Origin of the sequence: Thalassotalea marina (assembly GCF_014656435.1) — a bacterium.
GTDB classification, from domain to species: domain Bacteria; phylum Pseudomonadota; class Gammaproteobacteria; order Enterobacterales; family Alteromonadaceae; genus Thalassotalea_C; species Thalassotalea_C marina.
In genome coordinates, this window is record NZ_BNCK01000014.1 from 1 (window position 1) to 57,671 (window position 57,671).

57 protein-coding genes and 2 pseudogenes are annotated in these 57,671 nt (G+C 38.8%); 28 read left to right on the forward strand and 31 right to left on the reverse strand.

Features of this window, described 5'->3' with window-relative positions; genetic code table 11:
• Positions 1–127: 127 nt before the first annotated feature.
• A pseudogene (gene glmM / locus IE199_RS20615) lies at positions 128–370 on the reverse strand (phosphoglucosamine mutase); the annotation flags it as partial.
• A gap of 88 nt (positions 371–458) precedes the next feature.
• On the opposite strand from glmM, the pseudogene IE199_RS20620 reads away from it, so the two are divergent.
• Positions 459–683: pseudogene (locus tag IE199_RS20620) on the forward strand (Tn3 family transposase); the annotation flags it as partial.
• Between the two features lie 205 nt (positions 684–888).
• Complete coding sequence (locus tag IE199_RS20625) at positions 889–1,191, forward strand: hypothetical protein (RefSeq protein ID WP_189774569.1); 303 nt, start codon at positions 889–891, stop codon at positions 1,189–1,191.
• A 320-nt stretch (positions 1,192–1,511) separates the two neighbouring features.
• On the opposite strand, the gene IE199_RS20630 is transcribed toward IE199_RS20625, so the two are convergent.
• The 6 genes from IE199_RS20630 to IE199_RS20655 form a co-directional block, all read right to left on the reverse strand.
• A complete protein-coding gene (locus IE199_RS20630; RefSeq protein WP_189774571.1) occupies positions 1,512–1,850 on the reverse strand; it encodes a hypothetical protein in 339 nt (112 codons plus the stop codon).
• Positions 1,843–2,238, reverse strand: a complete 396-nt coding sequence (locus IE199_RS20635; RefSeq protein ID WP_189774573.1) for a hypothetical protein — start codon at positions 2,236–2,238, stop codon at positions 1,843–1,845. Before IE199_RS20635 ends, IE199_RS20630 begins: the two co-directional genes overlap by 8 nt.
• A gap of 3 nt (positions 2,239–2,241) precedes the next feature.
• Positions 2,242–3,219: a ParB N-terminal domain-containing protein gene (locus tag IE199_RS20640; protein ID WP_189774576.1), complete on the reverse strand. Its 978-nt coding sequence runs from the start codon at positions 3,217–3,219 to the stop codon at positions 2,242–2,244.
• A 3-nt stretch (positions 3,220–3,222) separates the two neighbouring features.
• Positions 3,223–4,089, reverse strand: a complete 867-nt coding sequence (locus IE199_RS20645) for a ParA family protein (RefSeq protein ID WP_189774578.1) — start codon at positions 4,087–4,089, stop codon at positions 3,223–3,225.
• A gap of 284 nt (positions 4,090–4,373) precedes the next feature.
• Positions 4,374–5,684, reverse strand: coding sequence for a hypothetical protein (locus tag IE199_RS20650; RefSeq protein ID WP_189774579.1), 1,311 nt, complete (start codon positions 5,682–5,684; stop codon positions 4,374–4,376).
• Between the two features lie 927 nt (positions 5,685–6,611).
• Entirely contained in the window at positions 6,612–7,010 is a 399-nt protein-coding gene (locus tag IE199_RS20655; RefSeq protein ID WP_189774581.1) for a hypothetical protein, read from the reverse strand.
• 124 nt (positions 7,011–7,134) lie between these two features.
• On the opposite strand from IE199_RS20655, the gene IE199_RS20660 reads away from it, so the two are divergent.
• Positions 7,135–7,770, forward strand: a complete 636-nt coding sequence (locus IE199_RS20660; protein WP_189774583.1) for a hypothetical protein — start codon at positions 7,135–7,137, stop codon at positions 7,768–7,770.
• A 30-nt stretch (positions 7,771–7,800) separates the two neighbouring features.
• Here IE199_RS20660 and IE199_RS20665 read toward each other — a convergent pair whose 3' ends face one another.
• Genes IE199_RS20665 through IE199_RS20680 form a run of 4 tightly spaced genes read right to left on the reverse strand, consistent with a single transcriptional unit; the run spans position 7,801 to position 12,780 of the window.
• Positions 7,801–8,193, reverse strand: a complete 393-nt coding sequence (locus IE199_RS20665) for a TetR family transcriptional regulator (protein ID WP_189774585.1) — start codon at positions 8,191–8,193, stop codon at positions 7,801–7,803.
• Positions 8,183–10,039, reverse strand: a complete 1,857-nt coding sequence (locus IE199_RS20670; protein WP_189774594.1) for a site-specific integrase — start codon at positions 10,037–10,039, stop codon at positions 8,183–8,185. The genes IE199_RS20665 and IE199_RS20670 overlap by 11 nt, the downstream gene beginning before the upstream one ends.
• Positions 10,036–11,637, reverse strand: a complete 1,602-nt coding sequence (locus IE199_RS20675) for a site-specific integrase (RefSeq protein WP_189774597.1) — start codon at positions 11,635–11,637, stop codon at positions 10,036–10,038. The genes IE199_RS20670 and IE199_RS20675 overlap by 4 nt, the downstream gene beginning before the upstream one ends.
• Positions 11,638–11,640: 3 nt before the next feature.
• Entirely contained in the window at positions 11,641–12,780 is a 1,140-nt protein-coding gene (locus tag IE199_RS20680; RefSeq protein ID WP_189774599.1) for a tyrosine-type recombinase/integrase, read from the reverse strand.
• 735 nt (positions 12,781–13,515) lie between these two features.
• Between IE199_RS20680 and IE199_RS20685 the strand changes: the two genes are divergently transcribed.
• The 24 genes from IE199_RS20685 (at position 13,516) to IE199_RS20800 (ending at position 38,400) form a co-directional block, all read left to right on the forward strand.
• Positions 13,516–13,938, forward strand: coding sequence for a hypothetical protein (locus IE199_RS20685; RefSeq protein ID WP_189774601.1), 423 nt, complete (start codon positions 13,516–13,518; stop codon positions 13,936–13,938).
• A gap of 139 nt (positions 13,939–14,077) precedes the next feature.
• Entirely contained in the window at positions 14,078–14,635 is a 558-nt protein-coding gene (locus IE199_RS20690) for a hypothetical protein (protein ID WP_189774603.1), read from the forward strand.
• Between the two features lie 8 nt (positions 14,636–14,643).
• Complete coding sequence (locus tag IE199_RS20695; RefSeq protein ID WP_189774605.1) at positions 14,644–15,447, forward strand: Dam family site-specific DNA-(adenine-N6)-methyltransferase; 804 nt, start codon at positions 14,644–14,646, stop codon at positions 15,445–15,447.
• A 203-nt stretch (positions 15,448–15,650) separates the two neighbouring features.
• Positions 15,651–15,977, forward strand: a complete 327-nt coding sequence (locus IE199_RS20700; RefSeq protein WP_189774607.1) for a hypothetical protein — start codon at positions 15,651–15,653, stop codon at positions 15,975–15,977.
• Positions 15,970–16,548 carry a LysM peptidoglycan-binding domain-containing protein gene (locus IE199_RS20705; protein ID WP_189774614.1) on the forward strand — a complete coding sequence of 193 codons (579 nt, stop codon included), beginning with the start codon at positions 15,970–15,972 and terminating at the stop codon, positions 16,546–16,548. The genes IE199_RS20700 and IE199_RS20705 overlap by 8 nt, the downstream gene beginning before the upstream one ends.
• Positions 16,545–17,279: a disulfide isomerase DsbC N-terminal domain-containing protein gene (locus IE199_RS20710; protein WP_189774616.1), complete on the forward strand. Its 735-nt coding sequence runs from the start codon at positions 16,545–16,547 to the stop codon at positions 17,277–17,279. Before IE199_RS20705 ends, IE199_RS20710 begins: the two co-directional genes overlap by 4 nt.
• Before the next feature lie 16 nt (positions 17,280–17,295).
• Positions 17,296–17,568, forward strand: coding sequence for a hypothetical protein (locus IE199_RS20715; RefSeq protein ID WP_189774619.1), 273 nt, complete (start codon positions 17,296–17,298; stop codon positions 17,566–17,568).
• Positions 17,569–17,577: 9 nt separating this feature from the next.
• Positions 17,578–17,844, forward strand: coding sequence for a hypothetical protein (locus IE199_RS20720; protein WP_189774621.1), 267 nt, complete (start codon positions 17,578–17,580; stop codon positions 17,842–17,844).
• Positions 17,845–17,846: 2 nt separating this feature from the next.
• Positions 17,847–18,455, forward strand: coding sequence for a TraE/TraK family type IV conjugative transfer system protein (locus tag IE199_RS20725; protein WP_189774623.1), 609 nt, complete (start codon positions 17,847–17,849; stop codon positions 18,453–18,455).
• Positions 18,445–19,182, forward strand: a complete 738-nt coding sequence (locus tag IE199_RS20730; RefSeq protein WP_189774625.1) for a TraK domain-containing protein — start codon at positions 18,445–18,447, stop codon at positions 19,180–19,182. Before IE199_RS20725 ends, IE199_RS20730 begins: the two co-directional genes overlap by 11 nt.
• A complete protein-coding gene (locus tag IE199_RS20735; protein WP_189774627.1) occupies positions 19,179–20,411 on the forward strand; it encodes a TrbI/VirB10 family protein in 1,233 nt (410 codons plus the stop codon). Before IE199_RS20730 ends, IE199_RS20735 begins: the two co-directional genes overlap by 4 nt.
• On the forward strand, positions 20,408–20,923 hold the full coding sequence (locus IE199_RS20740) for a TraV family lipoprotein (RefSeq protein ID WP_189774629.1): 516 nt from the start codon (positions 20,408–20,410) through the stop codon (positions 20,921–20,923). Before IE199_RS20735 ends, IE199_RS20740 begins: the two co-directional genes overlap by 4 nt.
• A gap of 2 nt (positions 20,924–20,925) precedes the next feature.
• Entirely contained in the window at positions 20,926–23,445 is a 2,520-nt protein-coding gene (locus IE199_RS20745; RefSeq protein ID WP_189774631.1) for a TraC family protein, read from the forward strand.
• The gene (locus IE199_RS20750; protein ID WP_189774633.1) at positions 23,442–25,745 is read left to right on the forward strand and encodes a hypothetical protein; all 2,304 of its coding nucleotides are present in this window, start codon (positions 23,442–23,444) and stop codon (positions 25,743–25,745) included. The genes IE199_RS20745 and IE199_RS20750 overlap by 4 nt, the downstream gene beginning before the upstream one ends.
• A 787-nt stretch (positions 25,746–26,532) precedes the next feature.
• Positions 26,533–27,453 carry a conjugal transfer protein TraN gene (gene traN / locus IE199_RS20755; RefSeq protein WP_189774635.1) on the forward strand — a complete coding sequence of 307 codons (921 nt, stop codon included), beginning with the start codon at positions 26,533–26,535 and terminating at the stop codon, positions 27,451–27,453.
• A 1-nt stretch (position 27,454) separates the two neighbouring features.
• Positions 27,455–28,045, forward strand: coding sequence for a hypothetical protein (locus IE199_RS20760; RefSeq protein ID WP_189774637.1), 591 nt, complete (start codon positions 27,455–27,457; stop codon positions 28,043–28,045).
• 104 nt (positions 28,046–28,149) lie between these two features.
• Entirely contained in the window at positions 28,150–28,992 is an 843-nt protein-coding gene (locus IE199_RS20765) for a TraU family protein (protein ID WP_189774639.1), read from the forward strand.
• On the forward strand, positions 28,982–29,743 hold the full coding sequence (locus IE199_RS20770; protein WP_189774640.1) for a type-F conjugative transfer system pilin assembly protein TrbC: 762 nt from the start codon (positions 28,982–28,984) through the stop codon (positions 29,741–29,743). The genes IE199_RS20765 and IE199_RS20770 overlap by 11 nt, the downstream gene beginning before the upstream one ends.
• Positions 29,743–30,243 (forward strand): S26 family signal peptidase, encoded by a 501-nt coding sequence (locus IE199_RS20775; protein WP_189774643.1) that lies wholly within the window; start codon positions 29,743–29,745, stop codon positions 30,241–30,243. Before IE199_RS20770 ends, IE199_RS20775 begins: the two co-directional genes overlap by 1 nt.
• Position 30,244: 1 nt before the next feature.
• The gene (traF, locus tag IE199_RS20780; protein WP_189774645.1) at positions 30,245–31,060 is read left to right on the forward strand and encodes a conjugal transfer protein TraF; all 816 of its coding nucleotides are present in this window, start codon (positions 30,245–30,247) and stop codon (positions 31,058–31,060) included.
• Entirely contained in the window at positions 31,057–32,550 is a 1,494-nt protein-coding gene (locus IE199_RS20785; RefSeq protein WP_189774647.1) for a conjugal transfer protein TraH, read from the forward strand. The genes traF and IE199_RS20785 overlap by 4 nt, the downstream gene beginning before the upstream one ends.
• On the forward strand, positions 32,550–36,251 hold the full coding sequence (locus IE199_RS20790; protein ID WP_189774649.1) for a conjugal transfer protein TraG N-terminal domain-containing protein: 3,702 nt from the start codon (positions 32,550–32,552) through the stop codon (positions 36,249–36,251). Before IE199_RS20785 ends, IE199_RS20790 begins: the two co-directional genes overlap by 1 nt.
• 7 nt (positions 36,252–36,258) lie before the next feature.
• Positions 36,259–36,513: a hypothetical protein gene (locus tag IE199_RS20795; protein ID WP_189774651.1), complete on the forward strand. Its 255-nt coding sequence runs from the start codon at positions 36,259–36,261 to the stop codon at positions 36,511–36,513.
• 546 nt (positions 36,514–37,059) lie between these two features.
• The gene (locus tag IE199_RS20800) at positions 37,060–38,400 is read left to right on the forward strand and encodes a pentapeptide repeat-containing protein (RefSeq protein WP_189774652.1); all 1,341 of its coding nucleotides are present in this window, start codon (positions 37,060–37,062) and stop codon (positions 38,398–38,400) included.
• Positions 38,401–38,599: 199 nt separating this feature from the next.
• Here the strand turns inward: IE199_RS20800 and IE199_RS20805 are convergent, their stop codons facing one another.
• From IE199_RS20805 to IE199_RS20820, 4 genes are all read right to left on the reverse strand, one after another.
• Positions 38,600–39,100, reverse strand: coding sequence for a hypothetical protein (locus IE199_RS20805; protein ID WP_189774654.1), 501 nt, complete (start codon positions 39,098–39,100; stop codon positions 38,600–38,602).
• 65 nt (positions 39,101–39,165) lie between these two features.
• On the reverse strand, positions 39,166–42,090 hold the full coding sequence (gene mobF, locus IE199_RS20810; protein WP_189774662.1) for a MobF family relaxase: 2,925 nt from the start codon (positions 42,088–42,090) through the stop codon (positions 39,166–39,168).
• A gap of 11 nt (positions 42,091–42,101) precedes the next feature.
• Positions 42,102–44,102, reverse strand: coding sequence for a type IV secretion system DNA-binding domain-containing protein (locus IE199_RS20815; protein WP_189774671.1), 2,001 nt, complete (start codon positions 44,100–44,102; stop codon positions 42,102–42,104).
• Complete coding sequence (locus IE199_RS20820; RefSeq protein ID WP_189774673.1) at positions 44,095–44,568, reverse strand: DUF2683 family protein; 474 nt, start codon at positions 44,566–44,568, stop codon at positions 44,095–44,097. The genes IE199_RS20815 and IE199_RS20820 overlap by 8 nt, the downstream gene beginning before the upstream one ends.
• A gap of 373 nt (positions 44,569–44,941) precedes the next feature.
• On the opposite strand from IE199_RS20820, the gene IE199_RS20825 reads away from it, so the two are divergent.
• On the forward strand, positions 44,942–45,187 hold the full coding sequence (locus tag IE199_RS20825; RefSeq protein ID WP_189774675.1) for a hypothetical protein: 246 nt from the start codon (positions 44,942–44,944) through the stop codon (positions 45,185–45,187).
• 89 nt (positions 45,188–45,276) lie between these two features.
• On the opposite strand, the gene IE199_RS20830 is transcribed toward IE199_RS20825, so the two are convergent.
• The 16 genes from IE199_RS20830 to IE199_RS20905 all read right to left on the reverse strand — a co-directional run bounded on the left by IE199_RS20830 (position 45,277) and on the right by IE199_RS20905 (position 57,368).
• Positions 45,277–46,464 (reverse strand): toprim domain-containing protein, encoded by a 1,188-nt coding sequence (locus IE199_RS20830; RefSeq protein WP_189774677.1) that lies wholly within the window; start codon positions 46,462–46,464, stop codon positions 45,277–45,279.
• A gap of 200 nt (positions 46,465–46,664) precedes the next feature.
• The gene (locus tag IE199_RS20835; protein WP_189774679.1) at positions 46,665–47,405 is read right to left on the reverse strand and encodes an excalibur calcium-binding domain-containing protein; all 741 of its coding nucleotides are present in this window, start codon (positions 47,403–47,405) and stop codon (positions 46,665–46,667) included.
• Between the two features lie 483 nt (positions 47,406–47,888).
• On the reverse strand, positions 47,889–48,713 hold the full coding sequence (locus IE199_RS20840; protein ID WP_189774681.1) for a CsgG/HfaB family protein: 825 nt from the start codon (positions 48,711–48,713) through the stop codon (positions 47,889–47,891).
• Positions 48,714–49,041: 328 nt separating this feature from the next.
• On the reverse strand, positions 49,042–49,863 hold the full coding sequence (locus tag IE199_RS20845; protein WP_189774683.1) for a methyltransferase: 822 nt from the start codon (positions 49,861–49,863) through the stop codon (positions 49,042–49,044).
• Between the two features lie 705 nt (positions 49,864–50,568).
• Positions 50,569–50,892, reverse strand: coding sequence for a hypothetical protein (locus tag IE199_RS20850; RefSeq protein ID WP_189774685.1), 324 nt, complete (start codon positions 50,890–50,892; stop codon positions 50,569–50,571).
• 38 nt (positions 50,893–50,930) lie between these two features.
• On the reverse strand, positions 50,931–51,257 hold the full coding sequence (locus IE199_RS20855; protein ID WP_189774687.1) for a helix-turn-helix domain-containing protein: 327 nt from the start codon (positions 51,255–51,257) through the stop codon (positions 50,931–50,933).
• A 38-nt stretch (positions 51,258–51,295) separates the two neighbouring features.
• Entirely contained in the window at positions 51,296–51,751 is a 456-nt protein-coding gene (locus tag IE199_RS20860) for a JAB domain-containing protein (protein ID WP_189774689.1), read from the reverse strand.
• 779 nt (positions 51,752–52,530) lie between these two features.
• A complete protein-coding gene (locus IE199_RS20865) occupies positions 52,531–52,857 on the reverse strand; it encodes a hypothetical protein (RefSeq protein ID WP_189774691.1) in 327 nt (108 codons plus the stop codon).
• A 1-nt stretch (position 52,858) separates the two neighbouring features.
• Positions 52,859–53,050 (reverse strand): hypothetical protein, encoded by a 192-nt coding sequence (locus IE199_RS20870; protein WP_189774693.1) that lies wholly within the window; start codon positions 53,048–53,050, stop codon positions 52,859–52,861.
• 70 nt (positions 53,051–53,120) lie between these two features.
• Positions 53,121–53,408 (reverse strand): hypothetical protein, encoded by a 288-nt coding sequence (locus tag IE199_RS20875; protein ID WP_189774695.1) that lies wholly within the window; start codon positions 53,406–53,408, stop codon positions 53,121–53,123.
• A 52-nt stretch (positions 53,409–53,460) separates the two neighbouring features.
• Complete coding sequence (locus IE199_RS20880; RefSeq protein WP_189774697.1) at positions 53,461–53,598, reverse strand: hypothetical protein; 138 nt, start codon at positions 53,596–53,598, stop codon at positions 53,461–53,463.
• A gap of 75 nt (positions 53,599–53,673) precedes the next feature.
• Positions 53,674–53,910, reverse strand: a complete 237-nt coding sequence (locus IE199_RS20885; protein ID WP_189774699.1) for a hypothetical protein — start codon at positions 53,908–53,910, stop codon at positions 53,674–53,676.
• A 710-nt stretch (positions 53,911–54,620) separates the two neighbouring features.
• Positions 54,621–54,860, reverse strand: coding sequence for a hypothetical protein (locus tag IE199_RS20890; RefSeq protein ID WP_189774701.1), 240 nt, complete (start codon positions 54,858–54,860; stop codon positions 54,621–54,623).
• A gap of 48 nt (positions 54,861–54,908) precedes the next feature.
• Positions 54,909–56,546, reverse strand: a complete 1,638-nt coding sequence (locus IE199_RS20895) for a DNA sulfur modification protein DndB (RefSeq protein ID WP_189774704.1) — start codon at positions 56,544–56,546, stop codon at positions 54,909–54,911.
• A 61-nt stretch (positions 56,547–56,607) separates the two neighbouring features.
• Entirely contained in the window at positions 56,608–56,976 is a 369-nt protein-coding gene (locus IE199_RS20900) for an ArdC-like ssDNA-binding domain-containing protein (RefSeq protein WP_189774706.1), read from the reverse strand.
• A gap of 77 nt (positions 56,977–57,053) precedes the next feature.
• Positions 57,054–57,368 carry a hypothetical protein gene (locus IE199_RS20905; RefSeq protein ID WP_189774708.1) on the reverse strand — a complete coding sequence of 105 codons (315 nt, stop codon included), beginning with the start codon at positions 57,366–57,368 and terminating at the stop codon, positions 57,054–57,056.
• Positions 57,369–57,671 lie beyond the last annotated feature (303 nt).

A 57,671-nucleotide genomic window follows, 5' to 3' on the forward strand; every position in this document is an offset into this window, starting at 1 on the left:
GTAAATTTTCAGCGTTGCTGGCTCCCCGTCAGCCGGATTGGGTTGCATCGCAGGGGTGTCGAAAGAGTCAACTGCGGTCCAAAGCTGTTGGACTTGGGTGAAAAGGGCGTTTATTCTTCCTATACGTTGTCGGCAGCGGGCCAAAAAGGAATACGTCCATGCCCATCGAGGTGAAACCGGCTGTGAGCGCGGGTTCAAGCATATAGCCCGACAGGCGCGTATCCTTGCCGATCACGACACGATGGCGGTGGTCACCGCGACGAAAGACACGGCCAGCCGCCATGCCGACGCGCAAGGCGGTTTCCGCCGTCATCGCGCCTTCGTTGGCTTTGCCACGAATACCGTCTGTGCCGAAATATTTGCGCACCATAAGGTCGATTATCCTGTCGTCGGGTCGCCCTCAAAGGGGACATGCCTGCTGAACATACAGACACGCTTGATATGTTTGGAACGATTGTGCTCGACTCATTTCAAATTGCATTATTTATTATAATTCCGCGTTACTATCGGCATTTTTACAAATCCAAGAGAGGAACGGTAGGCAAGATGTGGTTGATGTTATTTCTCGGCTTTCACCTGTTGCTTGGCAACACATTAATCTAAATGGGGAATATGCCTTTAATAAAGACCGCAAAGAAATCGACTTAGCTGGTTTACTTAGTGATGTAGAATCAATAAGTTAAAGAATGCCATCTGTTTGTATTTCTAATTCAAAAGGGGTCCTGTGGAAGAACCGACAAATTTGTCAAATTTGTCGGTTCTTCCACAGGACCCCCTATAGATTCAGAAATTCCACGACTGGAAAAAATAATAGAAAATCTACTCAGCTCAAAAGAGATTGTTGAGGAAATAGATATTTTACCCAAACATGATGATGTTGCAGTGGAGATGTTTAAAATCCGTTTAGCTTTTGAACGATTAATTTTGGAATTCACAGAAGCAAAAGTTGCCCCTTTTGATGTGCCGTTTCGCCCTAATGTACCGAAGCCTTTAGGAGCTATGTTAAGTTATTTGAAAGGTACGTCATCAATTCCATCAAACATTTTGAATAGTGTAAGTGAAATAATATCTATCTGTAATTACGCTATTCATGAGCATGAAGTTTCAAACAAGCAACTTAATTTTGTCAGAAAATCTTATCCATACTTATATAAAGCTTTAGAAAATGAGTTCAGAGAAGAATATTTATAACAAGCTGTTTAATCGGGACTTTTTGTAGAATTACTCAATATTGAAAAGTGGCATTGAAATTTTAAAGTCAGTGCGTGAAAAACTTTCTGTATTAGATCCAAACTTCCTTAAATTTGACGTAGAAATGCGATTTGAGGTGTAATTTATATAAATTTTTATAACTGTTTATTCAAAAATAGAAATTCTACAGTCTCGTTAACAACGCACGCTTATAGCACATTTGAGACTGTCAGATTTGATTGGGTTCTGTTAATCGAGTCTAACAGATTGAGTTAAGACTTATCCACTTAACGTATGACATTTAAATCCAATATCAATTATTAGCCTTCTTCTAACAGTAGTTGATAACTCTTTTTTTGAAGTGAAAGCAATTCGCTTTCTAGCTCTGGATGCACGGCAACAGTTCTAATCAAAAATGAATCAGGCACATCTTCTAGCTGCAATGAAAGTTTTCTATAAAGTCTACTTGCCGCTTTTTGAATAAAAGCTCGACTAACATTTCTATCTTTCGCAATAGACTGAGCACTTTCTCCATTGACCAATAAACGCTCCAGAACTTCAATTGTTTTTGGTTCAAATTTGTGCGAACCAGAGGTAGCCAAAAAGCATAACCTCTCTTTAGTGAGTCTAAAATTGTGAACAGGACTGACTTTAGGCATACAAATCTCCTTCAACAATAACTTTAAAGTTGTTTTGGAAAACTACTTCTGGTTTATCTGCAATATCAGCTAACATTCTGAATATTTGCGAATTATCACCGCCTCTAACAGACTGTTTTTTTCCAGTGAGTGTATGAATGATATGTTCCCAATCTTTAACTGAATTAGGTAACCAACCAGCCCTAAGCGACGTCTCCATTAAAATAGTAAGTAACCACTTCTTTGCATAGAGTTGCCCTGTAGATATATAAAAAACTTTTTTAGGTATAAAATCTCTACCAGATTGGTTTGAAATAAACGCAGCTAATTCGTCAAAACTCGCATTAAACAAATCAGTTTCCAATAAAAAAGTTACCAATTTTTGTTCGAATAATTTGCTATCTTCCATGAGTTACTCCTTAATAATTTTTACTTTTAACTTTTTAGGTAAACTAATAGTTATAAGTTGATTATCGGGAGTATTGATCACCAACGCATTCCCTCTTGCTAAAATTGTACTAGCTTGGATTTTCATTTCAAAACCATCATCTAGATTCGATTTTACTGAGCTTTGTGCTGTTTTACTCGCTTTATTTAAAGATCCCTCATTAAGATCTTTAGGATCACTAACGTTGGGGGTTACTTTTTGCTTTCCAGACAGCTCTTGCCACTTCAACTTCGTTGCTTTTGCGATCGATACTGGCAATTCATCATTTTTGTACTGAGCGATAAGTTTAGAATAATCCTCTGGGGATTTCTCATAGATCCGGTTCAGTGTAAGAAGTGTATCTTTATCTTTGATATCATTGTTCTTTAAATCTGATTTTAACTGCTCCGAAACTCGAGCTAAAGCACGCCACCTTGATAGGTTAACTCTTGAATTAGGTTGATTATGGTCAGCTAGAAATTTTTTCAGTTCATCAGAACCCAGTGACTTTTCCAGAGATACTAACTTGTTAGCAACATCGAACACAGAGCCTGGGTCATGAAAATGATTAGCAGAGATCTGAATAATGTCTCGAGACGTTCTTTTATCTAATCCTTCAATCGAAACATCAGCATGAACAAGACATTGAATAGTACGATGTTTTTTTCCTTCATACTGTTTGAAAAGTAGATCTTTTGCGCGCTTACGCATTTCTCCATCAACAATCAAGAAACGGCCATCTGGTTGAGCCTCTACCTTTATTGGTTTTATAAGACCTACGTTATCAATACTTGCAGCTAACCCTTCTAAATCATAATCTGAAATATCGTTCCGATATTGGTCTTTATCAAAATCAATAATTGAGAGCTCAATATCATCAAGGTAATCCTTATCTTTCATTGATTTTATTTTTTTTGATGCATTTCCAAAACCTGCAATACCAAGTGTGCTTTTAGTTGACATCTCTTACTCCTTAAGTTCAGGGAAAACAATGAAGAAATTAGATAAGAGTGAATAAGCACCTGCCTTTCGATTAGCATTATTAGCGTTCACCCAGACAGGTTCACCGTCCTCAGTTGAATCTTCAAGCCATGAATTGATTTTTATTGGCTCACCGATAAAGTGTTCCCCGTATTCTTTCATCCATAATTGAACACGCTCTTTTTGGCGATTGCTGTTCCCTCGAAATCGGTTAATCATAAAACCATGGAATTTCAACTCATCATTGTATTTTTCATGTATTTCATTAACCTTACTAATAAAATTTTCAATTACATCACCCGAATATTTATTTGGCTCTACTAAACAAACAACATCGGTTGCGGCACACAAACCTGATATTAAAGGTAGACCTAAAAATGATGGTGGAGTATCGATAAAAATATAATCATATTGTTTCTTTAGTTGTTTTATATTCTTAGCAAAAGAAACTAACTGCCTGTCAACAACATCAGCAATGATATCATTTGCGTTAATGTCACCGATTTTTGATCCAGCTACACGCTCAATTAATTCAGCAAAAGCATCGTTTGTAAGGTCTTGTGGAAAACTATTGATACCATCATCACCGGGTATAACATCAATACCGTGCATACCTTTTAAAGGAGTCAGTTCAGGTTCTTCTGTAAAAAGTAGAGAAGAGTAACAATCAGTATTCACAGCTAACATTTCAGGATCACAAAATGTACTAGAACTGTTTTTCTGAGGGTCGACATCAATTAAGAGCACTTTAGCTCTTTTATGAACAGCAGCAATTAAACAACCTTGCACACTAAATAAAGTTTTACCGACACCACCTTTTTGGGCAGCATATAAAATCACTCTGGCACTCATAAGATATTCCATTTTTAAAGAATTATTGCCAGTGAGATGTGCACGCTAAACCATCTCACCACGTTTAGATTGAGCCGGTGAATGCTCAAGCCTTACATTAACAAAGCTAAACCCTTATGTAAACATCCATGAGAAATAAAAATGATCAAGGCTTAGAGAAGCAGGTAGAATCATAGAATGATGAAGAATCAAAAAAAGCCACTTGAAACCAGCACGCGATACGTTAACCAACCACAAGCCCAATAACCCATAAAGAACTAAACAACAACAGCCCCAAGGGCGGACTATATAGAAGCGAGCCTAATGTCCCTTACAAATTCGAGTTTTTCCCAGTAACGTTTAACTGTTTTAACGGATACCTTTGCAAACAACGCTAACTCGCTTTGAGTGACACTTGTTTTATTTTCATTTAACACACTCTGTAATTTAGTTAGAGTGCTATCCCTCTTCTTTTTAGCCGCGTTTAAAGCCCCCACGCGTAACTTCTCTTTTCGTTGCTCCGGTGTTAAGCGCACCTTTTGTTGCGTTTGATAGAGAAAGTCTGCGTTCATGCCTAGATTAGACTCTAAAAATAGGTGTAGAGTGGATTTCTTATAGTTGTATTTTGTTGTTTTAGCCGTTTCCAAATATTGGTGTAATTCTTCATGCGGTAAATGAATGAATTCATCGTTTAATTGTTCGATTTCAGAGTTGCATCGTTTTATATCTTTATGCATCTGAGTAAGAGCCACAAACAAAATAAAAGCTGTATTATCACGCTGGCCAACCGTAACACCTCTAGATCTGCAGTGATGAACAATATTCAGATAGTTTTTTAACCACCAGTGTTTAATGTTATGCTTTCCATTATTAACTTGAGACTTGCTTTTGGATTTAGTACTCGATCTTTTAAAAGTAACCACATTATCCTGCTCTATATAAACACCAAAAGACTTACACAAAGATTCATAGGTATATGGTTCATCAATGATGACGTGTTCGGTAACAACTCTCCCCGAACGAGTGTGAACCGACCCTGGTAACCTAAGCATTCTTGACGGATCTAGGCTAGCAGATGAGTCTATCCACCAATTTTGACCTTTGCCAAGTCTATGGATAATGTTTTTTGTCAACTCTTTCCAACGTAATACTTGCTGTTTATATGCAGGAATCGAGTCATAGATCCAATAGAGATGTAGACCTCCACTACCGCTACGTACATACCCTGAAGGATAAGGGATATCCTGTTCAACGATGACTCTAAATACATCATTGATAAGTGATTCTTCTTCCTCTTCAGTTAACGTTTTATGAGAGACAGTATCTATATCAATATAAGTTGCTCTTAAGGATGATAATTGTTTGGAATTTCTCCAGTTGAAGAATTCGTTTGGAGAAAAGAAGTAGTCAGACTGTTTATCAATCTGTGATTTAGAAAGGATATCACGTGCAGATTCACAACGTTTGTTGGCATGTTCACCAATAGGGGTCCATTTATTTGCATAGCCACCTTCATTTATAGATCTACGCCAAACAAATCTTAGATTGGACTCCTCCCCAAACCCTAGTTGTTCTAGCAGAGAGCTTGAATTTATGTTGTAGCTATATTTCTGCACTGTCTACCTGCTTGTCAATAAAAACTTGATATAATTTTCAGACACAGCTAGACTATTAACCGTTACAGATTCTGTAACGGAAATACCTGATGCTAACTGTCTGCTGTTAGTGTATTAAGAGCTATAAGTCATTAGCTTGGCGGTTAAATGACTTTTAGCTTCAATCCTATTATTTAAATATATTCATTCTTTTCATCTCACACTTTTGTATAAAAACTCTTTGGAAAGTACCCTGTTTAGAAATTTACTTCGTCAAAAAGCAATAATTTCCTGATGTAGATATATTTATATTCTGTATATAATTTTAATTATTTGTGCCTAGCCCTGTAAATATTGCAATTAGATCCTATTCATGATCTTATTAGTACCCAATTTTGTATTTTTAATGGTTTTATTAAATTAATCTATTCTCTAAACATTTGCGTTGGTTACCCCTTAAAGGTAAATATCAAAGGGGTAATTGAACAACTCACTAAGAACAAGAGAGTAATAATACAAGTTGAGAGCAAACAAAAGATCATGGTATTCGCTTTATAATCCCTTAAAGTAAACAATACCTACCAAAACGGAGGGTGTATGAAAATATACACAGCCATTTGTAAAAGATCAACTAATGTGTAATTGATCAAATATCCTAAATTGTCAATTTCAACATTATTTTGGGAACTCATCTCATAATTCTTTTGATTGTCTTTGACACACCCCAAAAGTATGTGTATTTTTTTATACACAACCAGTGAATTTGTTCTGTGTTTAAATTAAAGGAATAAAGATGAGGCTTTTTACTATTGTTCTAGCGACGACATTTATGGCAACTGCAAGTGCGAAGGAAACTGAAACTAACCCCGTAGTTGACATATCCACAATATCTAACCGCCTGGGTCACGTTCCCTGCAACAAATTTAAGGGAGATCATAAGCTGCATTGTCAATTGACATCCAAAATTCTTGAACTCTCTTTTACTGAGTATTGCCTAACCACTGATTGTTCACGTGCTACAACCACAGATATGCTGGCCTGGATTGAGAAAAAAAAATCTATACTTGACAAAATGGATAAACGAAACTGATTTCTGGGTAAGTGTACATAATTAAAATAGTCGACAGTTTTAAGCTCCATTTGACTCTCCCATTCAACAGGTTCTTTGGATTTTAACGAGGGGTGACAACCTACCACTCGTCCTCTAGTTGGCTTTACTGGCTTTCTTACTCGGTTATTTTTTGTAAACTCCAAAAAGTTTTTTGATAAAAATTTTTTATTTGTATGTTTACTGTAATCGCCTGTTTTTAAAGACATAACATTTATGTACTTTGTTGCATGTAACATTGGCTAACCTACTGTTTGTTATATTTTTATAATGGTGTTTCTTTTTTTCATTTTATTTTGATTAATTGATATGTTTATTGTGGCAAAATATTGAAGACTACTTTTCTGAAACTAAGGAATATCTATGCGATACAGCATCACTGACTATCAAGAGGGATGGGAACACCTCGGCATACTGAAAACACCTGCCGATCCTCATAAATTGGCACAAATGTTTGAGGCAAAAATATACGGTGATAGAGACGGTGACGGTATTCGTTTTTGGATTCCATCTCTCTATATATTAGGTGGGGACATTGATACTGCCAAAATGTATATAGATAGATATCTTGAAGATTACCCTGATGAATATTTTCTTGCTGCTCCCCAATTTATCGTCTCTTCCCTCTTAATTTTCATCAAGACAAACAAATCATGTCATATAAATAGCACTGGCGATAAACATCTTAGAAAAATGCAAGCTGCTAATTTATATTTGCTACCCATCATACTGGGTAGAGATATTACGGACAAAAAAATTTCGAATTTAACTAACCACAGTCATTTTGAGTTTGCTGCTAGCTTTCCTCAATGGTTTTATGATTTGTGGACTAATGAAGACAAAGAAATATTAGCGAAAGCGTCTGACACTGTTTTCAATAACATGTTTATTAAAACCATAAACGAATTTAGAAAAGAATTGGCGTCATTGAAACCCGGGCAACAACGTAGCGATCTTATTAGAGAGCAGGATTATTTCTTATCATTAATGACCCAATAGATTCGAGATTATTATAGTGAGACCCAGTGATTAAGGTACAATTTTAACGACAGTTGAATTTTTATCTAAAAGAGCCTTAAGTTGCTCATTTTCTAATAACAACGTAGCATTTTTAGATTGCATGTTAGTGATATGACGCTTTAGAAGATCTCTTTCTAACCTTAACTCCTTATTTCGTTCCTTATATTGTTTTAGCTCTTCGTGTTTTTCATCTCGTTGTTGACGCACGTTTTTGTTCGCTTTTACAGCAATGCGATCAACTAAGTCAGGGAAATCTCTATGTATTAAGGCTCTACTACATCCTGCTTCTTCTGCTACCGCCGAAATACTAATTTTACGACCAGCATCAATAATTTTAGGTCTGCCAATTTCAATGCGAACAATGGCTTTTCTAACTTGATCATGTGTAACTTTACGAGCCATTGGCCACCTCATAAAATTCGCGTTTAATAGCGTTTGTATCTGCACCAAGCGTTGTTAATACATTGACACAACGTTCCATACCTCTTTGTACAGCGAGTTCACCTGATTCACCAATATCTTTTAGCTCTGATAACTCTAATTGTTGAATCATCATAGATTTCCAAAAAGAAATGTTACGTTTGTCCACAATTCCATGTTCACATTGCTCACATTTCCCACCTAAACACCCATCGTCATCGTTAGTACACCATCCTAGACCAGTAGCCCTGATAGGTATGTTGCAGGTATATGACTTGATCATTGATTCTCGATTAGGAAACGATTTAACAGCCTCATCACTCTTTCTAATATCCAGTATCTTGTTGGCAATATACCCGCCGGTGATTGGCGTGTCTAAATTGAACCAATCAAATTTAATTTCATCTTCTACAAATATACGTTCTCTCAATATCTCTTCGTAAAGTTCCTGGTCTAGATCAGAATTTGCTGCATATAAAGCTGTCATTGATAAAGACCAATGTTTAAAGTGCTCTTTTAATGCTCTTAAATCACCAAGCTCGCTGTGGGCGACATAATTCGCAAATGTTCGCCTAAATTGGTGTGACGATAGATTCCATTGTGATTTTATTTGTTTACACAAATTAGGAAGCCTAAAATTGGTAATTGCGTCTCCACTCAATATCGATATTTTATTATTCTGATCTTTCATCACGGTTAACGCTATCGAACCTGATGTGTATTCTAGGCGATGAATTTCTTGGTTATCTCCAATACTTTTTGCTATCAACAAATCACATTCCAGCTTACTTTGAAGTGGTTCGACATATCGACTGAGGATGTCAATTACTTCAGTAGTAATTTTAGGGGCTATCCACTCTGTCTCACCTTCATATGTTTTTTCAGAAACTGACTTAATATAGTAAAACTCTTCACCGTTTTTGGTTTCTGTGCGATAACCGTTGCGTTTAATCCCGAGAACTTCATGAATTCGCATACCAGTAGTAAGCAATATCCAGAATATGCAACTATCTCGTAAAAGTAATAGTTCATTGTTAAGTTCACGTAGTCCTTGATCCCACCCGTTTGTTATAAGAACTTTATTCGCTTTATAACTGTCTTTATAAGCTAATCCTTCAAGCATTTCTTTGTAGCTAAGCAAATCATTCGCACGGTCTATATAACTTTTTGTATATTTGCAAAGTGAGTGTAACGTATCTTCAGGTATAATCTGTGTTTTAGGAGTCTCTATGCTATCTTTAAGCGTCTTACCAACGAATTTAGCCTGCTCAGCGGCACTGCTCTCTACCCAAGGGTGTTCTTTAACAAAATCGAAATGATTACAATATTTATAGAGTTTTTCCAATGCTCGAAGCTTTTTAACTTTTACACCAGGTGACAGCAATAATCCCGTATTCATATTTTCCTGCTGATTTACATACTTAACATATTCTCTGGCCGAATTTGCTGTCAAACCATTTGCCAATATGGTTTCTGATTTATTAACCCATTGGAAAAATGAACTTAGGTTGTTACGCGTCGTTCTGTTAGAAGATACATTATTCCCATTCTTGATCTCATTAAATATTGTCCACTTTACCATCTCTCGTTGCTGTTGATTGTGGAAATTATGAAAGCTAATCTTTAGCTTAGATTTCATCAGCCCAGCAGTGCCTTTAGATGCTGGAAATATCCATTCATCGTCTTCATAATTGGAAAGAACACTGTATCCTTCTTTGGTTTTGATATAGGTTAAAACGCCTCGTAATTGACCTTTTGTTGCTTTGTAAGGTTCGTCAAAGGGTACAAGTGACTGTTTAAATTCAACGTCTGTTAATAGTTTGTTCATTGGCCCATCCTTAACATATCAAGACTTTTCCAATAGGGATGCGGGTTTTGTCTGGCCTTTTCCTTTATTGTTAATACATCGGTTAGATGAAATTGTGGTGCGATATTATTATCAATAACATTCAAAATACTGCGTAAATACTTTTTCCAATTCTTATGGCCTATAGATTCACGATTACGCACAATCGCCCAATAAAAACTAAATATACGATAAAGGTCATCACTGGTTACGACAAAGCTCTTGCACCTAAAGCAACCCAAGAAATCTACACAATATGTGCCATTTTTTGGCGCTTTGTGACCACCTATATTATCTTTACATTTTGCTACAGGTGTCTCATGTAAATCATCAGTAAGGCTTTTTACTCGTATTTCTCCTAGGATACCAATATTGCGCTTGGCTTCTTCAGGAGCCACCAAATAATGATTATCTGCCGTATTAACATGGTGTTTTGTGCTTTGCGCAGCAATCAATATATTTTGTCCTGATAATTCATATAGGCGGTTGGAAAATGTTCTTCGAATTCGACTAAAGTTTATAACCAATGCTCTGCTGTTCTCATCAATGAGTTTGTGTTTTTGAATTAATGTGTTTATGTTGCGTGCCAGTAGCTGCTCTGATAGGTATGTTGCCGAACGTATTCCCCTTTTAGACTTAAAGACTAGTAATCTTTCCGTATCATATTCAATACGCAAATCGTGGTTTAGTTCAATAATCTTCTCAATTAAAAACGAAACATCTAATTTGACACCTTGCACTAACTCGACTTTAGTTGACGACCTAAGCGTGTGAAGATGAGTTGCGTTTCCTCGTTTTTTATAAACAGTTAATAATTTACGATTCTTCTTTAATGGATGATCGCTTAGCGAATCTGTTTTCATGTTGATCAATGAAGATAAGTTCAAGCCTGTCTGCATCGCAATGGATAGTAAGCAAACCATTAATTCATAGGAATCTAAAGCGTCTTTTTTTTGGTAGATTGGTTTAATTTCTTGTTTTAATGCGACCACAATTTGGCGCGTTTCAAAATCACTAAACGGTTTTGCCCTTTTAGCTCTGTGATTTATATTTGGGTATGGATTTTTAGGAAATATATCTTTGAGGTGTTTTGCATCCGTCTCCTGCCAATATCCAGTTGTATGCATAGCAACTAGCAGTGACTTAGTGCTGGTATAAATGGTCTTTTGACTAACGTATCTAATCTCAAGGCTCTTTAAATAAATAACATAGTTTTCAATAAAGTCCTGGGTTATATCATTTAGCGTTACAGAGCGACCAATTGCCGCAGACCACATTTCTAGGTAACGGACTACATTTCTAAAGCCACTCGTTAAGTAAGAGTGAATTGTTGACTGTTGGAGCTTACCTTTCTGCCGTAGAAGAGCCTGAATCGTATAATACACTCGAGTGACAATATCGTCATAACCTCTTCCATAATAGGGTGCTACATCGAAATTTTTTGAAGTTAATTTTTGAAAATGACAAATGGTGTTTAAAGGCCTAACATTATGTCTAACACCTATTTTTTGAAGCTCTAAAACTCCTTTGCGTTTAAGTTTTTCCTTGGAAATTTTTAAGCTCTTTTTGGACATAGCCATTACTCACACTATGTTATTAATTTCGTCTTGGTATTGATGTGTTAAATCATCCATCAACTCATTTACAAGGTGCACATATATCATTGTCGTATTTATACTCGAATGACCAAGGCGGTCTCTTAAATATATTAGCGGATTAAATGTATTAGTTTTTCTACTCAACAAAGCTGCCAATGTGTGGGTTGCATAGGTATGACGTAACTTGTGAGGGTAAACTTTAAAAGGTAAATTTAGGTTGTTTAGTGCTTTGTTAAAACTTCCTGTTTTAATATTCCACTCCACCCCTCGGTCATTTAAAAATAATAACTTACTATCAATCCCTGAAATTAGTGACTGTTGATATCGAATTTCATTTACATACCGCCAAAGATCTTTCATCAACTTCCCGGGTATATCGATACTACGCCCTCTATTACCTTTAGTCTTGGTGAGCTCAACTCGGTAGCTTACTTTTCCTTGAAGTGGCTTTTTTATCAAACATAGGGGAAACTCAAACAGTTCTTCTTTTCTTATACCTGTTTGTAAACAAAGCCTTACCATAAGCTTTAGGGTTGGATTTTGTATGGCATCAAGCAAATACCTCACTTCGACAATACTTAAAAGCTTAATCATTCGAGGTTTTTCTTTTGCTAATACATCATAACTAGCTCTTTCTCCTCCCGCTCTGTCCGTATGTGCCAGAAAACTTTGATTGTACTTTTTAGTTCTTACAAGTTCTAAACTATAAGGTAAAGATTTGATCCAGTCATGAAAATAAGCACGCTTATAAAAATCAATAACGGTACGAAGCCGCTGATTTACAGTTCTGTATGATAAATTAAACTCTTCAATTGAAATGTCTCTGTACAGCGCCAATAACATTTCATCTTCATTAGTTTCTGCGATATCTCGCCAGTCTAATTCGTTATCTTCGCAAAAAGAAAAAAAATGGCAAAGATGGTTAGCATAAGTAATCCATGAACTTTCACTTGAAACTCTCCCTCTTTTGATACACTTGTATAAAAGATATTTGAGGCCTTCTTTGAAAATATCACCTTCTACTGCATCGTATAAATCATTTGAGTAATTCCATGTTAATAACGGAAAGTTTGGAAGTGGGATACCTTTTACTTTGAATTCACTCGTTGACTTAATGATGTACATATCATACTAAAATAAACGTTGTTTCTATTCAGTTTATATCTCAGTCATAACAAATCAAGAATGTGTTACAGTTAAGGGTACACATATCATAACGACTCCTTACCTATTCAAAAGTAATTAATAATATGGATGGTCTAGATAAGGGGTTGGTTGACGAGCTAAGAGAGATTAAGTCATACTATTCTTGTCAAGGAGTTAGTAGACAGTGTTTTCTGTTTGTTATCTCGATTAGCTGGGCATCCCAAACCCTGGTTTGCCCTGTTAATTTTTCATGTGATTTTCCCCTCTATTTTGATGTGAATTTAACGTTCTACACCACGCCATTCACAGTTTCAACACAAAGCTTATTAATTAAATTCTAGAACAATCAAAGGGCTATATTTTTCTACAGTCTTCTCTAAGTCTTTACGTAATATTTAAAAATTCCCATTAAAAAGCGCTCTTTTAAAAGCACCATTTTGCTTCACGAAATATGAGATAAGATTTCACAAATTATGAGATCCCGCATCAATAAACGTCTAATACAACACAGCCGAAAACAAAGTGTATAAATTTGTACACAACACAAAAAAAACTATACAAACCCAGAACAAATGCACCCATCAAGCTTGCTACTAGACTGGAAATTAAAGCACGATTCAATATAATCCAGTCATAGTCCCAAATTTAATTGATCAAAATATTAAATTAACACTTTCTGTGTTAATTAGTAGATTCTGATCTATAGAGTTTCAATTGAATAAAAGTAAAACACTTGTAAAAGAGCCTAATACTAAATCTGGTTCTCGAAAGACGAGAAGAGAAGAGCGTCAATTTGTACAGATAACAATGTCAGATTTTGTTATGGAATCTTGGGATAAACTAGCAAAGACAAAACAAAAATTTAAAAAAGACATTTTACAAGAATTAATTGTTGAATATATAAGTAGAAAATCTTCCTTTCAGTTTCATCCTAACTACCCCTCGAAATACGTTGTTCCCTTTAGTGCGTCCACTGGCTGCAAAGCCCGTTCGATCTGGCTAGACCAGGACACATATACAATGGCAGAAAAGTTTAGCCGGTCAGTATCAATAAAGATCAATAGGTTAATTTATTCTGCATTGATTGAAGGACTTCTTAGAGAAAATATCATGGATACTGAGTCTATATTTAAATAACCAACCTACCTTTTCCAAGGCAACTTGATTAAAATTGTTTATTTTTTGAAAATAATCTAAACATCTTGAATCTTTTTTTTATATGCCCTAAGGTGTGTATGTATTAATACACACCTCAAGATAAAAAAGGATTTTATAAATGAAAATTAAAAGCACATACCTTCTATACGGCTTTCCAATTTCTACAATACTTATACTCCTTTTCTTATGGTTTATAGTAACTTATTTCTTTGGGCATGAATTTGAATTTTCCTTGGCGTGTATCGCATTGTTGCTAATTTATAAAAGGTATATTCAAAAAACTCGCCTTATACTAAAACTACACAGTATGCCTCTATCCCCCGAGGCAGCAATACGAGGACTAAGTAAAAGCCATTTAAGCTATATTAACGAACTTATTAATAGCAACAAAAAAGTGCTAATTGGCCTTCCCAGAGATTGGATTATTCGAAGAGCATTGTCCAAGTACATTCAAGATCGTTGTGGTGCGTTTGAAATCAAGGACTCTGGGGAACTAGTGATAGGCGAAACCAATTTAAGACATTCAATCGTTACTATTTACAATTCAGATAAAGAACAATTTTTGAAGCAAATCGAAAAATTGACAAACAAGGGCTGGGTCAAGAACAGCAATATCATGACAAGTGTAGCTGGCTTCTCTCTAAGATATACGTGTGAAATGATCTATAATCCTTAATTGACATCATGTTTCTTAAATATCCAGGTTCTAAAAAGAAAAGGGTAAAAGAAATATCCACTTACTTATCAGGTGGGTTTCGTCTTGTTGACCCTTTCGTAGGCTCCGGTGCCATCTTTATGGGCACTGATTATGAACAATATTTACTTTGTGACATAAATAAAGATGTTATTGATTTATATAAATATGTTCAAAGAGATGTTGACGGGTTAATTACGGGGTTAGAAAACATCTTCATCCCTGAAAATAATACAGCGAAAGTATATTACCGTTTTAGAGACAAATTTAATAACTCAACTGACGCGAAATACAGATCAATATTATTTATATGGCTAAATCAAACCTCATACAACGGTTTAATTCGGTATTCTAAACGCTCTGGGTTTAACGTTCCTTTTGGAAACATGAAAAATCCACGAATAAACATTGATCACATCTTAAGATTTGCCAATAAGTCGCAAGAAAAAAATGTTACTTTCAAACATCAAGATTTTAGGGAAACATTCACAGAGATTAATCGATTAGATCATGTCACTCTAGACCCCCCATATTCACCTCTTGAGAAGCAAAAAACTAATTTTACAACCTACGCAGGTAACACCTTTAGCAATAAAGATCACGATGAACTTGCAGCTTTAGCAAAAACGTCGGCAAAAGCAGGATCTAAGGTCATCGTATTTGATCACGATACAGCTGATGTTAGAAAACGTTATCGTGGACATGAGCTAAAGGTAACTCAAGTTACCAGAAGCATAAGTGCATCCGCCATCAAGCGTAACAAGGCACCTGAATTGTTAATCCAACTAAAATAGGTGTATATATAAATACACCGAAAAACAACCCTAGATACAACCTACCTTTAAAAACACCAACCCAATATAAACATTTAATACCTACCGAATCAACACTTTATAGGTTTATTTAAAATTAGACCTCACAACCCACTTGCAAAATCAAAGTGTGTATGATTATATACACTGTATTAATTCATACACACCATAACGGATTAAGGTTTATGTCTCCACGGGTATCTAAACAGATCAAGCTGACCGACGATGAAGTCAGTGAATTAGACACTTTGTTCAACAATAGCGCGTGGAAAATTTTAAAAGATTTCACAGATTCCATTTTGAGAGAGTTTCTTGAAAAAAATGAATCTTGCATCGAATTTCTCATTCCATCTAAAAGTGGTGTGTATCGCACTATATGGGTAGACAATGAGATAGCCTATCGACTCAAACCTTACTCTAAATGCAATGATGTATCTGAAAATGCGGTTATCTACACAGCTATAAAAAGGAAGCTCATTTCTGGACATTCGAAGGAGGCTCAAAATGCGTAGCGCTAAATTCGCCATATTAGTTGTTTGCAGCTGTTCATATACTTCTAACGCGTACAATTATGAAATACAAAAGGGCGAAACACTTTGGTCACTCTCAAAAGCGTATTTAAACAATCCATACCTTTGGAGAACGATTACCTACGTGGACGGTACTAAAATTATAGAACCTACTAGAATACCAACTGGCGCCAAGCTTTACATCCCAGAAAGCAACAGATTAATCCAACTACATAGCCAAAAAGATGTTTCAACTGAAATTGCGAGCACAAAGCAATTGGCAACATCTATGATAAACACACACAACCAAAGTCTAGCGAGTTCGCAGCCCGAACTGTCTAACCAAAAAAAGCTACATCAATATCCAAGTGCGAACAATAGACAAACAATTTCAAACCCTTCGATTACAGCATTGGTGAAAAGCTTTACCAAGCAACAAAAAAACAAACTATATGAATACTACCTATCCAATAACAATGGCTCTGTAAGGGCCTTTTATAACGGGCAAGAGGTAGTAGTCGATACGCAGATACTCATTGAAGAAATGAGACATATTAAGGAGAACCAAAAATGAGATTTTATTCAATAGTATTTGTACTTCTTTTTTCAGCATTTTCCAATGCTGTAGAGGTTACAACTAAGGCAGAACAATTGATAAGAAGTGTTTTGCCCAATACGAAGATTGATGGGATTGAAGAAAGTGAAATGCCAGGGATTTATATGATCACATCAGGGGCAAACATCTTTTATTTTCATCTTGAAAAAAAACTGTTGGTTTTTGGTGAAATAATGACAACAACAGGAAAAAACTTAACAAAACCCAATAGAGAAAAAGCATTAAACCAAAGTCTTTCCTCTGCTAGTCAACATGCTTTGACTATTCAATATGGCGAACCGATTAACGTTGTTTATGAGTTTACAAACCCGGAATGTGGTGCGTGTTTAGGGTATGAAAAATACCTAAAAGAAAACCCATTTAAGGACACGGTTCGCCATATATTTTTCTTAGGTTGGTCAGAGGCATCTGAGCGAAAACTAGAACATATTATGTGCTCCAAGGATAAACAAGCTGCTAAAGAGCTTGTTTATAACGGAGGTGTCATCAAAGAATTCGCATCCTGCGAATACGGTCGAGGCTTGGTTGCTAAGCATAAACGGTTTGCAAGCAGCATGGGTGTTGACCGAACCCCTACTCTAATAATCAACGGCACTAAAATGGTCGGATTAAGAGTAGATCAATTTAAAACACTATTAATGGAGAGTAAAACTCATGAACAACTTCGAAAAGAAACTCAGTCTGACTAATAAATTGGGTGTATTCATGTTGTTACTGGTAGCAGCTGTATTGTCGCCTCAATTGATGGCAATTACGGCACCATCAGCACCGTACACTACGATGGGCGCACAAGCGTATGACATCATTTTTAATAAAGGGTACGACTCGGGGCTTGGTTACGTTATAGCCGGAGCTATGGGGTTGTGGGGATTTCTACAACTTAAGAGCAACTGGAAAGAAACTGCGGGCTACGGCGCTGGTGCAACAGGTGTTGCATTGTTACCAGGTATCGTAACGACACTAGGTTTTGTTTATTAGGAAATACCAATGGATTACGGCTTGTCAAATCACTTACACAAACCCGCTTTACTTGTTTTATTTGAAGTACAAGAGTGGGGACTAATAGGCTTATTTTACACATTTTCTTTGCTGTCTGGGGGATGGTGGTGGTTAAGCTTTCTGATTGGTCCAGCCGTAACCATTACGTATTTTCGTCGACAAGAGAGAGGCAATCTGGAACACCTCCAGGTTGCTGTCGGCCTAAAGGAAATTAAAGGTTATCCACCTTTTACAGCGACGGGATTTGAGGAGTAGGTATGGCTGATAAAAAAGTATTTCAACCTTTTATCCAAGGAACATCGAATGTATTTGGAGAAAATCGATTGTTGAAAATCCTTTTAGGGATAATGGTCGTTGGCGTATGGATGATATATACATCGATCCAAGATTTTAAAGAACATCAAAAAACAATTGTCATGCCTGGCGGGAATAGAGCTCCATATGAAATACGCAACTATTCTGCAGCCGATAATTACTTGTTTGATATGGCTAACTACATTGTTTACTTAGCAGGTAACTTCACTCCATCGAATGTTGAAGACAGGTTCAATATCTTATTAGGTTTGATACACGAAAGTACATATCCACGTTATCAGGAGCACTTTAAGAAACTAACTACAGAAATAAAACGATTCAAAAATATAAGTCATATTGCGGAGCTGGAGTACCCAGACCCTTTATTTACTAGAGAAAACCAATTACGAATTCGTATGCAAAAATCCAAAGTAGTCGGCAATACGGTAAAGCCACCTGTTATCAATTACATGATTGTTGATTACCAAATCATAGATGGCCGATTCTGGATATTCGATATGAAAGAACTAACACAAGCTGAATATGCCGAGGTACAGAGAAATGAAAAGTAGTTACTTAAATGCAATCTTGTTTTTAGGTGTGTGCTTTCAAGCGTCCGCACAGAACAGCATTGTACACCCAGAAGTAGAGACAAATATAACACTGTCGAGCACTAACCCTAATAGGTTTAACTGTACAGATGGAATTGTAAATGACATGGCCTTTCCTGACGACTTCCCGATTTCAGCTAAAGCAAAGGATGGGAACCTTTATGTATCCTATACCAAATATCAAGAAGCAAATGGAGATGTTAAAACAGTTAAGAAGAAACATACATTACATGTGGTTTGTGATTCTAAAGTGTACACGATGATTGTTCACCCTATTGAAGGTCAAGGAAGAACAATCCGTCTTGGTGACCCTATTACATCACAATTGAAAAAAAACTCAAAACTCTTGAGAGAAAAGTCTGAAGACGAGCTTATTGCCAACTTAGTATTAGCCGCATACCACAACGATCTTCCACCAAATTTTACCGTGAGCTCAAGCAACAAAAGCATGAAAAATGTCATTGCAGGAATCACGTTTGACGAGATAAGAAATATATCACTTAACGGAGTAGGCTTATCCCTAAAAGAATATATTGTCACCGGCGAACCAGGCTCCTTAATTCCTCCAAAACTTATAGTTGAACAAGGAAAATATTTTAGTGATCGATTGCGCGGCGTATCAATAAAGCCAGAGCGTTTACCTGAAAACGGCAAGGCTAGATTGTTTGTATTGGAGAATAAACTATGAGTACCGATGCAAAAAACGAGGATGTATTAAATAGCAAACCATCGCTCACAGCAGTTCAAAAAAAGAAGATTTTTACAATTGCTGCAATCATTGTGGTTTTAGTGTTCTTTTACATTATGTTTCAAGCAACAGGACACCAAGGCCCGAAAGAGGCTATCAAAGAAGAGCCCATTAAGATAGGTGAAAACAATTTATCAGATGATGAATTTGAAAAGTTCAATAAACAGGTTGAATCATTACAGGAAATAGTTTCTACACAGCAAGCTGAGTTAAATGAATTTAGAAAAAAACAGGAGCGAGATAATATGCAAAAAGATGGTGCATTGAATCAGCTTCAGAAGCTAATGGAAATAGATAAGCAAGCCGCAGAAAACACTCCCAAACCGCCACTTAGCAACGAACCATCACCAGCATTGCCAGAACAACGATATCCTCAAGCTCAGGAAGCTGTATATGTGCCTAAAAACACGCCCCCACCTTCGATGTCACATCAGTTGGCAGAACCAACGGCACTAGGCGGAGTTGGCTTTATCGAATTTGCTCCAACACAGAAAAAAAAAGCACAGGAATCAATAGAGGAATATTATCTCCCTCCCAGTTTTTTCAGCGCGAAACTCCTAACCGGGATCGACGCGCAAACAAGTAAAGAGGGGGCGGAGGAACCTAAACAAATAATGTTTATGGTAGATGCACCTGCGGTGTTACCAAATCACATTAGAGAAGATCTGTCTGGCTGTTTTGTTATGGCCAACGCAAATGGTGATCTAGGTACCGAAAGAATAGAAGTAATAGTCGTCAACCTAAGCTGTGTTAGTGCAGATGGTACTGCTGTTATAGATCAGCCAGTTCTTGGTTATGTGAATGATTTGGATGGTAAAAGAGATATGGCTGGAAATGTAGTTAGCAAAGAAGGCAGCAAGCTTGCCTGGTTGTTTGCCGCTACAGTTGTAAGTGCAGCAGGTGTTGAGACCTCTGTAGCTGGTGTAGATCAAAACCAAACTGCTTTAGGTACTGTAAGTACATTTGATCCATCAAAATCACTACAAAGAAGTTTAGGAGGAGCCCTCAAGGATACTTCTGACGAATACAAAACGATTATTTTAGATTACATAAGACAATCAGCTCCTGTAGTAGAAGTTGGACCATTAAAGGATGTTACCGTTGTCATACAAGAAGGGGTTTGGTTAAAAATCAAATCCAGACAAAAACAAGGCGGAGTAGAAATATGAAATCACGTACTTTAGCGTTTACATTTTGGCTCGTTGCTTTCGTGGCGATGAGTGGCTGTTCTAGTTTAATACCCTATGAAGAAGAGTTTGGGTGTAAACGTTCAAATAATATGGGGAAATGTATTAGCACAGAAGAAGCATATAAGGAAATGACCACTGGTGGTGATGCTGCGCCGTATGCAAAACCAGCATCATTAAAAGATGATGATGAATCTGACCATGCTCAAACTTCCGCTAAAGGAGACTCTCAAAACATTAAAAAACCTAACATAGGATATGTGCAATATTTGGACGCTAACTATAAAGAAACTGCGAAGCTATTAAACTCTAGTATAACTCCGGTCATATCAACCGGTGACACGATAAAGATAGTTTTGGTACCCAACCAGATAAATGAAAAGATGCTCTTGTCAGAGCGCACCTTGTATTTAATCGTAGAAAACCCGAAGTTCATTATGGGTGATTATTTAATCGAGAAAAAAACCCCAATTTCGACAATATTTGGAGAATAAGGATGCTCGCTCAATATACCCAGAAAATTTTAAAATCAATAATGGGAGATGGAGGAGTGACATCCTCGGAGATAATTGGTTTAGCGCAAAGAGAGAGGCTATCTGATTTTCTACCATACCTGACGTACTCTGCCAACAAAGAAACCTTTGCCAATATTGATAATACTGAAGGGTATATGTGGGAGTGTGTACCTTCATATTTTCAAACCGAACAAAAGGTCAAACGAGTTGAAAAAATGCTTCAACTCAAATTACCTCGTGATTCCGTTTGGTCGTTCCACATGTACGGTGACAACCATATTAAGCCTATGTTAGATGCCAATAAGATAGGTATACAAAGAAACGCCACGCTGGTTAGAAAAAGTGCAGATGAATATTCCAACCACTTGATCGAATCAACAAATGGAATGCCTCAGGTATCAGAAATACCAGTTAGAAATTTTAGAGTGTTTGTCACTTTAAAGTCGGAAACAGTTTTAGAGAGCAATCAAGTTGTTGCTGTTGAAGAGGGTCTTAAATCGGCAGGTCTATGTCCAAGACGCTGTAACGATGGAGATTTAGCCAGGCTACTACGTAGAATGTTAAACAACGAGCCGAACAAACCAGTATCAAACGAGGTTTCAAAATCTAAGCCTATCCGTAAACAAATCCTTAAACCAGGACTTAAAACCAGTTTTCCGAAAAGCGGCAAAGTGAGAATCGGCGACTTACACGCGAGGTGCTTGACACCTCATGTCGTTCCATCCAAGACGAATACTATCAAAGAGAATAAATTATTGGGTGGTTATATGGGGATTGAAGATGATGGAAACCAACTGTTATCTCCATTCTTATACACATGCGTAGTTTCATACATGGGGGTTCAAGAAGAATTCGAAAACAAAGCGAAAATTATGAACGGCCAAAACCTAGTAGGGAAGAACGCCAAAGAGCTTCAAAAACGCCTTGTTGAGTATCGTTGGTTAAACGATCTGCCTGAAGATACGGTGAAGTGCCGTGTACACCAAACATTATGGATTTTTGACACTAGTGAAGCGAATTTGGATTTAAGTGTAAACAGAGCTATTCGCATTGCTTCTGATGAAGATTATACACTTCGGGAAGAGGGGCGACTATCGACCACAATGTTTCTAATGTCTCTTCCGTTTGGATATTACAATGTGCGAGGTAACGCTGAAACAATCGATCGCTACAACATACTACCTGCATCCTCTGTAGCAAGCATTCTCCCACTCCAAGCTGATTATTCAGGTTCAGTTCGCATCGTAGATGATGAAAGAGTAACCAACAAACCTGTGCTGTGCTTAGTGGGAAGAAAAGGGCAAATACAAGGGTATAACGTATTCGATAAGCGTTCTAATAACCACAACTTCATCATAACAGCAGGTTCTGGCGCAGGAAAAAGCTTTAAGTTAAACAAGTTTGTTAATGACTATTACGCGTCAGGGAGTTTGGTTCGACTAATAGATCTTGGTTACTCTTTCGAAAAAAGTTGTCGGATCAACAATGGTAGATTTTTGGACATTGGAAAAGAAAAAATGTGTATTAATCCATTTTATTCAATGGCCAAAGATGAAGAAGACTCAGAGAGAGATCTTATTTCATGTGCAATTGTCATATCAGAGATGATTAACAGTTTTACTGGTGCGCCGCTAAGTGAATTGGAATTCTCTCTTTTGAAAGCAGCAGCTCGCTGGACTAAGAAGCAAGGTAACATTGTTAAAGGTATAGATAGCACTAGAGACTATTTAGAAAACATCGAGACACACGCCAAGGGTGAAAAAATACTTGACGTTAAGCGTGCCGTAGAAAGTGCGAAGATAATGGCATACAACCTTAGAGATTTTACCTCTCAAGGGGTCTATGGCCGATTCTTTAATGGTGTAAGCAATTTCAATATCAAAGATGATGAATTTGTCGTAGTCGAGCTCCAGCAGCTAAAAGAAGAGAAGGAGTTGTTTCCAGTAATAATCATGCAAGTGATTAACTCAGTAACACAAGATCTTTACCTTGGTGATCGTTCATATCAACGTTTTTGCTTATTTGAAGAAGTAGCACAATACCTACGGAAACAAGGTCACAAAGACTTAGGGCGTTTAGCTATGATCATTGAGGAGGGATACAGAAGAGCCAGAAAACATAATGGCTCATTTGGGGCAGTACTTCAGTCGATTCTTGACTTAGAGCTGTTCGGGGATATTGGGCAAGTAATAAAATCAAACGCGGCTTATAAATTTTATCTCGAGTCGGAAGATTATGTTGCAGCATCTGAAAGAGGATTAATCACACATAAAGGTATTGCACTAGAAATACTAGACAGTATACGAAATCAAAAACCCAGGTACTCAGAGTGCATGATAGAAACTCCATTCGGGTTTGGCGTAGGTAGACTTATAGTCGACAAATGGAACTATTGGGTTAATACCTCAGACGGTAAAGAAACACAGAAATATTACGATTTGATCCGCCAAGGTTACCTTCCTGAAGAAGCTATAAGCAAGCTTTCAGGGATTCCACTATGAACAAAATACTAATATGCCTGCTAGTCACTATTGTTTCGACTAAAGCGGTCTCCGCACAATCAACTGCAGATAAAATGAAAATTCGTGTGGAAACTCTAGAAACTACTATCGGAGGGGTTCTTGGAAAAGATGGAGTAAAACAAACTCAACAGGCGATGATGGGTGATGGCCAAATTAGTACTTTAAACGGTGCCACTCAGTTTTCGAGCCAGGTGAGCTGTGGTTCTGACGCACATTATCTTAATGTTGGAGGTACATTCACAGCCACTGGTTTACACGTAAACATTACTTCAGATACCGATCTAAATGGAACAATGGATTCGACCTATTCAGTTAATAATATTAGTGGTGTTTGTGCGAACGGCTATTTTAAGTGCGCACAACCTAGTACTGCAACAGCCTGCGAATACTATGAATGGGTAGGCCATCCACTCGGTGATATACACAGAAACACGGCAAGCGAAATACAAAACCTTTATAACTGTCGATGTATTGACGCTAGTTGCGATCCTAATAGTGCATCAAACTTGCTCAGACATTTAGAAGACGTCGGTTCTGGTATTGTTCAAAATTATCAAAAACAAAACCCTTATTTTGCGGTAAGCGGAATAAAAAATATCGGCACATCGTTACAGTTCCATGGACAGGTGAGCACTGCATGTAGTTCAACACCCCCTGATTCCAATTTAACGTCGTATTTTAGAAACCCTCAGACTCAGGCTCCGGCTGCTGCTAGCCAACAAGCCACTAATCACTATTTCCAAGTAGCATCTAGCTCAAAAGCTCAGGCTGACACATCGGTAAACACAACTTGCTCGATAATTAGAAATGTTTCACTAAACGAAATACAACAAAATGATGTTATTGAATTTGTTGGACAATCTAATTCCTCGGTATCCAGCTGCGGAAGTGGCTGTTTGAATGTCCAGATAGGTTCAGGCGGCAACGATAATCTAACTGCAACCGATGGTTGCACATTATTTGATGCTTTTGCTGAATTTGAAGTAAAAAGACCTGATTTAATCACTAATGTTTCATTATTGAATTACAACTACGACGATCTTTATCACATTGATGTGAATGGCTCTACAGTAGTATCTACCAATGGCTTTTTGAAAACCAACCCTGAACCTGCTAGTTGTGATTATTCACAAAACCATCACTATTCGGGCCCACCTTTAAACATTACCTCACTTTTTCAGACTGCGGGAACAAAAAGAATCACTTCGACAGTAGCTGTAGGGGGAGATGGGGAGCATTTATCGCGATTTAGAATTCGTTTCAAAAATTCAGAAGATAAATTGATTTCGGTTTATGGAGTAAGCCAAGGATACGAGTTGCTGAAATGCGATTTTGATTTAAAAACGGGCGTTATGGCATGCACAAGCGATGGAAAAAAAACACTGCATCACATGACTGGTAAAATTTCGTATAAGGATGCATGTGAATCGGGAAAAAGTACAATCAGCGTTATATCAAGTGGCACATTTGATCCCGATTCAATTTGGCCAGGTCAGATTTATGGAACGAGAGATGAGACGATTTCCGTAAGCCAAGTTCACCCATCTTGCGCAAATAACCTTAAAGGCTCATTTAAGGTAACTGATCCTTCTGGACGTTATGACTGGTTCTTGTCGCACCATTTATCGTACAAAATAATGATCAAGGAGTGTACTGTAAACCAGTCCATTATTGATAACTGCAGCACACTGCCTTTGAATGAATGCACATTAAAAGATCATTCATATGATGGCATTGCCGTCGTTTCAAACTATTCCCCAACGGGTTTCCAACCTGCACCACAAACACAAACGATAATTGATGGTGGCTGTTCAGTGTCCGTCACTGAAGACTTTTTTATTCAGAACAAAACGTTTGCATGCCCAGCAGCTCCGTCTTCCTATATGGTTGATACAAGTCATTTACAATCGCCTACATTTTCAGGAGGAGATATGACCATAACGACAAAAAACCCCGATCCATCAAATCCTACCTCAGCAAGAAAAATTACCATGCCCATTCCAGAGCTTCCAAAAGACAATCCTTGTGCTCTAGAGTGCAGAGTAAAAAAAACAACACAAAGGAACGAGGTGAACACCGGTGGCACTGAAACGAATAGAAGGAATGCCAGCGAAACTACAGAGATATATACCAAACCGTGCTCACAAAGTGTGTGTCCAGTAGATAGTGGAGAAACAATCATCGAGCCATGTTCATGCCTTAATCAGTTCGCACAAGTGGCTGCTTCGTTGGAGGTTTTAAGATTAGCAGGGAAGGATATTAGTTGTGTGGTTCCGTAATTTATTTTTAAACACATTTCAATGTATCAGTAACGGACTAGTATCGGTTGTTTCGAATCGAAGCATACTGTTATTAGTAATATTCTGGGCCAGTAGCTCGTTAGCGTCTGACATATGCATTTACGATTCAAATAAAGATGGCAGCTTTGCAGGTTCAGATGAAATTAGAGAGTGCGAATCTAGGTTTGATGTATTTGGGACAAGCATGCAAGCATGTCCGATAGGTCAAGTTGCATGCAATGTCGTAGCAGGCAACCCGATTTGCCCGACAGATCCAGCTTACCCTTGTACGCAAGAGGATAATACTTCACCATTCACGTGTAGTGCCGTCCCTCCCAGACCTGCTGTTCCTTCGGAATTAAGTATAGAATATGACTACGATGATAACGCTTACATAGTTAGCTCTACACAGAGAGAAACATGTGTAAGGCCAACTATCGAAACTTGTTTGGCTCCTGTGCCAAAGCCATGCCCAACAGGGATTACAGATCCCGATGCATGCCCAAAGCCGGATTCATGTAAAGAAACGCAAACATGGAATCCGGTAACTAAAACGTATGACGTCTCCGTCGATTGCGAAGCTCCCCCGCCATGCGAGGAACAATGTGAGACTAACCCCTCTACCGGAGTTGAGACCTGCAAAACAATATGTCCTAATGCCACCGCTTGCGTTGTAGATCCTGATTCAATGAAAGGAGCAAATATCTGTCCTCATGATGATGGGAAAACATGCACAGCCCCAAATAAAGGAGCCTCTATAACCTCATGCAGTATAACTCCTGATGTCGTGCCATCACCTTGCCGCTTGGAATATGATCAACTAGATGAAGCGCACATAATCTGTGATACACGACAAGCCACATGTGAAAATGAAAACGGAAGCTACCAATGCCCACTAAATTCCTCAGCATCTTCTTGCACAAGACCAGATTCAAATTCTCCGTATGCCTGTTATACAGATGAAGTTTCATGCAAGAACTCAAATGGACACACGACAGTCGATCCAATCGTTGTCGATCCATACCCAACAGAGCCAGATTCAGATCCTATAAATGACGTTTCTACATGTGCTGGTGAGATCCGCATATTTCATGGGCAGCCATTCTCATGCTTGCAAGCCGGTGTTAGGAGCCGTTGGGATAACTGTTGCAACAATGGAAATGAAATAGTTGATGAAGCGCTGGATAATTATTGGGATAACATTCTAACCATGTCAGAAGGGATTACTGGTATGCAAAGCCCTAGCTTTATCGTCGATATAATTACTTTGTATATGTATGGCATGCCTGCTTATCAAATAACAGAAGCTTTAACAAAAATTGGTAACTATCTTCTGACACCTTGCGCCGATGATTCACTTACTTCATCAATGATAGCAACAGGTAGGTGTGTGACTGTGGGCACAAGATGCGTAGAAAAACTTCTAGGAACGTGTTTACAAGAAAAACAAGTTGAGTGTTGCTTTGCTAGCAAGCTAGCTCGAATCATTAACGAGCAAGGCCGCCCTCAATTAGGCATTGGTTGGGGTACACCAAAAAATCCCGATTGTAGAGGACTCACTCCTGAAGAATTCCAAAGTATTGATTTTAGTCAAGTTGATTTATCTGAATACATAGCCGACTTAAACGTTAAATCCCAAGCAACAATCGATGCCGAAATAGGGCTGTCTGTTGCAGATGATATTAATCGAATTAGGACAGGAGGTTAATATGCGCAGTATTATCACGCTATTGTTGTTGACAATGATGTCACAACATATAAATGCGCAAGAGATAACTATAGGGAAAACATGGGAGATCCAAGAACCTGATCCCATAAAGTTAGCAAAAAATAGAGCCAAAACCATTCCTAAGGAAAGGTTAAAACCCAAGTCTAGTTTTAGAAAAAAGCTATCTGCTAAAGGCTTATTTAGAACGATTACCCCGAAACAACGAACGTACACTCCAACACATGTTTTGGACAGGGAGATCATGAATAAAGATGGGAAGGTTTTGTATGCTAAAGGTTTTAAATTTAATCCCATCCAATATATGCGCAGATACAAAAATAGAATAGTTATAATCGACCAACAGGATGCGCTGACAGTCAAAGATAAACTACTCCCATCAGATATAGTTATTGTATACAAAGGAGATCTTAAAAATACAGCAGAAGTTTTAGATCGAAGAGTAGATATGCTCGACTTGTTGACTGCGGAATCAATGGATATAAAACGAATCCCTGTAATAGTAACGGTAGACTACGAAAATTATCGATACGAATTACTTGAATTCAATCCAGAAATCGGAGTGCCGCTATGAAAAAATTACTTGCGGTATTGTTGCTTGCATTTGCTAGCAAATCATTTGCTGTATGCCCAACAGGAAACACGGTTGATTTCATTACGCAGGTAAACTGGGGATGCATGTTTCCTTTAACTATCGGTGGTTTAACTTTGTTTGGAAATGGCGATGATAATGAAAGCGGTCAAAGTAATCCTGTTTGTGAGTGTTTTAGCGAGGGGTCGTGGAAATTTGGCCTCAAAATTGGATTTTGGGAACCTGCTCGGATTATAGATACAGTAAAAGATGCGTATTGCATGATGCCACTAGGTATGTCTTTAAACATAGAACAACCATACGTGTTAGACGGCTCGCATACTACAGCCAAGGTTCGAGAAACAATGGCTCAAACTCACTATTACATATATCCAGTTCTAGCACTTTTAGATATGTACTACGATTTACCGTGCCTTAATTATGATCAGTTTGGTGATGTAGATATCGCCTTGATTAGCGAAGTACTCCCTTTTTGGCAAAATGACATGCTTGCCATGATTGTAAATCCTGAAGCGGTGTTGTTTGCAAACCCGGCAGCCCAGCTAGCATGTTTAGCTGATGGAGCAGCTGCAACAGCGGGCAGACCTCTTGATCCATTGTATTGGTGTCTAGGCTCATGGGGGACGATGTTTCCACTAGCAGGGTCAGCTTCAAGTGGGGATATGCTTGAAGCACATGCATTGTTAGCCATGCGAACTGTGCAATTGATGGCACGCTCGGGAGCACTAAGAGAGTTTTCTGATAGTGGATGTTCACAGCAATACACATCAGTCCTTACAAAGTCGAAATACAAAATGCACATGATAACACCAAGTAGAAGCCAATGCTTCAAGCCTGGTGAGTCCGTCTTATCATGGGGGAATGCATTATCCTTTTTTGATAATCATTCATGGATGCTATTTAGAAAGGTGAACTGTTGTGGATATTAGATTCTTCTCGATTATTTTGTTTAGTTTGTCTTCGTTAACAGTAAATGTGAGCGCACAAGATGTTACCAAACAACTAAAACAAAAGATTCATCAACTGAATAAATTGGAAGGTTCAGAACAAGAGCAATTGGTCAGTAGCACTTTAACCGATGCTAAAAATTATGATTTAGATAACATCAACAAGGTTCTAAATTCAAAAAAATACAAGGAAAGGCTAAATCTACACCGCAGTAATGCAAAAATGCTTTTAGGTCTTTCTCAAAGTGAACACTCTACACCTACCTCAGCAACAGAAACAAACAGCATTGGGGACAGATTAGTATTGTTCGTCTCATCTTCTATGCCAATTCACGTTCTTCGAAATTACGCTAGAGACATTGAAAAAGTAAAAGGTGTCATGATTTTTCGTGGAACGATTAATGGGATCGATTCGTTTTTACCTACTGCGAAATTTATGCACCAAGTAATGTCCATAGATGGAGACTGTAAAACCCCACGTTGCAAGAAAAGAAACGTAAATATTTCGATTGATCCACAAAGATTCGAACACCATGGAATAAACCGAGTTCCGGCACTGATATTCGAGAAAGACATGAAAATCCAAGCTTACTGTAAAGAAGGTGACAAAGGCCCAAGGGCTCAAATTAAAGTTTACGGTGACGCTTCTTTGGCTGGGCTGGCAAACGTTATATATCAACGAACAAAGGAACCTGAGATTAAAGCATTTTTGGACCTATTAAGGGGGATCTAATGAGTAATCAAACTGAAACGGAATTAGCTGTAACACCTATCCAAAAAACGCCGTGGTACGCGCTACCTGTTATATTTGGTTGTATGTTGTTGGTTTCATTTTTTGCTACGCGAATTCAAATTGTTATGACCGAGTCTGTCAATGCGACAGTTGTGTGGCCATCAGAAAAAATACCTGAGCAGGGAGACTTTGTAACGTTCAAGCTGATACACAGAGTTATACCAACACCAGATAACAGCGTCCAAGTAACCAAAATACTTAGTTGCTCCGAAAATCAAATTCTTAGAAGAGTAGAAAATATTTGGACATGTGATGGAGTTGAGATTGGAACTTCAAGGAAGTTCGCTCAAAACGGGGATAAGTTAGAGCAATTTGAGTTTAATGGTGTTATCCCAAAAGGTAAAGCCTTTGTGACAGGAACACATGAACATAGTTTTGATAGTCGTTACTGGGGCTTCGTCGATGCGTCAAAACTAAGAACTGTATATAAGGTGTTCTAAAATGAAAAAAATCTTAATACTTATATTAGCTTTATATAGCACTCAAGCATTATCAATTAATGATTACGATAAATATAGAAAAGGGCGTTTTTGGGGAAAACCAATCATAAGCCCGGAAGAACAACAGCAGATAGATGAATGGACGCCAGAGCCACTTCCTTCTGTAACAAGCATGATGCAAATGCACCCCGAACAAATAAGAGAGCTTGAAAGAACTCACATGGATTACGCTTTATGGAAAAAAACGCCAGAAGCCGTAAGGGATTATTATAAAGTGATAACAGTGATCAGAAAAAACGCTCGTAGTTTTGCTGCGTTACATGGTTACAACAAACAAATGAACGTGTCATTAAATGCCACACCTGATTATCCCATAACACAAGCTGGCTCAGCGATTGCGCGTAAAAAACGGCAAACAGATTACAACAATAAGCTAAGAAATAATCAAAGTGAATTTGCTTTAGTTATGTTTACTCAGAAGGGGTGCGACTATTGCTATGTCATGGATGGTGTCCTCAAACAGTTTATGATGCGACACAATTGGAAGCTCAAATATGTAGACCGGGATGAAAACGCGTCATTAGCCGCCAGATTTAACGTAGAAGTAGCGCCCACTGTAATAATGATCCAGCGCGACAAAATTGATTCATGGCTACCAATATCTTACGGAGTCGTTAGCGTCCCTGAGGTTGAAGAAAACGTATACCGAGCAATAAGAGTGATCAAAGGTGAAATTCACCCTACACAGTTTTACACCCCGGAACATCAAAAAGGAAGAGCGTTTGATCCTTTATCTACGTTTGGAGAAACAGAATGAAAGCAATAACTTCTACAATAACCAAGACAGTGATGTTTTGTGTTGCTTCATGTGTAATTACACATTCCAGCTCCATCAAAGCTAATGATTGGGCAGACGATTGGTTATCGTCAAACGCGGCTTATTCTGGAGTATCCTCATATAAGGGTGGTGCAAGGAACTTTATTACTGCAGGCAACCTTCAATTTAGAGCTAACTCTTCAATATCCTATCCGGTAAGTATGTCAGCCCCCCGCTTAAAGGGAGGCTGTGGAGGCGTTGATCTTTTTCTAGGGGGCATGAGCTTTATGGACGTTGACATGCTCGTTGATAAGTTTGAAGAAATGATACAGAACGGCGAAGTTATCGCCTTTCAGCTTGCTATTAAAGCGCTCAGTGAGAAGCTAGGGGTTACCACAGAATCTATTCAAAATGTAATGGATATGCTAAATAGCATTCAGTTAGACAGCTGTGCAATGGCTAAAAGCGCCATCACAACAGTTGTTGACACAGGTAGTGTAACAGAAGCCGCTAAAGAAGTTTGGAGCGAAATATCACAAGGGCAAGAACTTAACGTCGGTGCTGTAAAAAACGCCTGGCAAAAAGGGAAAAACGACGCTACATCTCAAGGCAGAGCAAGCGCGGCGACAAATATAAAACAAGAGATTGCAGCGTGTCCCGCTGAAATAAAGCAAATACTGGAACAAGATGGCTCTGTAATTGAGAGGATTACCAATATATATGGCATGGGGGCCTACTCCGATTTTATACGAGGGTATGTCGGTGATGTAATAACAGATCATGACCCTATCGAAGGTAACATGCCCATGGTGAAGAAAATCAGTAATTGTTCACAGAACGAAGCTTTAGGTATAGATGACTTAGTATATGGCAGATCTTTTGAAAAACGTCAGCCAACTGGGATTAACGATGCCTATACAGATCCAGGGCAAGGCTGCACACAACCTGCCGGTTCAGTGAATTTAGTAGATTACTCTCGTAACCAGTTAACTGCTTTAGCTGCGGCATTGCGAGATCCTGCCAACCCTTTATTACCTACCAGCCCACTCGCAAGGTGGGCAGACAATGCTCCAATGTCTGTAAAATCAGCGATGAAGTTAGCTAATGATGCGGGAATTACCCAACAAGTCATTGAAGAAATGTCAGAAACCTTAGCGTATGCATATGCATTTCGAATATTTGACGACATGTACAGAAACACACTGTTTATGTTCAGTACGATAAACGATAAATTATCAAGTGCAACAGCGGACCCAGTACAGGAAGCGACTAACACCATATCAGGTTCACCAGCACCAAGATGCAATTTAAGTGCATACGTGGTCACAATTCAAAATTTATCTGGTCTTAGAGATGAAATAGCATCGCGCCACTCTGCAATTAAGGAAAGTTACATTAGGCAGAATGAGCAAATGCAAGCGCAAATATCACAAATTTCGCGCTACCAACAAATGGAAAAACGTAAATTTGTTAACGCTGGGGGCTACTAATGAAAAGGTATCTCTTATTGCTGTGCACATTCGTTAGCCCAGCTTGTTTTGCAGACGTAGATTATTATACATATGGAGGCTTTCAAGCTGTCGTTAATGCATTTTTGCGATTGTCAGCGATATTTAGTGACCCTGATTACGACTACTACATCTTTGCGATCGCGATAGCGGGGGTGGTTGTCGGATATTTGATCGCTTTGGGCAAAGGATTTTTATCAGGTGGCATGAAAGGTGCGGATGCATTAGTCAGTCTTTTTCTAGTTATATTCGGAGTAACGATCTATACGGTCATCATTCGCCCAACTACCACGGTGCATATTTATGATGAAACAACCAATCAATATCAATCAGTTGGTAACATACCTACACTAATAGCAAACGCTGTTCACCTCCCGAATGTTTTGGAAAGAGGTATGACACGAATCGTAGATAATGGAACTGTTTATACTAGGTCAGAGCACGCAAACGGCGCGTCTTTAGAGTTGTTGTTGAACGCGTTAAATGGTAACCCATTGTCGCATGACACATATTTAAACAGGTCGTTATATTCATTCGTAGACACCTGTATGCCTCCAGCGCTTAACAGCAATTTATACGGATTCGATCTCAATGTAATGATGTCAAGCACAAACAATTTATTATCGGAATTAGAAAAGTTGAAGAGCCTGAGCGTGCCCGTAATGTATTTTGATAACGCTAATAGAGGCGGCATTGAAGTTAGCTGTGAAACAGCCTACAACTCATTAGCAGTTATTTTAGCATTACCTTCTACATATGATAGATACCGTTCCGCAATGTGTGAAAAAAGCGGGTTTGATTCAGGTAACGCTGCTCAGATTGCAATATGTCAAGCTAGATTAAAAGAAATGGCAGACCTAGTATTTGGGGCAGGGACAATCAGTTCAGACACTCATTTATACATGAGCCAAGCGATTGCTAAAACCACATATGAAACATTAAGTAATTACTCTGGAACTGCAATATCTGATATTTCAAATTATCGAGAAATGAGCCAAGGTTACGGAAATGTTATTGTCAGTGAAGGTTGGATACCTACCATAAGAAGCTCTACGTTAGTGATAATACTATCACTTTTGCCAATATTGGTGTTGTTTTTAGTGACTCCAATGTTATTCAAGTCTTTACACCTAATAATCACACTATTCATATTTGTTGGTTTATGGGGTGTATCAGATGCCATTGTACACAATATTATCGTAGATCAGATAAGTGACCTAGTAGCCAGCTTATCCAGCTATAATGGCAGTATCACGAGTTTTATGAAAGCTCCAACGGACATTAATAAAAGTCTAGCGACATTCGGTAAACTACAAAGCATGGCCGTGATTCTGGCTGGATTTATAGCCGCAGTTTTCTTTAAATTAAGTGCTAGAGCCTTTTCACAAATGGGAGAAAGGCTTGCAGACAATGTAGAGAGTCTAGGGGCGAATACTGGACAAATGGTTCTTGATCCAACCCAACAAGTACACACAATGGAAGGCTATGCAGCTGCATACGAAAAACTAACACTCCAAAGAGATGTTGGCCAACAGGCTTATAGAGAGGCGATAGGTGGACATAGCACCGCATCGACTAGAACCGAACAAAAATGGCTAGACTCAATGAGTCCTAACTATTCATATAATGACGCATTGGATATACGCTCTCAAAACTATGCCGGTGATGAAGCTGGCAGAATAACAGCTACAAAAGATAGAGCAGACCACAACGGGCAGTCAACCTTAGATTACTCTAAGGGCCTATCAGGAACACGTACAGGATTAAACAACGCAGCGACAGAAGTAGATCAACAAAACTTAGAGAACATAGCGCAAACGACAGGTACCAACAGTATTGATGCAACGACTATCAAAGCCCAGATAAGTAAAGCAAGTGATACTGGGCAATTGCGCGCCAGCACTTCTCCTGAAGAACACGTCAAGACAGCGGAAACACGAACTGCTCTGCATATCGCTGAGACACAGATTGATAGAGATAACATACGAGCGGTTGCACAAGAAAATGGAACAGACGAAAAACAGGCAATTCAAGACTTTTCTGCGATTCGTAAATCTTCTGAAACAGGGCGTATTCTGGCCAGCGCAACCCCAGATGAGCATGTAGACACTTCTTTCGTCTCCTCAGTCCAAAACATGCAAGATAAATTAGGTTATCGAGCCGTAGCAGAACAACAAGGTAAAACTGTTGGTAGAAAAGCATTTGAAGAGTTCACGCTTGGGCATCAAATCAAAGCAGGTGATCATATTGGACTCACTAGCTTCCTTGCTGAACAAGGTATAGGTGGAATAGAGTGGGGAGCACGTAAACAGAATACCGAGCTCGAAGGTGTAGAATCAACCGCTCAAGGGAGGGAGTTCATAGTCTCTGAAGGTTTAGCAGACAATACGCTTGATGTAGCTCTAGGAATGACACTCGGACAAGATGGAGACTTTTATGCGCAACACTTGGCTAAAGTAGGTATGTCAGATATCACTGGACTATCTATGGGACAAACATACTTAGCGGCTAATGCGCATGTTAATCAAGCAATAGATAAAAATCTTGCAAATATGTTTTTAGAAGCCGCAAATATTGATGAAGGCAAGAGAAATGCAATATTGCAAACAAAACAGCAGCTTGAAGATATTGTTGCTGGCAAGGCAGATGGCATCAAACTTCCTTCAGGCTGGGAAAGTTATGAAACACTAACAGCAATGGAGCTTGATAACATTGAAGGTGGTTTCGAAGGAAGTCCATTTGTAGCGCAAATGTCTAAAGAGCAAGCACAACACAATCTTAACCTCATTGATGAAGACATTGTAAACTTTGGAGAACAATTCGAAGGACAATTAGACGCGTTGGCAGCAAGTAGAGGTGGTAACGCCGAATTCCTATTGGCAATGACTCCTGGCGGAAAAGCAGACGTTGCAAAAATCGACACGAGAACCGGTGATTCTATCCATGAAGACAATTCTATTACGATCAAAGAAGGATTCGAAACAACATCGCAAACCGCATACGATCACATATTCTCTGAAGGAAATGACGAACAGGCAATTAGGTATCTAGATTTAGCCACTGCAACATCAAGTAGCCTTAAAGACGTGGCATACGAACTAACAAAGCAACTTTACGGGCATCAGGATCAACGGAATTCAAATGATTTTACATCTACTAATACTGCTATTGGTAGAGCCAATGCCACTGTCAGCAAACAAAGCATCGCGGATTCGGTATCAGACAACAGTAAAGATGAAGTGAAATTAAAAGATGGTTCTGGCAATACAGCAACTTCCGATAACAAAGCAGGTTCGAAACCAGATTCAAAACTCAGTAAATTAGCTAAAGTGGTTCCCGGTGACATAGCTATTGGGGGTGAACTAAGCACATCGGGCCAATGGTCAGAAGGTGAACAATCCAGTTTAGTTAACGATGTAAATCAAACAAGAATTGCACAATACCTTACGTCGTATGCTTTTGAAGAGGATAAGGCCAAAGCTTTAGATCAACTACGTGACAACATGGCTGCTCTAGTCAGAGATGATATCAGGGTTGCTACCGAGGCTGAAAAACAACATCAAGTTGATTTTGTTAGCGAAACAACTGATGACCGTGGAATAATGGAAAAAATAAAAGACTGGGGCGGAGAGGTTATTGATGATGCTCATGATTTTATCGTTGGAAAAGAAGTCGACAGGTAAAATGATAATGGCGAGTAAAGTCACTCAGTCTAACCTTGAACACCACCCTCACTTTAGTGAATGTGGTGTTCAAGGTTCAAACGATATGAACGAGGGAGACGTCTATGTGCAAATTGAAAGCGATAGTATTTATGCAAAAGTACAAGAGTTTACTTCACATGAAGTCAGATACGAAATTATCGATACTGAAAATCCTAATCATATATCTACAGTTATCTGCTCGATTGAAACATTTGAAAAAAAATACAGAAAGATATGTTAATGCTATTAGATAGCTGAATGGTGTGACTTAGTAATAAACATCCCAACCTTGGAATAATTGCTTTGTATTGCGTCATTCTCACACCAACCAACAATCCATAACACACAGAAATACAAACATTATCTTATAAAATAGGGATTTTAAATACCTATAATTCAAGGCTTAATTTTCACAATATTTATAAATCAGAACTTCCTATACACATTATTTACTTTTTATAGTAAAAACGTAAATGGCGATTGTCAGCAAATAAATTATAACTACGAAATATTTTCTGTAATGTATAATTTTGAATGTAAAGTTTATACCATAGTGGCGAGACTAAAGGTTACAACATAGTGCATCGTGTGGAATAGTAATAAAGGGGCAAAGCTATCAACCCAAGGTTAGAAACTTTTTTACTCTCCTACGCGTCGTTGATAAGGGTTCATACGATTGCTCTAAGGCCTTGTATAGCAGATCATATAGAATAAAAACACCTTAGTTGAAAATGTTAAAGTAAAAATCCAACTGTATATTATGCCCATAGCAATAGGATGATGCTGAATGTTAAAGGATGGCAATCAGACCAAATTAAAAATGGTAGGTGAAAACGCCGTTGCCCTTTGGTTAAAAGGTGCAAATGAGTGGAATGCGTGGGTAAAACAAAACCCTTCTGCTGACATTGACTTTTCCGACGTTGATTTTTCGGAGTACCGCACAGAAGAAAACCGAACAATTTCATTTAGTCACTTTATATTTCCCAAAGGAGCCGTAAGTTTCTCTTTTACTAAGTTCGGTGATGGAGACGTAAATTTCGGTGCCGCAGTATTCAATACCGAGTATGTTGATTTCACGGGGGCTCAGTTCGGTGATGGGTATTTAAACTTCACAGGCGTTCAATTCAATGATGTTTACGTATGTTTCACTCAAGTACAATTCGGTGAAGGAAGCGTAGACTTCTCTGGCGTACAATTCGGTGATGGAAGCGTAGACTTCTCTGGCGCACAGTTCGGTAAAAGGGGGGTAAGTTTCTCGTTAGCAGAGTTCGGTGATGGGGACGTAATTTTTACCGACGCTCATTTCGGTGATGGGAACGCAGATTTCTCTGGAGTTCAATTTGAAGGGAAAGTAGATTTCTCTGGCGCGCAATTCGGAGGAAATGCAAATTTCAGATATGCTAGGTTTGGTCAGGGAAATATCAATTTTCGCGGTGCTGAATTTAAAGGGCATGCCAGTTTTATTTTAGTTAAAGCACCTCATGTCAACAGTTTTGATTTTTGCCGCTGTTCTTTCGACAGGGCGCTAGACTTTTCTGGTAGCAGCTTTGCTTGTATTATCGATTTAACGCAAACCAAAATCACCCATCACGTTTCATTAGCTAATTTAACGTATCACCTCCAGCAAAACTGGTATGGTAATGCACGCGACAAGGAGGACATCGCGCGACTGGAACGACTCAAAGAAATCGCAGTGAATAATAAAGCACATCAACAAGCATTACGTTTCCATGCAGACGAACAACGTTCCAAGCGGTGGCATGAAACCAAACCATTTCATGGTGTGTTTATTGATTACCTATTTGACCTTTTCAGCTGTTATGGCCAGAGCATTGGTAGACCACTATTTTCACTGCTGATATCTATTCCTTACTTTGCCCTATTATTTCTAGCATCTTCAACCGAACGCACGGCAACGTTTGCTGACGGGATGTTATTGTCTTTAAACAACGCTTTGTTGTTTATACCGAATAACCGTCTCACTAGCTTACAAGCGAAAGCGACCTTGTTTGGTGAACAAGGAAACATTCCCCACCAAGCATTAGTGCTCATTTGTACACAAGGTATACTGTCATTTGTGTTCATTTTTCTTATTGCACTTGGTTTTCGCAATCGCTTTCGCGTCTAGATACTTGTTGCCTAGTAAAAAAGATATACCTACTCAAAAACATAATCAAATCTGACTTCTAGAGCCTATTCTTTCATTGAGTAAGTTCTTTTACTTTAAGCCATTGTCGTCTAGTAAAAAAGGGGCGAAGCGATCACCCCAAGGTTAGAGACTTTATTACTCTCCCACAGCTATTCAAATAATGTACTAATTAAAAGTATCATCGGTAAATATTTTTTTTAACATGATGTTCTCTAGCTGAAAAGGCGATTTTAGTAGGGTTAAATGTGTTTAGGTCTGTCCAGAAAGTAGCCTTCCCCAAACCTCGATTATCACCCATTATAAACAAAGCTAACAACGGAGAAATAACCAATACCAGAGGTATTGCAAGACCAAAACAAAAAGATAGCCTCTTGTGCTTTCCCCTTTCGTTCTCAAATATATATTTAAAAATAATAAGGCTTAGCCCACCAACCACAACAAAACCAATAAATTCGCCTTTAAATAGTACAGCTATCACTAACCAAAAAAATGGTAAGAGCAATCTTATTAGCCATACGCCCCAAGACACTCCTGGTTTGAACATAGCATGCCAAAACACCAGTTTTATTATTACTTTGAATGCAGAAAAATAACTAAGTTTAGTGAAATATATCCTCGCCCAATCAGCAGGGTACTCACGCCCACTTGGTGTAACGAGTTTTTGAACATCTGAAGACATAACTACCTCCTTTTAATTAAATAATGCAAACTTCCTTCGTATTGCGTTTAACCATTCTAACAGATCTAACGAGACTTTTCGTGTTGAGGCTTATTTAGTGTCGTTTTGTGATCCTCATGACTATTCTTAACTGGTTCATGAAATACTTTATCGTGCTCGTAAGTCCTGAATTTATCCTTATCTCCAAGTCCAATTGCATCAAGAAAACTACGATGTTGCAATTCAGGAGTGCGAAGTTGCATAGCTTGGTATTTGGTCAAGTGCTCAACGCCTTCCGTATTTTTTCCATTTCGTTGGATAACACCAGCTTCCAACTCACTTCTATTATCAGTATAAACCGATAATTCAAGTTTGCCTCGCGATATACCCACGTAAAAACTGGGCTGAGTAACCAAATTTCTGCGCCATGATTCAGCCATCAGCATATTTTTATCATCAGTAGCGCCTTGAGCGTTAAACGCGGTCTGCGTGTAATTATGTTGAAACTGTTTATTATCGTCATGCTCTAAGTCTACTTCCCGAATACCCCGCTTACCAAAATCAACAGTCATTACACTCTGTTTAATCTCTTTAATCTGGCCAGTACTCCCGTTTAATAGATTTTCTCGATTGTTTTTGCTTTTCCAAACAATGTTATCTCCAACAGCAATGTTAATAGGAACTTCTTTGTATGCTGTTAAATCAGATTCTTTCATACTGTATAAACTTGGATTAAAACGAATATGCTTTTCTTTGTCATCGATTTGGTTTCTAGGAGACAAAACAAGATCATCACCTTCAACCTTGACGATTGTTAAATAATCACCTCGAGCCATCGGTAAATTTTCAAATCGTTTGTTAAATTTAACGACCATACCGGGTGAGTAGAATTGTGAATGCATTTTCTGGGGGCCATCTACTTTTGAAGGAACTAGAGCGTTTAGCTTTTTATCTTCGCCGGTTATGACTCCTCTATCGCGCATTTCGGCTCTGATCATTTCCGACAGTTTGTACTCACCTTGTTTGTTAGGAACAACTGCCATTGGGAGCTTACCCGTTCTATCAAAATGCTCCATGTATTCACTAACAAAATATTTAAACCTATCTTGTGCCGATTCATGCTCATGAATATATGGTTCAAGCTTACTAAAAGCTTCTCTAATTTGGCCTCGAGTAAACGCCTGAACAGCTCCCAAGTAATCTTGATCGTGCTGACGAATTATATCGTTATTCGTTGTATAACTTATTCCGCCTTTAAGCATCGTAGAAAAAACCCGACCAGCCTCAATCGACGATAATTGCTTTTTGTCACCAATAAACAAGACTCTTGTATTCTTGTTTTCAGTTGCAAGCTTTACCAGTGCCTCTGTATCCCTGCCATTTAAGAGGGTTGTTTCATCTACAACCCAAAGCTGTTTTCCGGTCAAATTCAACTTATCACGCTCAGCCTGAACCAAGAAGGATTTAACGGTTTGTGAAGCAATACCTAATTCGTTACCTAAAGTTTCGGCTTGACTACCGTTTGGCGCCATACCTATCACTTCATAACCGTTTGCCTGTGCCAATGTCGAAATAGGTCTTGTAAGATAAGTTTTGCCTGTTCCCGCAAATCCCTGGAGAGCCATAAACTTATCTTTAGTATTCGCAATGTCGTTAAAACTTTTGGATTGGCTTTTTGTAAAGTTCATCGCATCTTCAATGGAAGCAATTTGGGTTGAATTCGCAAACGATTCATATTTACCCTTACCTCGTTCAATATTGTCTAAAATATTGAGCTCTCTGTTGATTGCTTCAGGCGTAGTGAACATTCCTTTTTCTACCATAGAAGGAATTAAAACATTTTCCTTCACCAGCTGTTCTTGAGCAGCAACAACTTGTTTTAAAGAAAAGCTACCACCAGCAAATTTTAACGAGGCTTGAAGTAAGGCTTCAGCAGAAAAAGCTTGGTCATAATGCGCTAAGATATCTCTGGCCATTTTTACCTGTTCATAAGCACCACCTTTCGATGAAACTGATTCAGTACTTGCTGTACTGACATTGTCTTCGTTTTCAGATATGACAGCTTGATCACTGCTTCCCAATGGTTGCTTTGGATGTAATTCTGGGTCGTTTCTTTTCTTATTTGTATCCTCGACTAAAGCTTCGAAGTTTACACCAAGTTCACGAGCCCTGTTGTCCCAACTATTAATGATTTCTTGAGTTGGAATATTTTTTTTTGATGCCCGAGTTCTGGTGGCTGCTTCGGCCATTTCTTCGGCGGTGTTCAAATCATGTTCTTCAGCATACGATTTTATTTCACTGCGCCTTTGTGAAAACTCATCAATATGATCTTGTCTTATCTCATTTAATTCAAACGTCCCACTTTCTTTATCCCATACGGGTGTATATCCCAACTCTTTTGTGAGTTCAGCAAGTTTGCTTCGATAAACTAGCCCTAATAACATTTTTTGGTGGTAGATATCTCTTGAATAAATGGAACGCCAATCGCTACCATCAACCGACCCAGCATTCATCACAACATTGTGTGTATGAAGTTGCGGGTCCTGCGTTCTGTTTGTCGTATGTGTGAATTGAGCAACAACAGCATTCGGAATATCATAATAAGCTCGCCCTTCGTCGGTGGTTGTTTGTGATCTTAATACATTACTTTCCATGTATTCTAATGCCTCACGCACTGCAATATGATGTGCTTGCATTAAGTCATTATCGCCACCAATCAAAGCAAGAATGGAAACAGATTTTGGCGCTGAGAACGTTAAATCCCAACCTGGCTTATGAACGAACTTTCCGCCAAGCATCCGTCCAAGTTGCTGACCATTGGGTAGGTTACCTTCAAGTATAGATTTAAATGTTTCTGGGTCTACACTGCCTTCCAAACCGAGCAAAGCTGCCCCTTTACCCAACCAGTTACTGTGAATGTCTACGTTATCTTCACCTTTAGTATAATAATCAGCTTTAGCGTAGTATTTCCCCGCTTCGTTTGAACTAGATAAATCTTTAATCGATAGCATGATTATGTCCGTTAATGATTGTCATCAAAATCGAATGAAAGTGGCTCACTTCCAAATCTATCTAGTTCACCGAATTGTTGCCTATTCGCTGATTTATCGTCAGTGCTATAGCCTTCTGGTATGTCAAAGCCAGCTAACGGATCTTGCACCTTATCATCAATAATTTTATTATTGTCTGGTTCATTAAAGCGGTCAGGACTTTCGTCAAAACTACTAGAAACTCTAGCACCTGTAGGATCGGTAACGATGGCGTCTAATCGATGTAATTTATCGGTGTCTTCTATAAACCCTTCTGCAACCGTTTCACGCTCTATATAAGTCAGTTTAAATCTAGAGACAGGTAAACCTTTACCAAACCGTATGAAGCCATTCAAATCAGGCAAAGATTGAATTTCTGAGGGTAGAACTAGCTCCCTTACATGTCTTTGATTGCCATGTTGTGCTCCGTCTCGAATATCCGATGCTCCGTAGGATAAATTACTCGTCGATTCATACATATCTGCTTTACCGAGTTGTTGTGAAGCATACTTCGCCGAGCCTTCATTATTCTGCCTAAAAAAAACGTGTGTAGCACAGCTATCAATCAAAGCGTCTAAACCTTCGAGACCATAGATGGATACTGCTTGTTTGGCACCTTGAAAGCCTATTACTCCGCAGCCACCGTACTTTCTTAATTCTGCGAGTGTCGAACTAAGTGACTCTACCTTATTTAGTGTATGCAATTCATCAAACCACAACCAAATCCTTCTCATGTGATCAGGTTTTAAAGATAAAATTGAACTTGAGGCAATTTCCAACCAAGAAGTGATCAAAAGTTTTAATGAGGCTTCCTGGTCTTTATTAGAGGTGATAAAAATCCAGCCTTTTTGTTCTTCACACATTACCCAGTCACGAATTGAAAACCCTTGTACTTTGTGGTCTTCAAACAGCAAAAATGCCTGTAGTTTTGTCACTATCACACTACGCAAACTGTTTGTTTGTTTTATCACATCCTTATCCATCAATGATTGTGCTAAAGTGTTAGAACATAACGCAACAAGTTCATCCACAGTACAAGTCAGAATAAATTCCGCTAACCTATGAACTGAAGGTGTTTTCTTCTTGGATTCTTTCATTGCCAACGAGACGAATATCAAGCGAGGTGCTTCGTACCAAAATGGATCGCCATTTTGTTCAGGGAAAAGTATATTTGCTACGCGATCGTAGTCGTGTTTGTGGTGACACTCGTTAAACAATGACCAAGGGGCACATCGCGTGTCCAATGGATTAAGAATGATATCCCCTTCTTTGTAAAATTTTTCTACTATTGTTCCGCTACGATCATTGACAATGGCGCGTTCGCCTAGCTTTCTGGCAGCATCACAAAACTTCATATAGAGTTGTGTCTTACCTGACCCAGGAGAGCCAAAAATGGCAAACCCATGTGTTTCAAATGGTTTGGGAATCAATATCCCACCAATATCTACCAAACCAGGCTTAAAGTCATTTTTATATTCTTTGCGTTTAGACAATTTTTTAAGGTGCGCTTTCATGTCCTTCGCTTCAAAAAGTTGACCACCTCTAATTAACTCGTTTTCGATTGTACTCTTACCTTTCCCGACAAAAAATCTCACCAAACCGACAACAAAAATGACAAAAAAAACAGTACTAATAAAAGTAGCTATAGTTAAGTTTTGAATGAAAGCATCGGCCCAATAGTTAACACCTTCATTAGTATAAATAGTGTGTGCTTTAGCTGAAAAACCTTGTCCAAAATCTTCGAAATAATATATATTTTTATGTGGCTTCTCGATGAACTCAACCAGATACCAACTTTGAATCCAATTAAACCAAGCAAAAAATTCAACCTTGTTCGATTTAAACATCATTACTGCAACAAAACATGCGATAAAAATAGACCCACCGGCACCAACAACCCACCAAAATACCTGCTTAAACATCGTTAGATAATGCTTAAAGATTTGACCACCACGAATGGCGTCAACAAGTTCACTGTTATTTCCCTTACCCATGACTATTCTCGCTGTTCGATTTGTTTAAAAAATGCTGTTTAAAATCTAATTCTGCACGTTCAATTAATTTAACCCCCTTCTCTTGTTCAATGTGTAGAGCCAACCTTCTTAAATGAGCAAAAATTCTAATTAAAATTTTTTCATTTTTATTGTCTAACCCTTTTAATTCGGCGAACTGCTCTGGCAGCAGCCCCATCGACTCACTTAAAACATGCAACAGCTCATTGGTCTCATTAACATCAGCAAGGTGAATTTGGACACCAGCTAACCTGATGGCCATATTGACAGCCTGAGACTCCGTTTTGATATTGTGGCGCCTCTTTAACACCCCCAGTATTCTTTTGCAGTCTGTCTCTATTTTAATTTTGTTACGTGTATCCACTGCTGCCATGTCTATTCCATTTTGTCCCACCTTTATATTACAGAATATAACAACATCAAGTTTTTGTATAGTATTTTCATACACCACAAAATTGCATTATAAAAACCAATTTGTCCCACCTTAAACCCGCGCAAAGCGCGGGTTGTTATTAATAGGATGGACATCCATCAGGTGTGAAGAAAATATTCTTTATTATAACGGGGGTAAAACAACCAAGAAAAACCCAGCATCCATGATAAAAAAGGCGTTGCAAAGTGTATCCAGGCGATTAAGTTAAGTATTGTTCGTTACCGCCGAGAGAATAAATATCAATAACAATGTGACATAGATCCATCGAGGACTGTCACAAAAAAAAGTTTTAAATAACCACTGTAAACTTGATATGAAATGTATAAATAAATACACTTATATCGACTAGCACAAGTCAATAAACCGGTTTTAAAAAAGGAAGAAACATATGACTATTTTTAAAAAAGTAGAAAAGAAAGATTGGACGATTAAAGTAGGTTCAACGCAAGACTTAAAAACGCGATACGAAGCCATTCAACAACAATTAGGAAGTCAATCCAGTGGCCTATGTTTTTCTATCGAAGATCAATTAGAAGAACAGGTGAAACTCATAATTACTAAGGCAGAAAAGGAGCTAAAAAAATTGAACTGCGCAACCGCAAACATGACGAAAGAAGCCATTGTTAACGACTGAATGATTCAAACATCCGAGATGAAAAGAACTGTCAGCGTAGATAAAAATATAAGTCTAAAATCGGCCGACAGGCCGTTTTATTTTTATAATTAAGCAGCCCGTAAGTAGTTAAAAACACCACTAACATGCTGTGAAAAACGACCATTGAAATACCGTCCAGTGTCATAAATCTGATTTCGTAAAACATCCAATCCGTCGTGACAATGGACATCATTAGCATCGGTTCCGATAGACGGTGATGGAACGAAAACAAATCCGCCTGATTCTTTAACGGCAAGTGAAGCTTTATAAATCCCGGTGTTGCCACAATGAGGGGTACTGTTGTCATTATCAGCGACATGAACCTTTTTGATAGACGGGAAAACGTCAGAAACGGATTTACTTACTGGGCAGATGTTATCAGCACATAAGCAAACTAAAACAGTTCTACCGGTTGCCAAAAAAATTGACAATCCAGTGGCCAATCCTTCACAAATATATACCATTTCAGACGAGTCATCTAGTGTCCCCAGGGTGAAAAAAAAGCCTGTATGATCAAACCCGACAGTTTGTATTTTGTTCGTTTCCCACTCGGTAGGTTTTAAATGAAATATACGCTGTAACCCACCAAAATCACCATAGATGTTGTACAACGGAAAACACGTAAAATATCCGTTTTTATTAAGGCCGACTTTAATATTAAATTGACCGGCAATATCTTCTACTTTTTTAGATTGTAAGTATGGACTAAACGATTTTGGGTGCAGTAAATGTCTCATTGAATCGAATAAAAGTGGCTCTTTTTGTTGTTCTGAATGAACCCATTTCAAATACCTCTTTTTTTTCGCAAGCGCGACGTTCTGTTGATTCCTTAGGGCTGATTCACTCAAGGAACTCTTCTTTTTACAAGGCACAATATTTCTCGATTTGTATTTTTTGTATTCATCGAAAAGTAGGTTCAATGGATTAAATTTGTTCCAGGGTTTATTGTATTTGTTTTGCATACAAGCAAACACAATAACTGGATATTCAAATGTTTGATCACCATCTCTAAAGACCTTGATGGTTGCAGACACATACGTTCGTCTGTTGTCATGCTTTTCTAAATTGACAATTGATTTACTATTGTCTTTTTTACCATCATAGCAAATATTGTTTTTTGTTAATGCCCAATTAACACGAGAATCTGATGCTAGAGGTGCAATATCTGATTCAAAATAACAAGCGATCGAATGTGCATCTTTACCAATATAGTGCCTTACAAAGTCAGTAAAACTCTTAACCTTATTGTTTTCCATAACAATGTCCAGAATGTGATATACATCATATAAAACAGCAAAATTTGAATGTATTTCATGAAAAAAATGTTGATATCATCAACGCCTCTCCCCACAAGAGTGATAGTAAAGCTGGGGAATACTTTATGTTTTCTACAGTAAAATTATAGCAAAAAAACTAGATTATCACCAACCAAACATCAAATAAAACAGCTGTTTTTTTATTCGCAAACAACGCCATCTTTGTTGCGATCAATCATATATTTGTATGCTGGATGGTTAGCTCTAACAGGAGCAATGTTGTGGTTTCGAGCCTCCATGCAAGAGATGCGGCCATTTCTGTTTGAGTCGTATTTTTGCAACGGATCTAACGGGAACTTTCGAATAGGTTCGCTAGGATTGTCAGCATGTTCAAATACCATTTTAAAACTATCACAAGACGATAAAATTCCTTCGAGCGCTATCGCTTCGGCTTTGTCCACAGATAACTTATATTTCTTTTTTACGAGCACAACAACATAAGAAAACCAGCACTGATTTTTAGATGGTAACCACTCAGCTGCATCATAACCGCATTTACCTCCAGGGCGACATCTATTTATATCAGGTGATGCCAGTGTTAGATTAAGTAAGTCGCTCGCAAATTGCTTTTTGGTTTCTGCAGTTGCTGAACAAAGTCCACTATCATGAGCTTCCGATGCCGCCACAATATGTTCTATATCTGTGTCCTTTGTGGATTCAAAATACGTTCCCGAATATGGGCCATAAATTTTGCCTCCCATGGACTCAACTATAAGAGGCTCTAGCGATTGTGAGTATGGATACTGTTTCTCTTTATTGTACTCAGTACACCGATTTTCATCCGCGATTACCAACCCTCTATAATAGTTTGTAGCGCTCAATTCATGACTAAAACACACTAATAGAAGAATGAGTATTAACTGATTTGATTTGATAAACATGCTTATCTCCAGTGGTTGGTTTTTAACCTTTCTGTGATTAAAGGTATTACAATTATCTAGGGATTAAAGCCACTATTTTTTGTTAAGTGGCTTACTGTAACATACCCATTTGAACGCCCAATATATGACTAAAAAATTGAAAACTATTAAGGTAATGAGTTTCAAAATTCCAGACGTAATAAACACCACCATATATCCCACAAAATATAGTTTTATGGTGTCGATAACAAACCGTCTAATAGCAGTTTTGTTCATTTGTAACCATCATTGTGCATTCTGCGTAACAATCCATTGGTACTAGTTGATACTGAAACCCGATCCAGGTATTCCCTTTGCGACTTTTGAGTGTTACCTCTCCAGTAGACTCAACATAATCAATGATTTTTCCCAAGACAAAATCCGTTCTGTTGTAGGGAAAGTAAAAAAGCTCACCTATCATATTCCACCCTTATTCGATTGATTCATGTAATGTTTCTAGTACATCTATTCAACTGCAACTTCAGTTACAAAATAAGCATCTGACGCGATACTTTTGATTAAATCGAAAACAGAATGATCAACGACTGTACGCATGGCTTCTTCAATCTCAACACTGCCTTTAAACTGACTAGAACCAATCGCACCACCTGAACTACCAAGACCAATTAATCCAAAACTATAATCGTTTTGTTTAGAGTTACTCAGGTATGATTCAGTGTATTTGATGGCTGAAGATTCGACATCTATAAGTCTAATATCAACGCCAATTTTTGCTTTAGTTTGTTTGTTGGAAAATAATCCACCACCGCTACTAAGAAAAGAACCAATACCCGACTTTGCTTCTTCATAGATGAAGCTAGTAATTGACCCAGTAATAATAAAATCACTCGTTTCTGGTTGAAAGGTTTTACCGGCCAGCTCCATTTCCTTTTTGACTTGTTCGATAGTTTCACGATCTAAAATGGTGAAGCACCCAGTAACAGCTAAAGAATGTGAAAGCATAGTACTCATAGATTCGCCTAGCGTTGAAAAATCAGATATCCCCTTGTCAGATAATCGTAGAATTGCAGCCATATTACCGCTAAGTTTTGGCACCCTAGAGCAATTAGTTGCTTTGCACTGTATTTCTGCAATACTGATCTTGGCCACGGGCTGACCACACGTGATAGTTTTTCGAACTTTGATTCGATTACCGTCACTGTCTAACGCTTTTGCGTATACGTTTCCCCTATTTCCACTTTTAGTTGTTTCTGTGCTTGTTCCTGTTGATACGCAACCAGATAGACACACAAAGACGATGACATATATAAATATAAGTAAAGTTTTCATTGTGATTCCCTCAGCAATTAGGTGTATTAAAAAATATATTTATATCGCAGGAAACCACTTAAAATCATACCTACAACTACTATAAATAAAGTCAATCATTACTTTATTACAAAACATAGAAATAATGTATATTTATATACACTTTTTCAAATTCCTTTTATTCCTTATGGCTTTCAATATTTCTTGCTGCTTCTTCCTTGTAAGAATACAGAAATTATCGCATATACCTTCCTTGAATTTATCGCAGTAGCCACCGCAGGGCTTTTTATGTTTCATCATATATATCCTTCTACACGTTGAGTGATAAAAGGAGCTAATCGCCCCTTAATTAATAGGCCCGCTGATTCAATTCTTGTGCGGTTAGATAGATAAGCCGCTGTGTGACCTTTTCTTCAGCGAAGTCCGCCGCGACAAACTCAACAAGAGGTACTTTTGATTTCCAGTTAACAGCGTGTGCGTTACAACCACTAAAACACGTTGGCTCTAAAATAATTCCCGTTTCATCAACAAACTTATTAACCTGTTCGGTAACATTTGATTGGAAATAGTCAACGCCGCTGAACTTAAAGCCAGATAGTTGTTGAGGTAAAATAAAACACCCGCTAGGTGCCATCAAGGTTGCTATCTCAAGCACATTGTAAGCCGCATTATTGCCGGTATAACAAATCCTCTTAGCCGATGAAAAAGTGGAGACAGCACCAAATGGAGGATTAGATATGACATAATCAAACTGACCAAGTGCCAACAGAGAATCAATGTCAGTCACATCCAGTTGCACCCAGGTAGCTTCAGGAACGACTTTCTTGCCAACTGAGACATAATCAGGATTTTGTTCTACACATACTAGCTCGCATGTAACAGACGTTCCCCAGGAAAAAGTACGGGCAAAAGCATAAGATAGAGCGCCAATCCCTGCACACAAATCTAAAATACGAATATGTTTTCGGTTGGGGAATGGACAATACGCACTGAATTCTTGCGCTAGCGCTAAAGGGGTAAAAAAAGCACCACTAACACCTGTGTTATGAGCAGCCGCCTCATGAAAGTGATCTAAAACAAATTCGCGTTCACTATGGTTTAGAATATCACTGTTACAAAGCTCAAGAGCTTTATCATGCAATTGACGATTACGGGTAGAAATTCTAGACATAATATATTCCTCTCCCCTCGTTTATAAAAGTGACTTAACAAGTCGGGGAATACTTGTTAAACACTAGGTTATCTTACCAGAAAACACACCCTTTTGTAAATATTGCAATCAAGTGTATTGTGATAAAAAAGATAAATATATTGTTGGTTTATCGCTTAAAAATGTGAAATGCTTTGGCGGTTGTTCGCGCGGCTTGCCTTGCGGCAGGGGCAAGACCCGAGAGCCTGAGCAGTTCGCCTTAAGCGAAGTGCGACCTAGCGCATCGGACAGAGCCCTTTTAAGAGTGTTCATGCTCAGTATGGAGTCCGCATCCATAAGCCCGCACAGACACTGGGGAAATGCAAAACGGGCAAACTCTAGGCAAACCGTTGTATTTTTTCAGGGGCTGTGCGAGGCTTTCGTTTTTAGATGGGACTCTCTGAGCATGTACACGACAGATGGTTCGATGCGCTAACTTCGATAAAATTACAGAATCTGTAATTTTATACAAATGTGCCAATCACCGATTGGCCACCTTATCAGGCAAGCACTACGCTTGCCCTTCTTTTCAATTAGCGTCATCACCGAAAGGCCGAGACAACGTCTTTTTGTTGGCTCGGTTTGCTCGGCTTGGCCAGAGATTTATCTCGCCGTGAAGACGCTAGCAAATGTTCTAGCGACCTTGCCAAGCGCTAGCCTGGCAAGGGGATTGCCTGTAAACTTCACTTAAGAAGCAACCCAGACAAACTTTCTATCCTTTGGCAGAGGGTGATCATCACTTAATGGATCAACAAGGTATAAACACCTCATCATCACGGCATAGCCGTCACTAGCCTGATACCCCGTTTTCTTTAAATACAAAGCCAATTCAACATGATTCATCGACTTTCTAGTACCAACCGGATAAAAGGTTTTACCGATATAACAACCTTGATCCTTAGGTTGCTTAAACGCATTTTTATCACCAAAAAATGCAGTTTGCGGAACTTCTTCTGCGACCACACCAAACACAAGCGCAGAAAATAACAATGAACTAATAAATTTAAACACGTAAAACTCCTTTTAAACGGTAACTAAATATCAAAACACTAAAGAACCAGAGGCTCCATAGTAACCAACCCTGATTTAAGTAACATGAGTTGCCAGGCCGAAGGTGATATACTTCGATGTTCCTTGCCTTCTACCGTTTCCCACTTACGCACGGCACTTGACCCCTTTACATTCCATTTACAGCCCGTCAATTTGGCTACATCGACCTGACTAAAACCCATTAATTTACGCAAGGCTTTAATCTCAATAGGTGTAGGGAGTATAAAGTTAGGGTGTTCAACCCCTAACGCGCACGGACGATTTTTAAACGCTGCAAAGGTCTCAGGAACCCCTTGACCACTGTAGATAGGTGATGTTTCAGACATGACAAACCCTTCTATAGGGGCTGCGCAGCAGCCCTCAATTAAAGTAAACCACGCTCAGCAAAGCTGGTAAAACCCTCTGAGCCAACAATAATATGATCTAACACCGAGACATCAATCAACTCTAACGCTTTTTGTAGACGATTGGTAATTGTAATATCTGCTTGACTTTCCTTAACTACCCCGCTGGGGTGGTTGTGCGCAAAAATAACGGAGCAAGCGTTGTTTTTAAGCACCAATTCAACAACTACTCTGGGGTACACAGAGGCAGCGTTGACCGTACCAGTAAAGAGTTCAACTGAATCAATAAGGCGATGCTGACCATCTAGCAGTGCTACGCAAAACACTTCACGCGTCGATGTTTCGAATTGTGTTTTAAAAAATGATGACGCTATACAGGTACTAGTCATTGCGTCAGTAGTGCGTACTTTACTTTTTAAAATCGCATGCGCCTGTTCAATAATGTTCAACTCTTCAGCAGAAAATAAATTATTCATGGTGTAGATTCCAGTAATGGGTCATGGACAATTCCCGACCTTCTTAGACATTATACACCGCCCCATAGTGGCGGTCAATACTAATAAAAAATAACAGCCAAATAAAGTAAATTAAAAAAAATGTAGATATTTTTTGAATTATTATTAACAAATGTGAAATGCTTTGGCGGTTGTTCGCGCGGCTTGCCTTGCGGCAGGGGCAAGACCCGAGAGCCTAAGCAGTTCGCCTTAAGCGAAGTGCGACCTAGCGCATCGGACAGAGCCCTTTTAAGAGTGTTCATGCTCAGTATGGAGTCCGCATCCATAAGCCCGCACAGACACTGGGGAAATGCAAAACGGGCAAACTCTAGGCAAACCGTTGTATTTTTTCAGGGGCTGTGCGAGGCTTTCGTTTTAGATGGGACTCTCTGAGCATGTACACGACAGATGGTTCGATGCGCTAACTTCGATAAAATTACAGAATCTGTAATTTTATACAAAAGCGCCAATCTCCGATTGGCCGCCTTATGAGGCAAGCCACCTCTTGCCGTGCTTTTCAATTAGCGTCATCACCGAATGGCCGAGACAACGTCTTTTTGTTGGCTCGGTTTGCTCGGCTTTGATAGAGATTTATCTCGCCGCGAAGACGCTAGCAAATGTTCTAGCGACTTTGCCAAGCGTTAGCCTGGCAAAGGGATTGCCAATACCTTTAATGCGAGATATGTTAAATCGGTACCATAACATGAAGATTAGCGTAACTCGAAATGTCATTGCACGTTCAAAATTGCTCAATGAGCAAATCAATAGAAGCACCATAAACAAAAACCAGTAACCACAACACTTAGACCAATGAACGTGGGTAAATAAAATCTTATCGACTTTCCTTTAGACAAAAAAACCTTCCTTAAGGTATGATTTAATGAATTACTTCTGCTTTCTTCAACTCGCAACGTTGCCTTGTAGCTGTCAAAAATCATCGAACAATTTTCATTTTTAGTTGCTAATAGAGCAAGGGTACTAGCAAACAACAAAGACTGTAGTACCTTTTCATTTGGGTTAACATCTTTAGAAAACCTTGCCTCTAGTAAATCGATTATTTCATTGGCCACTTTGCTTGAATCTGTCATATTACATTCCTTCATTAGATTGAGTTGATCGACGGGTAACGGTGTACCCACCATAGCCAACAACATATTGTCCCTTTACGTTAGCGTTATCATTTCCATACACCCATAAAATATCACCTCTAGCAATGAGCTTAGCTAGCAATGACTTTATCGCACTATTTGAGCAAGTTGAGATCAGTGTTTGAATATCCATCCTCGGTTCCCTTTAAATATGTTTAATTGGTATTGGCGCTTGTAAGCGCCATAAGCCATTCAAAGAATGGCTAATCGCCAAAATAATCCATGAAAGGTTCATCTAGACACCAATCATTGTGTAAAACCGCCCATTCTATATCGTGAGGCAGTTGATAATATCGAACAAAATCATTGAGTGTACGAGCCATGAACAACATAATTTGTGAAGTTGAAGGCGTGTAAACGCCAAGGTTAAATTGGCTATATGTCCAATTGTAAAAGTCACATAATAGCGCTTGGTTAAAACCATCTAACGCCCGTTTTATCGACGGTTTCTGTTCAGCGTAAAGTTCAGCGAATGATGAATAAGAATACATATAAAAATCCTCTCCCCACGTTAATAAGTCGGGGAATACACATACAAGTTAATTAGCGCGGATTACTCCAATACAGCAAGGCGCATATTAATGAAAAGCCAACCAGACAAAAAGCGGCTATTGAAGTCATCTCTGACCTGTCTTTTTTATTCATGTCATCTTCATGCTCTTTCCAAGATTTAAATTTCATGTTACTAACCTTTTTCAATGAATAGCCTGATACCATTATTGTAAATATGCGCCCTTAGTTCAAGGACGCAGTCGATTATTTATTGAACAACCCCAAATGGTTGAAAATAGTGGTTAACAGTGATAACCCTGTGACCATTGCTGTGACGCGCATAATGTAACGTCCGGTTCTTTTGCTGCGGATTTCCTCCTTGATCAGCTCAAGCTGTGCTTCCTGCTTAATTTTTTCCAGCTGCAAAATATCAATTTCAAGGCGTAGCTTTTTTTGTTCTAAACGAACGCTGGTTCTATTTTGAATATCCGATAAAGCCATGTCATGCACTCCACTCCCCACGTTAATCGAAGTTAGGTAAATCGGGGAATATTCACCAAATCAATAGATAAATAATACCAGAAAACACACTCTTTTGTAAACACATAAATGTAGTATCTTGAGAAAAAAAGATAAATATATTATTGGTTTATCGCTTAAAAATGTGAAATGCTTTGGCGGTTGTTCGCGCGGCTTGCCTTGCGGCAGGGGCAAGACCCGAGAGCCTGAGCAGTTCGCCTTAAGCGAAGTGCGACCTAGCGCATTGGACAGAGCCCTTTTAAGAGTGTTCATGCTCAGTATGGAGTCCGCATCCATAAGCCCGCACAGACACTGGGGAAATGCAAAACGGGCAAACTCTAGGCAAACCGTTGTATTTTTTCAGGGGCTGTGCGAGGCTTTCGTTTTTAGATGGGACTCTCTGAGCATGTACACGACAGATGGTTCGATGCGCTAACTTCGATAAAATTACAGAATCTGTAATTTTATACAAATGTGCCAATCACCGATTGGCCACCTTATTAGGCAAGCCCTACGCTTGCCCTTCTTTTCAATTAGCGTCATCACCGAAAGGCCGAGACAACGTCTTTTTGTTGGCTCGGTTTGCTCGGCTTGGCTAGAGATTCATCTCGCCGCGAAGTCGCTAGCAAATGTTATAGCGACTTTGCCAAGCGTTAGCCTGGCAAAGGGATTGCCTTCGTCTTTTGTTATCCTCAACCATCTTCATCAATAAAAATTTTTGGATCACGCGAAATCGTCAGTTTCACTTGGGTTGGAGTTTTGTCTTTACCAAGCGCTAGTGTTCCTAACCAGACTTCAGACGTAGGTACCGATTCATCAATGTCTTTGATTAAAGATTGAAGGTAACTGTTAAACAAAGGGGACTCTTTCGCAAATTGCTTGATTAAGAAGATATCATCTTCATACTCTGGATTTGTTAAGGAATGAGGCATTTTGGTTCTCCAAATAGCGTCCCTGACGAACATCAGGGACGGACAAAGTTACTCTACACAAAACACAAGGTTATTAACCTCGACAATAGGCGATGGAATCAAAGCACCTAGCCGCTCAAGAACGACATAAGCACCTAGCTTTATACCATTAGCGGTAGGATTCATCGTACCATCCGTGTTGACGATTCTTTCTCGCCACACATCGGCCGTCTTCAAGACTGGTAAAGTACTCAAGCAGTTAAGTTCGTAAAATGTTGGCACTGGACAAGGCCCTTTTAAGTCAGGAATGAGAGGATCTGACATATAGTCATCAAATTCCATACAAATCGAACGAGAGGCCATAGCGACAGCATGAAGAAACACCGCATGTGTATTAACTTTGTTAATACGAGAATCCGTCAAGCTTTGGGACGTTCCTTGCATCACATCCTCTTTTAATCCACCAGCGGTGTGGTCGATCAACGCTTTGAACCAATTCACCAAGAGCAGTTTGTACAGGTTAATGTCAGCATCTGATAACCCATTGGCTTTTTTATCATTTAAACAAGTAACCATTTCAGCTGCCTTTTTCAGCGCGGTAATACTCCAGACTTTTGAGGATTTTGCGCTAGGACTTGCTTTTTCAAACTCAACGGCATGTTTAAAACCAGCCTCTTCTATGGCATCAACAATTAGGCGATTAAGTGTGTTAGTGCGGTCAAACAAAACACTAAGCGCCTTAGGTGGTTTGACCATTTTGTCGTTAATATCGGCGAACATCTGCTGCGCCCTTGCTAAGCCTTGGTCATAGAACAACACCACAGAAATAGATTGGTCTTTAAAATGCGGGCAACGAGTAAGTATTTCTTGAATACTCGCCCCACGATGTTGGCCGTCAGCTAACAGCATCACTGCACCAATTGGAATTTGCACCATCCCCAGATTTGCGAAGCCCTTAACGGGTTCAAAGCGCATCGTCTGACTCACTGAGGCGGTTAAAGCAGGTAAGGTGTAATCATGTTGGCGTGCTTCCATGTAATCGGCAATGGCTTTGGCGCGTTTATCATTGAGTACGCGTTGTGCTCGCAGTTCAACGGGTACTTCTTCTTCATTGAATTTAAATAGTTGAGGCACTTGAGCAAAAGGAATTTGCACAGTGTAGTAGATATCGGCTCCCATTTTTCCAGCAATAGCAGGCAGTGAAAAGCAAGCTCCAGCAAAATGTTCAGTGGCGCGCTCCAATTCGGCTCTAGCCAGTGTAGCTTCTTCCCGTTCTTTAAGCTTGACAACGTCTAATTCAAGTTTGAGTGCTTGCCCTGGCTCCGTGTATTGTTCAATCCAATCATCAAAACCGATATCGTGCAGAGAAAGCTCTTTGAGTAATGCGTGATGGCTTTTAAGCCCCTTTTTGTTGAGTTCGATGAAGGATTCATCAGAATGGACATAGACCTTATTTAAATAATCTACCATCATCTCTGTGAGCAGCTTTTGTGTGTTGATCGCTTGTACAAAATTCCACAATCCTTTGACGGTATCACCCTTTTTAAGCTCGCTAAGATCACAAAGTGAAGAAACATCATAGTCATTCACATTGATGTAGTTTTCATTAAAGTTTGCTCGTGATTTTGAAAGTGCGTTCACGTAGTCTTTGTGTAGACCTAGGATTTTATCGTCTCTGGTAAAACGGATGTATTGAAGGTTTTTCATGGTATGTATTCTTCCTTAAATGTGTGTAATCAAAATAATGTGTTATATGGCATGGCCATGGTTAAGCACGTCTTTCGACTTGTCCGGCATGGAACAAACAACACATTGGGTAAAATTCATAACTTGCTTGTGTTACTTCATCGTTGGCTGCCTTCTTCGCGGCCACCTTGACCGGCTTTGACCAGATACGGAAAGACTTTTCATTTCTGCGTACTTTAAAGCCCAGTTCATTCCATTCCTTGAGCGTATGGAATTCTGTTTGCTGGGTACTATGGCGGTGCATATTCAAAAGCACTTCATTGATCGGTGGCTTCACGCCCTGTGTTGCTTCGATTTCTTGTTGCGTAAGCCGCGCAATTTCGCTTAAACGAATAAGCTCTGCCCGCTCTGCTTTTATTGGTCTGCGCTTAGTTTGCTGTTGAGTTGTCATGACTCATCCTCTCCCCACGTTAGAAGTGGCAATAAAGAGTTCGGGGAACACTCCTTATTGCCATGAATCAATTTGAGTTATGCATCCGCTCTTTTGAGCATTGCGTTTGAGACTGGAATATTTTGACAAACACCTGAGAAATAGCTGGTTAACCAATAGCTATCTGCAAACACAAAAAGTACTTTGTCTTTGGTGTTTCGGGCAATTGCTGCTGCGGGTTCGTCGTTCTTGCATCTGACAACCACCACTTCACCGTTAATTTTATCTTTGTTTTGCTCTAAAAAATTGACAATGGCTGTCGGCATTTCTTTGTACATCACCCGCGCGTGATAATCAGCCAAAAGTTTGTTCGCTTTGTTCAGTAATGAAGATTTATCTTTTTCGGTTAGCATGTAAAGCTCCCTATCCTCTCCCCACATTAGAAAAAGCACAAAACAAGTTGGGGAATACTTGCTAAGTACTGGGTTATCTTACCACAAATAACACCCGTTTGTAAACATCTACAGCAACAATATAGTGATAAAAACGAACAATAAAATATTGGTTTTTCTCTTAAAATGTTGAAATGCTTTGGCGGTTGTTCGCGCGGCTTGCCTTGCGGCAGGGGCAAGACCCGAGAGCCTGAGCAGTTCGCCTTAAGCGAAGTGCGACCTAGCGCATCGGACAGAGCCCTTTTAAGAGTGTTCATGCTCAGT

What these genes read in the sequence shown, in the direction of transcription:
- IE199_RS20665 (WP_189774585.1), bottom strand. Translation starts at nt 8,193, where the DNA reads ATGGCTCGTAAAGTTACACATGATCAAGTTAGAAAAGCCATTGTTCGC.
- IE199_RS20880 (WP_189774697.1), bottom strand. Translation starts at nt 53,598, where the DNA reads ATGAAATTTAAATCTTGGAAAGAGCATGAAGATGACATGAATAAAAAA.
- IE199_RS20905 (WP_189774708.1), bottom strand. Translation starts at nt 57,368, where the DNA reads ATGCTAACCGAAAAAGATAAATCTTCATTACTGAACAAAGCGAACAAA.
- IE199_RS20715 (WP_189774619.1), top strand. Translation starts at nt 17,296, where the DNA reads ATGTTGTTACTGGTAGCAGCTGTATTGTCGCCTCAATTGATGGCAATT.
- IE199_RS20710 (WP_189774616.1), top strand. Translation starts at nt 16,545, where the DNA reads ATGAGATTTTATTCAATAGTATTTGTACTTCTTTTTTCAGCATTTTCC.
- IE199_RS20720 (WP_189774621.1), top strand. Translation starts at nt 17,578, where the DNA reads ATGGATTACGGCTTGTCAAATCACTTACACAAACCCGCTTTACTTGTT.
- IE199_RS20725 (WP_189774623.1), top strand. Translation starts at nt 17,847, where the DNA reads ATGGCTGATAAAAAAGTATTTCAACCTTTTATCCAAGGAACATCGAAT.
- IE199_RS20675 (WP_189774597.1), bottom strand. Translation starts at nt 11,637, where the DNA reads ATGGCTATGTCCAAAAAGAGCTTAAAAATTTCCAAGGAAAAACTTAAA.
- IE199_RS20895 (WP_189774704.1), bottom strand. Translation starts at nt 56,546, where the DNA reads ATGAAAAACCTTCAATACATCCGTTTTACCAGAGACGATAAAATCCTA.
- IE199_RS20735 (WP_189774627.1), top strand. Translation starts at nt 19,179, where the DNA reads ATGAGTACCGATGCAAAAAACGAGGATGTATTAAATAGCAAACCATCG.
- IE199_RS20745 (WP_189774631.1), top strand. Translation starts at nt 20,926, where the DNA reads ATGCTCGCTCAATATACCCAGAAAATTTTAAAATCAATAATGGGAGAT.
- IE199_RS20630 (WP_189774571.1), bottom strand. Translation starts at nt 1,850, where the DNA reads ATGCCTAAAGTCAGTCCTGTTCACAATTTTAGACTCACTAAAGAGAGG.
- IE199_RS20835 (WP_189774679.1), bottom strand. Translation starts at nt 47,405, where the DNA reads ATGTTTATCAAATCAAATCAGTTAATACTCATTCTTCTATTAGTGTGT.
- IE199_RS20635 (WP_189774573.1), bottom strand. Translation starts at nt 2,238, where the DNA reads ATGGAAGATAGCAAATTATTCGAACAAAAATTGGTAACTTTTTTATTG.
- IE199_RS20645 (WP_189774578.1), bottom strand. Translation starts at nt 4,089, where the DNA reads ATGAGTGCCAGAGTGATTTTATATGCTGCCCAAAAAGGTGGTGTCGGT.
- IE199_RS20790 (WP_189774649.1), top strand. Translation starts at nt 32,550, where the DNA reads ATGAAAAGGTATCTCTTATTGCTGTGCACATTCGTTAGCCCAGCTTGT.
- IE199_RS20760 (WP_189774637.1), top strand. Translation starts at nt 27,455, where the DNA reads ATGCGCAGTATTATCACGCTATTGTTGTTGACAATGATGTCACAACAT.
- IE199_RS20855 (WP_189774687.1), bottom strand. Translation starts at nt 51,257, where the DNA reads ATGTCTGAAACATCACCTATCTACAGTGGTCAAGGGGTTCCTGAGACC.
- IE199_RS20775 (WP_189774643.1), top strand. Translation starts at nt 29,743, where the DNA reads ATGAGTAATCAAACTGAAACGGAATTAGCTGTAACACCTATCCAAAAA.
- IE199_RS20670 (WP_189774594.1), bottom strand. Translation starts at nt 10,039, where the DNA reads ATGAACAAACTATTAACAGACGTTGAATTTAAACAGTCACTTGTACCC.
- IE199_RS20680 (WP_189774599.1), bottom strand. Translation starts at nt 12,780, where the DNA reads ATGTACATCATTAAGTCAACGAGTGAATTCAAAGTAAAAGGTATCCCA.
- IE199_RS20750 (WP_189774633.1), top strand. Translation starts at nt 23,442, where the DNA reads ATGAACAAAATACTAATATGCCTGCTAGTCACTATTGTTTCGACTAAA.
- IE199_RS20875 (WP_189774695.1), bottom strand. Translation starts at nt 53,408, where the DNA reads ATGTATTCTTATTCATCATTCGCTGAACTTTACGCTGAACAGAAACCG.
- IE199_RS20840 (WP_189774681.1), bottom strand. Translation starts at nt 48,713, where the DNA reads ATGAAAACTTTACTTATATTTATATATGTCATCGTCTTTGTGTGTCTA.
- IE199_RS20885 (WP_189774699.1), bottom strand. Translation starts at nt 53,910, where the DNA reads ATGGCTTTATCGGATATTCAAAATAGAACCAGCGTTCGTTTAGAACAA.
- IE199_RS20785 (WP_189774647.1), top strand. Translation starts at nt 31,057, where the DNA reads ATGAAAGCAATAACTTCTACAATAACCAAGACAGTGATGTTTTGTGTT.
- IE199_RS20865 (WP_189774691.1), bottom strand. Translation starts at nt 52,857, where the DNA reads ATGACAGATTCAAGCAAAGTGGCCAATGAAATAATCGATTTACTAGAG.
- IE199_RS20740 (WP_189774629.1), top strand. Translation starts at nt 20,408, where the DNA reads ATGAAATCACGTACTTTAGCGTTTACATTTTGGCTCGTTGCTTTCGTG.
- IE199_RS20830 (WP_189774677.1), bottom strand. Translation starts at nt 46,464, where the DNA reads ATGGAAAACAATAAGGTTAAGAGTTTTACTGACTTTGTAAGGCACTAT.
- IE199_RS20845 (WP_189774683.1), bottom strand. Translation starts at nt 49,863, where the DNA reads ATGTCTAGAATTTCTACCCGTAATCGTCAATTGCATGATAAAGCTCTT.
- IE199_RS20805 (WP_189774654.1), bottom strand. Translation starts at nt 39,100, where the DNA reads ATGTCTTCAGATGTTCAAAAACTCGTTACACCAAGTGGGCGTGAGTAC.
- IE199_RS20870 (WP_189774693.1), bottom strand. Translation starts at nt 53,050, where the DNA reads ATGGATATTCAAACACTGATCTCAACTTGCTCAAATAGTGCGATAAAG.
- IE199_RS20800 (WP_189774652.1), top strand. Translation starts at nt 37,060, where the DNA reads ATGTTAAAGGATGGCAATCAGACCAAATTAAAAATGGTAGGTGAAAAC.
- IE199_RS20825 (WP_189774675.1), top strand. Translation starts at nt 44,942, where the DNA reads ATGACTATTTTTAAAAAAGTAGAAAAGAAAGATTGGACGATTAAAGTA.
- IE199_RS20690 (WP_189774603.1), top strand. Translation starts at nt 14,078, where the DNA reads ATGAAAATTAAAAGCACATACCTTCTATACGGCTTTCCAATTTCTACA.
- IE199_RS20860 (WP_189774689.1), bottom strand. Translation starts at nt 51,751, where the DNA reads ATGAATAATTTATTTTCTGCTGAAGAGTTGAACATTATTGAACAGGCG.
- IE199_RS20705 (WP_189774614.1), top strand. Translation starts at nt 15,970, where the DNA reads ATGCGTAGCGCTAAATTCGCCATATTAGTTGTTTGCAGCTGTTCATAT.
- IE199_RS20765 (WP_189774639.1), top strand. Translation starts at nt 28,150, where the DNA reads ATGTTTCCTTTAACTATCGGTGGTTTAACTTTGTTTGGAAATGGCGAT.
- IE199_RS20730 (WP_189774625.1), top strand. Translation starts at nt 18,445, where the DNA reads ATGAAAAGTAGTTACTTAAATGCAATCTTGTTTTTAGGTGTGTGCTTT.
- IE199_RS20795 (WP_189774651.1), top strand. Translation starts at nt 36,259, where the DNA reads ATGGCGAGTAAAGTCACTCAGTCTAACCTTGAACACCACCCTCACTTT.
- IE199_RS20655 (WP_189774581.1), bottom strand. Translation starts at nt 7,010, where the DNA reads ATGTTACATGCAACAAAGTACATAAATGTTATGTCTTTAAAAACAGGC.
- IE199_RS20625 (WP_189774569.1), top strand. Translation starts at nt 889, where the DNA reads ATGTTTAAAATCCGTTTAGCTTTTGAACGATTAATTTTGGAATTCACA.
- IE199_RS20660 (WP_189774583.1), top strand. Translation starts at nt 7,135, where the DNA reads ATGCGATACAGCATCACTGACTATCAAGAGGGATGGGAACACCTCGGC.
- IE199_RS20815 (WP_189774671.1), bottom strand. Translation starts at nt 44,102, where the DNA reads ATGGGTAAGGGAAATAACAGTGAACTTGTTGACGCCATTCGTGGTGGT.
- IE199_RS20640 (WP_189774576.1), bottom strand. Translation starts at nt 3,219, where the DNA reads ATGTCAACTAAAAGCACACTTGGTATTGCAGGTTTTGGAAATGCATCA.
- IE199_RS20700 (WP_189774607.1), top strand. Translation starts at nt 15,651, where the DNA reads ATGTCTCCACGGGTATCTAAACAGATCAAGCTGACCGACGATGAAGTC.
- IE199_RS20695 (WP_189774605.1), top strand. Translation starts at nt 14,644, where the DNA reads ATGTTTCTTAAATATCCAGGTTCTAAAAAGAAAAGGGTAAAAGAAATA.
- traF (WP_189774645.1), top strand. Translation starts at nt 30,245, where the DNA reads ATGAAAAAAATCTTAATACTTATATTAGCTTTATATAGCACTCAAGCA.
- mobF (WP_189774662.1), bottom strand. Translation starts at nt 42,090, where the DNA reads ATGCTATCGATTAAAGATTTATCTAGTTCAAACGAAGCGGGGAAATAC.
- IE199_RS20890 (WP_189774701.1), bottom strand. Translation starts at nt 54,860, where the DNA reads ATGCCTCATTCCTTAACAAATCCAGAGTATGAAGATGATATCTTCTTA.
- IE199_RS20900 (WP_189774706.1), bottom strand. Translation starts at nt 56,976, where the DNA reads ATGACAACTCAACAGCAAACTAAGCGCAGACCAATAAAAGCAGAGCGG.